This is a genomic window from Microcoleus sp. B3-D7, from assembly GCF_036705305.1.
In the GTDB taxonomy this organism is placed as follows: Bacteria; Cyanobacteriota; Cyanobacteriia; order Cyanobacteriales; family Microcoleaceae; genus Microcoleus.
Window position 1 is genome coordinate 57,672 of record NZ_JAUBUE010000019.1, and the last position, 47,784, is coordinate 105,455.

The following is a 47,784-nucleotide window of genomic DNA, read 5'->3' on the forward strand; positions in this document are numbered from 1 at the left end:
CTGCTGCCGATCTTCCAGATCCGCAACTTAACCGCCAAGTTAGTGGGTTGGAACCCAATCAACCGTGCTACCGGATTTTAATTGTGGACGATCGCGAAGACAACCGCCAACTTTTAGTCAAAATGCTTTCTCCTTTAGGTTTCGGGGTGGAACAAGCCACCAACGGCCAGGAAGCAATAGAAATGTGGGAAAATTGGCATCCGCATTTAATTTTGATGGATGTGCGAATGCCAGTGATGGACGGCTACGAAGCTACTAAACAAATTAAGGCTAGAATCAAGCAGAGAAAGCAAGAGCAGCAAGGAAATGGGAAAATGAATATTTCCCACGCCGACTGCCCGATTCCGAAGATTATTGCTTTGACAGCTAGTACAATTGAAGGAAAGCGATCGTTTGCTTTATTAGTCGGCTGCGACGATTTTATTAGCAAACCTTTCCGCAAAACAGATATATTTGATACCCTCAGCAAACATTTGGGGGTGAAGTATGTCTACTCTAACTCAACGGACTTTATCTCAACAGGCGATCGCAATAATTTATCGGGTTCGCTCCCTAATGCTGCGCTTGCTTATTTACCTACACTTCCCGCAGAATGGAGAGACAACATAAAGCAGGTAATCCGCAGTGCTGATTTTGACTTAATTGTCAGGACAATCGACGAAATAAGGGAGCCTCATCCTGAATTGGCGGAAATCCTCCAGGGTCATCTCGATAATTTTGATTACCAGAAAATTCTCAATTTAATTGCCGAGGCGGAGGAATCAGATAATGCAGATGAAGGCGGAACAAACTGAAAACTATCAAGCAGATATTTTAGTAGTTGACGATACGCCAGATAATCTGCGTTTGTTGATTAGAATTTTGCAAAAAAATGGCTATAAAGTTCGACCCGTTACTAATTGTTTTTCGGCGTTAGATGCAATTCAATCCAGCCCCCCCGATTTGATTTTACTCGATATTATGATGCCGGATATTGACGGCTACGAACTATGTAAAAAATTAAAATCACAATCGCAATTTAGGGAAATTCCCATCATTTTTCTCAGCGCGCTAGAAGAAGGAATAAATAAAGCAAAAGCTTTTGAAGTGGGCGGAGCAGATTATATCACCAAACCTTTTCAGGTGAAAGAAGTATTGGCGCGAGTGAGCAATCAACTTACTGTGCGTTCATTGCAAATGCAACTGCAAGAAAAAAATCAAAAGTTGACCGCTCAAAATATCCAGTTGCACCAGGAAATCGCTGAACGCCACCAGGTGGAAATGGAAACAAGATTGCTGCTGCAGGCTACTCAAGCTATTAGCAAATCGGAGGATTTTGAGTCGGCTATAGATGTGATTTTAGGTTTAATTTGCGAAACTATTGAATGGAATCTGGGCGAAGCTTGGATTCCTGGCAGTGAGGGATTTTTAAAATGCGCTACAGGCAGGTACGTCAGCGACTTGAAGTTTGCCCAATTCCGACAAACAAGTTGGCAGTTGATTTTTGCTCCCGGTGTGGGGCTCCCAGGCAGGATTTGGCAGTCGCAGCAGTCTGAATGGATCGATGATGTTTCTACTGCACCGGAACAAGTTTTTTTACGAGCGGAAATTGCGGTGAGTGTGGGATTGAAAGCGGCTTTTGGGGTGCCCATTGTGGCGGACAACCAAGTGTTAGCTATTTTGATTTTCTATCGCGAAAAAGTTCTGAAATGTCAGCCGCGCTTGTTGGAATTAGTCAGCGCGGTTGCTACGCAGCTAGGTTCGTTGATTCAGCGGAAACAAGCTGAAGCAGCCCTGAAAGTGCAGCAAGGACAAACCGAGAAATTGCTGCTGAATATTTTACCTAAACCTATTGCAGATCGCTTGCAAAAAGAGCAAAAGTTGATAGCGGATCATTTTGATGATGTGAGCGTCTTGTTTGCTGATTTGGTGGGTTTTACAGAGTTTTCGGCTCACAAAAGTCCGACGCAGTTGGTAGAAATTTTGAACGGGATTTTCTCGGAGTTCGATAGGTTGTCTGAATTGCACGGTTTGGAAAAGATTAAGACGATTGGGGATGCTTACATGGTGGTTGGGGGTTTGCCGACGCCGCGGGAGGATCATTCTGAGGCGATCGCACTTTTAGCTTTGGAGATGCAGGCAGCTTTGAGGAGGTTTAATGCCAAAATGGGAGAAAATTTTCAATTGAGGCTTGGAATTGACAGCGGTTCGGTGGTGGCTGGAATTATTGGGATTAGTAAATTTAGCTACGATTTGTGGGGGGATACTGTTAATGTTGCTTCACGCATGGAATCTAACGGATTGCCTGGTAAAATTCAAGTGACAGCGGCGACTTACGAGCGTTTGAAAAAGCAGTTTGTTTTGGAAGAACGGGGTCATATCCCGATTAAAGGTAAAGGAAGAATGCTGACTTATTGGTTAATTGAAGAACAAAAGAAATCTTTTTAATTTTTTGATGTTAATTTCAATTAATATGAAAAGGAGACCGCAGTTATACTTTCAGGAGGGCTAATCCTTTGCAAACAGTTGAAACAAAATCGCCGACAGCATGGAAAAAAGTCGTGGTTATTTTAATATCACTGCTAGCAGTAGCGGTACTGTCGATCGCTACTTTTATCGCTATACCCGGAGAAAAAACAATGTTTGCTGGAACAAGACCTGCCAATATCGGGATTCAGTCAGGAAAACTCGCAGCGTGTCCGAGTTCTCCCAACTGCGTCAGCAGCTTCAGTCAAGATGCCGAACACAAAATAGAGCCTTTGGCATACACTTCGTCCGCTGCGGAAGCTATGGTAAAGCTCAAAGGAGTGATCGAGTCCTATGGAAAAACTAAAATTATCACGGTAACTGATAATTACCTGTATGCGGAGTTCACCAGTGCTTTGATGGGGTTTGTTGATGACGTTGAATTTTTGGTAGATGATGAAGCAAAAGTCATCCATGTGCGATCGGCTTCGCGTCTGGGACAGTCGGATTTGGGAGTTAACCGCAGTCGGATAGAAGCTATCAGAACTCAATTCAATCAACTCTGAACTTAAAATTTCTAACTTTCCCGAAGCCCCTCTCCTGCAAGATGAGGGGCTTTAATTTTTGTCTATTACTATGTAATGCTGATTTGTCACCACCTAGTTAACAATTATTAACAATAGGCACACCACAAAGGAGTCTCCTGCAGAGGGAGGAGGACACAGCAATGCCGTGTTCCTACGGTTGGCTTTGAGTTTTAATACTTGTTATAAGATTGACGATTGTAGAGTTTTACAATCTTTAAAATAGCTGAGCGCGCTAGCACAGAAGCAGAGATGCCGTAGTATTCCTATAGTATTAAACAACCTAAATTATACACTTCTGACTTTAGGGAGAGGGAAGTTGGCGAATTAATTTCTACTATTAATTTAAGTAGAGCAAAGAGGAAAAAACACATGGCACTTCAAAGATTAGCAGAATTTTACCCTAACTATCAGGAAGAAATCTTTGCTGGAGACGACATCAAGGGATTTGATGTTTATGCTGGCGACTCTGATGAAAAAGTAGGCACAGTTTATGATGCTTTGGTTGATGACACTGGTCGTTTCCGCTATCTGGTAATTGATACCGGTATTTGGATTTTTGGCAAAAAAGTATTGTTGCCAATCGGCTCGGCCCGCTTCGACTACGGAGCCCGTCGCGTCCACGCCACAGGCCTTCGCAACAAAGCTCAAGCAGAACAATTGCCTGCTTACAATGATTTAGAAGCAGTAGATTACGATCGCGAAGAACAGGTAAGAGGCGTCTACCGCAATCAAGGAACTGCCGCTGCCACTGCAACTCCTGCTAGCTACGATCGTAGCAGCTACAACTACGATATCGACCGCCCTCTCTACGAAACCAACGAACAGCAGCACCAAAATCTCAAGCTTTATGAAGAACGCTTGATTGCCAACAAACACCGCGCAAAAACAGGCGAAGTAGCAGTGGGCAAGCGCGTGGAAACTGAAACAGCGCGAGCTTCAGTACCCATTGAAAAAGAACGAGTTGTAATCGATCGAGTAACCCCGGTAGAAGCGGGTCGAGTAGTTTCAGTCGGTGAGGCTGACTTCCAATCAGGGGAAGTTGCACGCATGGAAGTCTACGAAGAAACGGCTGACATTCACAAGGAAGCTTTTGTCCGGGAAGAAGTCAACGTCAGAAAAGAAGTTGTTCGCAGCACGGTTGAGGGCGAAGAAACCTTGCGTCGTGAAGAATTAGACGTTAAGACTGATGGAACTGCGGTTGTAGATAATAAAAATAACAAGATCTAAACCAACCGCAACAGCTATTGCATAGGAATTGCGCCTTAAGGACATAATTCTGTCACCGCGCAGGTTTGATTGGATTGGTAGTTATCGCGCAATTCCTATGTGAGGGGCGGGGGGGGTACAAAACTTGTCTAGTTTTGGCAACGTTTATGCACTTTCCCCGCCTTTACCAATTTCCCCTTACCAATTCATAAGAAAAATCCCTAAGCAGGAAAGTTTAAAAAATGAACGGTCAAGCATCAGCAGAAAAGATAGCAACTGCCAAATCAATAACCCGTCTCAACCGGGTACCTGAAAAAGTCAGAACTAAACTAAAAAGTTTTACCGTCAAAGACAACCAAGGTCACTTGGTAGGCAAAGTTAAAGATGTATATTTTGATGCTAACGGTCAGTTAAACTTTGTGGTGGCTGGGCTAGGCAGCGAAAACGCCCGCATTTTTTTATTAAGTGTTAAGCTGCTCAAAAAAGTCGATTATCACCAAAAAGCCCTGTTTGTAACTATTAATTCGGATCAAGTCGCTCTGCTGCCAGTAGTTTCGGCAAATGGCGGGCATCCGTATTTAGAAAATGCCTCGGAAGCGCATAGTGAATTTAGCAACAGTGAGTTAACAAATCCCTCAACAGTTATGTCAAATCTAACAGATGCCGATCGCACAGATGCAAATTGGGAGACAGATCAGGATGAGGAAAACTTGGATATTGTCGATCAAGAAGTAATTCGCCTGCTAGAAGAACGATTGGTGATCAATCGCAGCAAGCGCAAAGTCGGCGAAGTCATAGTGCGAAAAGAAATTGAAACTCGGATGGTACAAGTACCCATCCAGTGGGAAAAGCTGATTGTCGAACAAGTCGGCGACGATCCGAAGGTGTTGGCAGAAATAGATTTAGGCGAGGGAAACATCACCGGTATAGATTTGACCGAGATTAAGAGCGATCGCCATGAACCGACAGTTAAGGCTGAATTTACCTCTGTGCAGAAAGCTAGCAAAATCTTAAATTCGATCGCCTCTCAACCCCGTCACGGTTGCGTCAAAGTCCGCCTCGAACTCGTTCTCGAAGACAAGCAACTTGAGGATACTTACCAAAAATGGATGACGGAACACCACTCAGAAAGTTAAAATATTCGTCCTTTTCCGTGTAGATTTTAGCTATTAGCGAGAAACTTAAATCTAAGAGCGGACTGTGGCGAGCCCTGATCGGGAGAAAGTTCACCGCCATCTACTAACATCATGTTCGGTAAATTAACCCTCATTTTTGTAGGGGCGGATTCACCCATATCTATAATATAAGCGCGAGATGCCTCAACCCGCCCCGATCGGGATATTGAAATTATTAGCGATCGACCTCTCGACAAAATTGTAACGACTTGCGGTAAAATTGTGGTGGTCAAATTTAAAAGTATTTGAAAATGCCCAGCACAATCTCCGACATTAAAGTAAAAACGATCGCAGGCGAAGACAAGCAGCTAGGAGAGTACGCTGGCAAGGTACTCTTGATAGTTAATGTAGCTTCCAAATGTGGCTATACACCTCAATACAAAGGACTCGAAGAATTGAGCCAGAAGTACAGCGCGGCTGGACTCCGTGTTTTAGGATTTCCCTGCAACGACTTCGGAGGTCAAGAACCCGGAAGTAATCCAGAAATCGTCAATTTCTGTACTACTAAATACGGCGTCAGCTTTGAATTATTTGACAAAGTACGCGCTAAAGGTACTCAGCAGCACCCGCTATACGCTAAGCTTACGAATGCAGTCGATCCCAAGGGTGAGGTTTCGTGGAATTTTGAGAAATTCTTAGTTAGCAAACAGGGTGAAGTGGTGGCCAGATTCCGCAGCAGTGTTGGCCCCGATTCGCCAGAACTAATCGCTGCTATTGAGCGAGAATTGGCACAATAAGAAGTTCGGCAACTAAGCTGTGTACAGGATTTAACTGATTTAAGGGATGGATGTTTAGGGAAGACGGAAGAAATTAATAGGCTTTTTTCTAATAAGTTGAGAGCTAATTTTTCTCTTCCGATCTTCCCCATAGTGTGCAAGCACTCAACCATGAACAAATACCGATGATTGTATTTAATTGGAGAACAGTTTAATTTAATGGAAAATACATCGGGATTAGATTTAGTTGTAGGTGTACTTGCCTTCGCAATTCTGGCAGGTGGTCTGGCCATGCTATTTGTAGGCATGGCATCGTTTCCTAAAGAAAAATAATACTAATCGGTATGATGTGCGATCGCACAACTCGAATAAAAGTTTTGGTAGTGAGGACTGAAGTCTTCCTAGAAATTGGAGGGCTGCACTGCTCACTACCAACTTAAAATGCTTATTTTACAGGGCACCATCTGAATAAATCAAACAGCATTCAATTTGAACATTCGCAATTGACAATCATGCAAACTACCGAAAACAACGTCAAAATTGTCCTCGCGCCGGGGAATTTGCGCCAGGTTCACCATATCGCTTTAAACGTGCGCGACATGAAAGCTTCCCGCCACTTCTACGGTACAATTCTTGGCCTGCACGAACTAACAGGTGCAGAAATTCCCGCCACTTTAACAGAAATGGTAGCCGCTGGTAAAGTCGCTAATTTCGTCACCCCAGACGGCACTGTTATTGACTTATTTTGGCAGCCAGACTTGGAACCGCCAAACCCAGACCCGGAAAAAGCTTTTACCCGCGCCAACCACTTAGCCTTCGATATCGATCCAGATTTGTTCGATCGCGCTCTGGAAGTGCTACAGTCAAATCAAATTGCGATCGATAGCGGCCCCGTCACTCGCGCTACAGGACGCGGCATTTACTTTTACGATCCTGATGGATTTATCATCGAAATCCGTTGTGATCCTGTTTAAACACTCGCTATCTGGTTCTTGGTAGTCCGGGTGTACCCTACATTTACTCTTTGGATCGCCGTGAGTAGTGTTATTTTCCGTCTTGGCTAATAGGTTGCTTCGGCCAAGTAAACCGAAAAGTTGCTCCCTCACCTTCAGCAGATTCGAGGGAAATACTGCCCCCTTGACCTTCGACAATTTTTTTCACCAGCGACAAACCAATCCCAGTATTTTCAACTTTATCGCGAGCTTCCAAGGTCTGAAAAATTACAAAAACTTTATCGTGATATTGAGGAGCAATCCCCGGCCCGTCATCCTCTACAGAAAACTCGTAAAAATCATCTAACTCTTTAACCCATATTTTTACATGACCCGCTTCAGCTCGGTTGTGCTTAATTGCGTTGCTAATTAAATTAGAAAAAACCTGCTGTAGCAGCAATTTTTCGGTCACAAAAGTTGGCATTCCCGGTTCAACTTTCACCTCAAATCCAGACGGCGGCGCCAACGAATCAATAATTTCTGCTAATAACTTCTCAACTTTTACCATTTCTGAAGGCACTTGAATCCGTCCGACGCGCGAATATTGCAGCAGTCCCTCAATCAAACCTTCCATCCTGTGAACTCTGCCGCGCAGCAGGTTCATTTGGTGCAGAGTCTCCTCTGTCATCGACTCGCTGAGGTCTTCTTCTATCCAACTGCTGAGATTGGCGATCGCCCTGAGTGGCGCTTTCAAATCGTGAGAAACTACATAAGCAAACTGGTCTAATTCTTGATTCCGCTTTCTTAAACTATTCGTCGTTTGAGCTAGATTTTGGGCTGTCAACCTCAATTCTTGAGCGCGCAACCGCAGCGATTCCTCAGCTTGTTTGCGTTCCCTAATATCTTCAATCACACTCATCAGAAATGGAGTGCCATTTTGTTCTCGCAGCAGCGAAACCGTTAAGTTTGCCCACACCAACTCTCCGTCTTTGCGGATGTAGCGCTTTTCCACAGAGAAATTTTCAATTTCTGCTGCTAACAATTGGCGCAAAAGTTCCAGTTCGCTTGCCAAATCTCCAGGCCAAGTAATATCCTGAAATCTTTTCTCCACCAATTCTTGCCGGCTGTAGCCCAAAATTTCGCAAAGTTTTTGATTGACTAAGAGAAATTTGCCTTCCACAGTCGCTTGAACCATGCCTACTGCCGCCTGCTCAAAAGTAGCGCGAAACCGCTGCGCGCTTTCGGCTAAAGCAATTTCTGAGCGTTTGCGATCGCTAATATCGTTGCTGATTTCCAAAATAGCCACTGGTTGATCTTGATCGTCATACTGCAAAGTCCATCGGCTTGCCACCGTTATTTTTGTCCCGTCTTTCTTAGTTCGCACCAGTTCTCCTTGCCAAGAACCCTTCTCGAAAAATACTTTTTGAATTATCTCAAAAGGTTGGGCCCATTCTGTTTGTAAAAGCTTGTGAATATTTTTTCCTATTGCTTGCGACTTCCGCCACCCGTAGAGCCACTTCGCCCCTAAATTCCAATAAGAAATTACCCCATTCAAGTCTAAAACCGCGATCGTATCATTTGCCAAATCCAGCATTTGCGCTTGCTTTCGCAGAGTTTCTTCGGCTTGTTTTCGTCCTCGGGCATCGCGGCAAATCGCAATAAACAAGTGTTGATTTGCCAGACGCATTTCGCTGACAGCCAACTCCATCGGGAACTTCGTTCCGTCGTGTCGAATTCCAACTGTTTCTTGCTGGTAAGTCTTCAGCCTAGTATCTGGATGTAACACAAAATATTCGATCGAATAATCCCCCACACTGCTGTGCGGCAGCGGTTGAGCTATCAGCCGCCGCAGGTTAGAGCCCATTATTCGATCGGCTTTCTCCCCAAAAATCTTTTCTGCTGCCCTATTAAAAGACTCAATATTTCCCTGTGCGTCCAAAGTAATAATACCGTCAGCCGCATTGTCTACCACAGCTTGAATGCGACTTTTACTTTCTTCCAAGCCAGCTTCCCGCTTGCTCAATTCCTTCTCTAAACTATCAAATAAATACCAGGAAGCCCCTGCACCCAAACAGCCGGAAAGTAAACCCGCAACTTGCACAAAATTAATGAAATCTACCAACTCCCCTAATTGCCGATCTAGACTTTTCTGGTAGGCTTCGCCGGCATTAGCAAACACATTAATTTTTGCGCGCAGGTTCTCCCTCCTCAATTTGCCTTGAGTGAACACCTCAATTATTTCCGGCGACTGCATCCTTATTGCCGAACTGTCCAGCTTATTCAAAGTATTTTGCAAGAAATTTATATGCTGTTCGGTACTTTTTTTAATTTCTTCAAATCGCTGAGCTTGCAGTTTGTTTTCTTGAACCAAAACCTTGAGTTTAGCCAGCAGCGGAGGCAAACTCTTCTTTGCTTCTAAGTAGGGTGATAGAAATTCGCGGCGCTTTGTCAACCCATAACCCCTAACGCTCGTTTCCGCATCCACCACCAGGGTTATCATGCGGTTAGTTTCCTGAAGTATTTCCCTATTAGTATCTGCTCGCTTTCTTATCTGTAGGGCACTATCCCGGAGGGCTGCAATTGCTAGCAGCGAAGCAAACAGAAAAATCATGGGAATAGCAATGATGACTGTTCCCCGCTGGCGAATTGGTCGGTCTGTCCATACAAAGTGGAGGCAGCGATCGAGCAAATACTTCACGGATATTGAAGGAGAAAGTTTGCTGCCAGTATATCGCTTTTTGACAGTTTAAGCTATGGATAAGTTTGTTTTGTTTGGTTTGACGAGCGCCGGGGACTAACCGTGGAAACTAGATTAGACCCCTGCGATAGCTACCTGCTGACACTAACAGCAGATTTTTTGGCACGGTGCTTAAACTGAGGTACGGAGAAAGAAAGGACTTTTTTCGACACCGAGACAGCAGGCGAAGCAGAAAGGATCGTTTCTGCTTTACCTTCGTTTTCGCCTTCGGCTTCTGCTTTTAAACTAGAGTCTGTTTCGCAAGTGTTTGGAACACTTGTAACTACAGTAGTCCACCTGCCTGTAGCCGGATCGCGATAACAAGTAAAAGGATTTATTTTTAGCGGTTGACTGCAAGGTTTAATCATGTAGATGCACTCCTTTGATTCTGAGAAATTGTGCATTGCTTTCAGTAGCAGTGCTATCTCGCCAGTAGAAGCAGTATGAAGGCAAAAAGCAGAATTGTGTTTCTGCGTCCAGAGACTTTAGAAACTTCCTGATTTTCTGTTAAATTTTGCCTTCTACTGCTTCGCGACCATAGCATTACTTTTACCAAATTGCCTTTCTGGAAGCAACCCCCCACCGCCTTAATTAGGTTGAGGTGGGACTTGTGAATGCAGCGAGGCCCCCTATCGTGCCTGCAGGACAATCTTGGAATAATATAGGTATTCTAGGCTGAAAAAAAAGGCTACTGTGTGATCGAAAACAGAGGTCGATCGCGATCGGTGTCACAATAAAAAAGGGAATGGGTAATTGGTAATGGGTAATTGGTAATGGGAGAATGAGTAATGGGGGAATTATTCCATCTTTTGCCATCCGTTAAATCCCCTACACAATTCCTGGCAAAACCCCCACCCATTAAATCCGTTACATCCCCTACATTGCTAGTTGCCCAATTTGCTTCTAACTAATATCAACTTTTGTCTTTAAATGAACAGTAAAAGTAGAGCCAACATCCAATTCACTCTCCACAGTGATATCGCCGCCCATCATCTGGCAAAACAAGCGGCTAATGGCCAATCCTAAACCGGTGCCACCGTACTTGCGAGTAGTTGAAGCGTCCCCTTGAATAAAAGGTTGAAATAAACCCTGCTGCTGTTCTGCCGACATTCCAATCCCCGTATCAGATACCTGCAAATAAACCCAATCGCTGTCGCCGGCTGGTTCGCGAGTCGCGCTCAACAGCACCGTTCCACCTTCGGTAAACTTCAGGGCATTCGAGAGCAAATTGAACAGAATTTGCCGGACTTTAGTCAAATCTGCATACATCACTCCCAAATTTTCAGAGCAAGAAACTTGCAATTGATTGTGATTTTTTTCGACCAAAGGGTGCAAAGTTGCAACGACTTCTTCTATTAAATTACTGAGGTCAAATTTTTCTAAATAAAGCTCCATCCGACCAGCTTCTATCTTAGAAAGGTCGAGAATATCGTTAATTAAAGTCAGCAAGTGTTTGCCGGCGTTATAAATTTTTTGGGTATCGGGAATGATCTCTTCGAGTCCCGATTCTCGTGCTTCTTCTTGTAGCATTTCGCTGTAACCGATAATCGCGTTGAGCGGCGTCCGCAGCTCGTGGCTCATATTGGCTAAAAAAGTGCTTTTAGCTCTCGAAGCTGCTTCAGCTTTGTGTAAGGCTTCTTGCAAGGCTATTTCGGCTCTTTTGCGCTCGGCAATTTCGATGCGGAGCAGTTTATTGGCGGCGGTGAGTTGAGCGGTGCGCTGATCGACGGTCATTTCTAGCTGGGCTTTGGCTTTGGAGAGTGCTTCCTGAGCCCGCTGGCGCTCAAATCCTTCGATCGCCAGCGCTACCAAATTTGCCAAAGAATCAGCGAAGGTGCGTTCCTCCAGAGCCCACTGGCGGGGCGCGCCGATATGTTCGAGAGAGAGGATGCCCACGATCTGCCCACCCAGCCTAATTGCTACATTTAATATGGAGGAATTCGGCTTGCTGGCATTTGGCAGTACACCGGAATGTTCGGCTATGGAAGATGAGTGGGACAAATTTGTTTGTAGAGAGTTTTGAGTCTTTGTCGTAGGTTCTAAACCATTGTCCGATCGCACATTTTCGCCCGGTGCGTCGCCTTCAACATCTAAAATTGATAAATTTAAATCGCTTGCCGATATGCACTCCCGGCTCAAATGATTCTCCTGGGTACGATCGTACACGTCAAGACAAACTAATTTGAGGTTGGGCATTTTAAACTTAGAATGATTCACCCCCTCGTGTTGCTCTGGGGCAGCGGCCTCTGTATCGAGTGGCTCTGTTTGGTTCTGGGCGAGAACTCTCTCGGTAAAATTTAGCTGATCGCTGGGGTACCGAGTTCCAAATCTTCCATGGTTGTAAAGCCAGACGCTGACTTTTTCCACATCCAAAGTCCGGGCAGCAGCCTCGGTAATTTCGCGAATTCCCACATTCAGCGCACCGCTGTTGAGAGTCCTCTGCCTACCTAGCTGCAACAAAGCCAAACTCTGGCGGCGGAGACGCTTTTCGCTCTCTTGGAGGCTTTGTTCTGCTTCCTTGCGCTGGGTGAGGTCGTACAAGGCGCACAATGCCGTCTGCTGCCCGTTAAACACCAGCGACTGAACCGAGATCATCGCCCAGAAAGCGGTGCCGTCTGATTTTTTGCAGTGGATTTCGTAGTTTTGGAGGTATCCCTCTTTAGCAAGTGCCTCAAGTACCTTTGGGCGATCGGCGGGGTTGAAGTAAAAGTCTGGAGTGCTGCAGCCGATCAATTTTTCTAGGGGTATGTTCAGGAGAGAAGCCAATTGAGCGTTCGCATACATAATTAAGCCGTCACAGAGGCGAGAAACTAATATCGGCACGGGAGTTGCCGAGGCGATCGCCCGAAACTGCTCTTCGCTTGAACGCAGCGCCAACTGAGCTTTGCTCAGCAAGTGAGCTTCCATCGTATCTGAATGTTCGGTGGTAGTCTCCAGCAAAAGTTCTAGGTCAACCTTTTCGCGCTTCAAGTTTTCAAGTTCCGCACTCAGCCGCTGAACGTCGAAAAGTAGCTGTTCTGTCGAGGGTTCTTCCTGCATAGCAATTGAAAATTGGTAATTTTTAGTCGGTTCTGAAGTTTTTTATGGTTTTGTGCTAGTTTAACTATGACTTATTCCGATTAACTTCAGCCACCCTCATCCTGGTTCTCGCACTTAGCCGGGGATTCCTGTTTACCTTTTTCGTTATTATTCTAATTCTAAGTGCAAGGAAGGCATCAGCCGCTGCAAGTTTTTCAGGGATTTTATCTGCCAGGGGATCTGTTTAGAACCTTTGATGGCGATTTGAATATTTTTTTGCTGGCGCACTTTGATCACAAATTTTGAGAAAATATTAATTCCAGAACTATTTAAAAATTCTAGCTTTCGCAAGTCTAGAGTCACCGTGTTTGGGCAGGAGTCAGCCACTTCGTTGAGCAGATCGACGATGGGTGCGTATTCTTCCACCTGGCTGAGTCGGAACGAGCCACTACAGGTGACTGTTTGCGTAGGGCGATCGTACTGTATCGTGTAATCTTTGGTCTGAATCTCCATACTTTTGTCAATTGCCTGTTTTGAGTGGTAAAGGCGCTTTGGCTGCGTGAGCGAGGATTGAGCTTCAGGCTAGCACGATCAAAATTCAGCCGTTTGCCGAATGCCGAAGGCCTTTGCGTGTGTAACTTTTATTACATATACTGCCAACTGTACCATTGCCACAGGGCAGTTATGACTTATTTTAGGATTTATCGGTTGTGATACCAGTTGGAATAAAGAATGCAACTGTTGACTAGCTCTCAACCCTGGTAGTCATCAGTCATTGCCAATCTAACATCTCAAATCTCCAATCTCAAATTGTATGAGTTGCAGGGGTTAAGGAGACCAACTTTTGCTGAAGTTGCGAGCTATCAATTCGATTTTTTTCTCAACTTAGTATTGACAAAATTACCAAAATGTGAGACATATTTCACATCTGACACAGAAGTGAAGGGGAGAATATTTAATGGCAATTTCAGGAATTACAGAAAAGCTTTTGGCGGCTAAAAAAGCTAAGGGAATTAGTTTTGCAGATTTGGAAAAAGTTTTAGGGCGCGACGAAGTTTGGATTGCCGCGCTTATTTACCGTCAAGCTACCGCATCACAAGATGAAGCCGAGAAAATTGTCTCGGCTTTAGGATTAGATAGCGAGACGGCTGCGGTTCTCTGTGAACCTCCGTTAAAAGGTTCTTTGGAACCCTCGGTTCCGGTTGACCCCCTGATTTATCGTTTCTATGAAATTATGCAAGTTTACGGGATGCCACTCAAAGCAGTGATTCACGAAAAATTTGGTGACGGGATTATGAGCGCGATCGACTTTAGTTTGGATGTCGAGAAAGAAGCAGACCCAAAAGGCGATCGAGTGAAAATAATTATGTCGGGAAAATTTTTGGAATACAAAAAATGGTAAGCCCGCGCCACTTTATTTTCAAGTGAAAATGAAAAATTCAAATTTGCTCGAATGACTCGTGACTAATGACTAAAGCCTCAAAAGTGTTAACTTAGAAATAGAGATCGCGAAGCTTGACTGGCTTGGGTGTCCGATCGGGAAACCCTTCTAGGGCAAAGCTAAGGTCGCTCCCGCGGCAACTTCCCCAGTCGAAACAAGCAACCGCAACCGTAAATTAAGAGGCAAATATGTCAAAATATGACTCCCATCTCAGATGCTCCTTTTGCGGCAAGTCGCAAGAGTACGTCCGCAAGTTAATAGCTGGGCCCGGCGTCTACATTTGCGATGAATGCGTGGAACTGTGCAATGAAATTTTAGAGGAGGAGTTCTTTGACTCCAGTAAAACAATTGGTCAACAGATTCCCCAATCAGAGGTGCGAGAGTCTCAGGGACAAGGAACGCGGCGCCCGGGTCGATCGAATAAATCGAAAATCGTTTTAGCTCAAATTCCGAAACCAACAGAGATTAAGCAGCATTTAGACAACCACGTCATCGGCCAACATTCAGCAAAAAAAGTCCTTTCTGTAGCAGTTTATAACCACTACAAGCGCTTGAGCGTTGACCAAGCTAAAGATAGCGACAAGTCTTCCCCTGACAGCGATGTAGAATTGCAAAAATCCAACATCCTGCTAGTGGGCCCCACAGGTTGTGGCAAAACCTTGTTAGCCCAAAGTTTGGCGCAAATGCTCGAAGTGCCGTTTGCGGTAGCGGATGCGACGACGCTGACAGAAGCTGGATATGTCGGCGACGATGTAGAAAATATATTGCTGCGGCTGTTGCAAATGTCCGATTTTGATGTCGAATCGGCGCAGCGGGGCATTATTTATATTGATGAAATTGACAAGATTGCTCGCAAAAGCGAAAATACTTCGATCACGAGGGATGTATCGGGAGAAGGAGTTCAGCAAGCGCTGCTAAAAATGTTGGAAGGAACCGTGGTTAACGTGCCTCCGCAAGGCGGTCGCAAACATCCTTACCAAGATTTTATTCAAGTTGACACTAGCAAAATTCTATTTATTTGTGGCGGTGCTTTTGTCGGTTTGGAAAAAATAGTTGAACAGCGTTTGGGTAAAAAATCCTTGGGCTTTATTCAGCCAACAGAAAGCGACAGCAACTCGACTTTGCCGGCGAAAGACAAGCGGGCGGCTGATATTTTGCAGCAGGTACAGCCGGACGATTTAGTCAAGTTTGGTTTGATTCCTGAGTTTGTCGGGCGGATTCCGGTGGTGACGGTGATTTCGCCACTGGATGAAGCAGCTTTGATGCAGATATTGACTGAGCCCCGGAATGCGCTGGTGAAGCAGTATCAAAAGCTATTGAAGATGGACAGCGTGGAGTTGGAATTCCAGCCGGAAGCGCTGCGGGCGATCGCCCAGGAAGCCTATCGTCGCAAAACTGGCGCGAGAGCTCTCCGAAGCATTTTAGAGGAGTTAATGCTCGATGTGATGTACGAGTTGCCTTCTCGCAAGGATGTGGCTAACTGTATGATTACTCCTGAAATGGTCGAGAAGCGATCGACTGCCGAATTGCTGTGGCACCCCGCATGGCGCAAACAGCACGAAACAGCTTAATTGGTCATCTGTAGGGTGCTTGTGGCGCACCCTACAAGCTTGGCAAATTTACTTTATGACAGACAGCTTAAAAAAATGTCAACAGAGATACATAAAACAAGTGAAACATACAGCGTTTCATTATTTAGTCTGGTGGTACGGACTGTAATTTACAGCGGATTTTTTGCTGGCATACTAGCATCTTTTTACAATTTCAAACTCAACACTATTGTGATGTCAAGCAGTGCGCGATGGCCACAAGTGAAACAAGATATTACTTCGATCAATGAAGCGCAGCAAGCTTACTATGCAAAAAATAACAAATTTAGTGATTCCCTGGAAGGGTTGGGTGTCAAAATGAGAGCCACAAATAACTATAAGTACAAAATTCTGTCATCATCAATAATGAACCCAGTATCAATAATGAACCCAGTTCAAGTCTTGGAGAATAAGCGCGAACCAGCACAAGTTGAAAGCGGAAGTGTCGTGATTGCTATACCTATAGGTGAAGAATGGGAAGGCACAAGGCACGGCGCAGTATACACAGGAGCAGTATTTGCTTTCAAAAAATATCTTAGCAATCAACTAACAACAATTTCGGTCATCTGCGAAAGCGAGCCGTCAATTGAGGGGTATGCAAGCTATCCGATTCAGCCAACTTTTGACGGCAGAGAAACTCACTGCCCGCCCTATACAACTATTTTAAGGTAATACCTTTAAACTATTTTGAGCCATTCTTTGATTGTCTAAATAAAATTCAAACTTCCAATTTCCAGGTTGCTCATAATTTTTAAAGTTGTACCCGCACCAAGTTTTTAGTCTATCTGCAGTTGTCATTAAACGAGATTGACCCTGAGCCACCAATTTTCCTTGAGGGTTAAATAACTTACAAATACCTTGATATTCTCCCTTTGACAAGTTAGTGACACTGACCGCAAAATAGACTTTCTGTTGTTTTTTTAAAGACACAAAATCTATAATATTGGGGGATATTATCTCGCTAGTTAACATCACTTGAGTCACAGGTTTTAAATTCGGTTTTCTGGCTTCGGATTGAGATTTAACTACTTGTTGAGGTTTAGGAGATTTCAGGATAAACGGGATAAAAATAGCAGCACTTGCTGTCAACACTCCGATTGATATGAGTGGAAGTTTTGATGTTTTAGGCTGGCGAACTACCTTCAGGGGAATTAAATCATTGAGGGCTGCATCTGCGGAAGCATAGCGGTGTTTCAAATTCGGTTGCACCATTTTTTGCAGCCAGTCAAGAAATTCTGGAGTTAGCTGCGGTAAGCGATATTTAAAATTAATCCGCCCCGTGTCGTCCATCAAGCTGCCAATTTCGGTAGAATTGATGCCGATTAGCAAGCAAATTAGCGTGGCGCCGAGACTGTATAAATCGGATGCGACTGTTAGCTGGCGGTTGAACATTTGTTCTGGCGGCATAAAGCCCAAGGTGCCTTTGACAACGCTGCTGGCAGCGACTTCTCCCCCGCCGATTCTAGCAAATCCGAAATCGACAAGGCTGACATTGAGGCGATCGTCCACCAAGATATTTTCCGGCTTTAAATCTCGGTGGATAACTGGCGGCACCCGATTTTGCAGGTATTTGAGTATTTCTAACACAGAGATAGCAATTTGCTTGGTTTTTTGCGGTGTTTGCTGCGGCGAAGTTGCCAGGGAATTAGCATTTTTGTATTCCTGTACCATGCAGAAACCCGATGCAGTTTGGAAAGAATCTAAATAACGGGGAATGTTGGGGTTATCGAGTGCCCGCAAAATCTGAATTTCTTTTTCATAAGCTTGATATTCCGCCCAATTAGCGCCAGTCTGGGCAAATTGAAATTGTTTGACAACAACGGAACGTTTGGTATTAATTTCGGTAGCGAGATAAGTAACTCTACCGCCCGCGCGGTTGTGTCCGAGTTCGCGAGTTACTTGATAGCCGTAGTTGGAAAAGTCAGGAAAATTATTCATAGCTTGGCAATCACAACTTCAGTTCCAAAAAGGTTTGTAGTAAGGACTTCAGTCCTCAAAAAATCAGTAAAACAAGCGAGCCATTATTTAAGGTTTAATTAAACTAGCTTGTAATTTGCGATAATTAGCAATAATTCTATTCGGTTTAAAAACAATCATCTCAAGTAATGGAATAGCCGTGACAGCTAAAGAGGCGATTGTCGCTCCTCCTACAGCTACTATTTCCATTGGTTCAACCCATTCTCGTTGAGCGACAACGTTTAAAAACAGTCGAAATGCTACTCCCAAGCTATTACAAAATCCGGCAGCGAGAAAAGCTATTGTTTTACGACGTATGTTAATAATGCTTCTGAGGCTAGTCTGCTCGTCAATCGGATTATGAAAAATCGTATAAACTATCATGCAACACAAATTGGTTAGCAAAATAAAAAATGCTGCCCAGGAACCTTCACCCTCGATCATTGCCGCGAGAATAAGCAATGCACATAATAAAAATTGCACGATAATAGCCAGAGTCATAGCCAAAGCCCTATTCATCATACTTCCAAGTGCAGCTCCACATAAACTAAAGAATATCGGCGCAATTACCATCCATATCAAGGCAGCAATTGATAGAATTATATTGTTCGATTTGGGAAAATTACCAAGAACTTCAATAAAACCAGACTTAACAAAAAAAGATAAAATTAATCCTATTAGCGATCCCAATAATCCTCCTACCCAAGTTTTTTTATTACCCTGTGATTCTGCTAAGAGTGTGATTTCAGCAACGGCAAATCCATAGACTAAGCTCATAATAATACCGAAAGCAATGTCATAGGCGTCGCCCATATTAAAGAGAAAGGCGAATAAGACAAAGCAGCACATAAAAATCAGGTTGCCCTTAGACAATAAAGTAGTTAGTTCTGGTATAGGGAGGGTAGCTGTTGTGACTTGGATTTCTAGTTTATAACTGTCGGGTTCGGAATTAGTATGCAAGATTATATAGCGATCATAAGCTTGACTTGCCAGCAATTGTGTGGTATCAACTAGGATTTTGCAAGCAACATTATTGCTCTCAAATTTCTGCGGCTCAAACGATATCCAAGGGTGGTCGTAAGGTGTGTGTGGCGGGTCGTTCGGATGCGCGGCAACTTCCCATCTGCCCGCAAGCATTGTATCTGGAATTGGGTTGCTAATTTCGATTACTTCTGTTATTGTTTCTCCCAATTCTGTAGCGGTTAACTCCAGGCGCTCGCGATTACTTCTGACTTTCGGCAAGCGGCTAACATCGAGAGATTCCAGAACGGCTAAAGCATTAGCGGCTGACTTGTATCGGTCTTGCAATCTCGGTGCTACCATCCTTTCCAGCCAGTTCATCCAACCCTGCTGCAACGGCGGTACTAAATGCCGAAAATGAATGCTATAATTATCACCGATCAAGTTGCCGACATCCCCAGATTTCGTACCAGTTAACAAACAAATTAGCGTCGCACCCAAGCCGTAAAGGTCGGATGCTTGTGTTAATTCCCGGTTAAACATTTGCTCTGGTGGCATGAATCCCATTGTGCCTTTGACTACGCTGCTGGCGGCGATGTTTCCGCCTCCCAAGCGCGCAAAACCGAAGTCTACTAGGTAAACATTTAACTCGTCATCGATTAACAAGTTTTCCGGTTTGATGTCGCGGTGGATTACGGGCGGTTTTTGGGATTGCAGGTAAGCTAGAATTTCTAAAGTTGCGATCGCAATTTGCTTGATATCCGGCGGCGAAAAAGTCCGGGCGACAGCAGATTCGGCATTTTTGTATTCCTGCACCATGCAGAAACCGCTGTCAGTTTGAAAAGAATCGAGATAGCGTGGAATGCCAGGACGATCCAGATTTTGCAAAACTTTAATTTCTTGTTCGTAAGCTTCGTATTCTGCCCAGTTAGCACCTAACTGGGCAAATTGAAATTGCTTAATTACAACGGATTTTTTTGTGTTAATTTTTGTGGCGAGATAGGTGACGCGGCCGCCCAAACTGTTGTATCCGATTTCGCGACTTATTTGATAGCCATGTTGGAAAAAGTCAGGAAAAGCGTTCATAGGTAATTACTATGCTTTGTAGTAAGGACTTTAGTCCTGAAGCCGTTATCTTATAAGGACTTTAGTCCTTACTAAGAACGAAACGATCGCTCCTACAAACATAACTTTTTTGAAAAAAGGCGGCAAGTGTGATAGGATTTGATTTCGCGATCGGTTCTAGCGGGGAGCAGCCGTTAGAGGAAACGGGGAAAGTTCGGTGCAAGTCCGGCGCTGTCCCGCAACTGTAATGAAACGCTTGTTGTTTCTAAAGTCAGAATGCCCGCCGATATCTAACTCACTTTTGAACGCATCTGCGAGGTACGGATGATGGATGGAATTAATGCGGCTGTACGCACAAAGCACAATCTGTTTGTTTGCACTGCTTGCGCTAGTGTTTGGAAAAACGGCAAGCGCGAAGGCAAAAGCGGCGGCCAACAATTTATGGAAAATTTGTCGCAACTCGCTAAAGATTGGGAGTTTTCTGATAAGTTTGAGATTCAAGAAGTTGAGTGCATGAGTGCTTGCAGTCACTCTTGTGCGGTGTCTTTTGCTGCTGTAGGAAAGTACACTTATCTGTTTGGCGATTTACCAGCAAATGAGGCGGAAAGCATCGAGGCGGTACTCGAATGCGCGGGTCAATACTATGCTAAACCGGACGGTTTGTTGCCTTGGTCTGAGCGTCCTCAAGCTCTGAAAAAAGGCGTTTTAGCAAAGATTCCACCGCTGGCAAATTAGAGCCTTTCTCGTTACCATGCTCTGTCCATTGGTGACAACTTAACTTCAAACCGACCGTTTCTCTTGTTTTTATCGAAATCTAGATTCCCCCTAACCCCCCTTAATAAGGGGGGGACAAGAAATATTCTCAAAGTCCCCCTTCTTAAGGGGGATTTAGGGGGATCTAGATTTCGCCTAAAAGCGACTTTTATTGTAGGTTTCCGTCTTAAGTTGTTACCTACGTTCTCGGCCTGGGATCGCATAGCCAGAGGCTCGGCCTCGTGTTAAAAGCGCTCCTTTATTCCAGCGAGGCAACAGCCTCTAGATCGGTATTCCCAGGCAGAGCCTCGGAACAAGATATCCCACCACCAAATAAGCACAAAATTATCAATGCACAAAATCCCTGTTACTGTCATCACTGGTTTTCTCGGTAGCGGCAAAACTACTTTAATTCGCCACTTATTGCAAAATAATCACGGTCGCCGCATTGCTGTTCTGGTTAACGAATTTGGCGAAATCGGAATTGACGGAGAACTCCTGCGCGATTGTCAAGTTTGCGACGAAGAAGAAAATGTCAGCAGCAATATTGTAGAACTAACAAATGGTTGTCTTTGCTGCACTGTTCAAGAGGAATTCTTGCCGACTATGCAGGAACTGTTGAAGCGCAGAGAACAAATTGATTGTATTGTAATAGAGACTTCTGGCCTCGCACTTCCTAAACCTTTGATTCAAGCTTTTCGCTGGCCGGAAATTCGCACCGGTGCTACTGTGGACGGTGTTGTTGCTGTTGTCGATTGCGAAGCTATTGCTAGCGGTACTTTTGTCGGTGATATCGATGCTTTGATGGCACAGCGACAGGCTGATGATAGTTTGGATCACGAAACTCCGATCGAGGAATTGTTTGAAGACCAGTTAGCCTGTGCCGATATGGTACTTTTAACGAAGGTCGATCGCGTAGATGCGGAAACTCACAAGAAAGTCCAAAGCTGGTTGCAACAAGAGTTGCGTCCGAGTGTAAAAATTGTGCCCTGCAAAGGTGGCGAAATTAACCCTGATGTGATCATGGGATTTAATGCGGCGGTTGAGGATGATTTGGAGTCTCGCCCCAGTCACCACGATGCTGAGGAGGAACACGAACACGATGATGATATTAACTCGACTTACTTTATTGCCGATCGCGAATTTGAACCTGAAGCATTGGTGAAAAAACTGCAATCCTTGATGCAGCAGGAGGAAATATATCGGATTAAAGGGTTTGTGGCGGTTCCCAAGAAACCGATGAGGATGGTGTTGCAAGGTGTGGGCTCGCGGATAGAATATTTTTACGATCGTCCTTGGCAACCTTCTGAACTCCGCCAAACCAAATTAGTGCTGATCGGTCGAGAGTTAGAGCGCGATCGAATTGCAGCTATGATTAACAATTAATTGTCATCTGAGAGGGGCGGGTTTATCGATATTTTGAATGGCAGCAAATATTATTGGTAAAACTTGCCCCGACAAGCTCTGACAAACAATTTATTAACATTATTTAATATTGTGGGCGCTGCCAGCAGGTCTGGTGTACAATAGCGATAATGGTTATCATTGTACAATAATCGAGGTCAAGTATGGTGACTGCTGGGGCGATCGAATCAGTTCCTGTTACCGTTCTCACAGGCTATTTAGGTGCAGGCAAAACCACGCTGCTGAACCGCATTTTAACACAGGAACACGGCAAAAAAGTTGCAGTCATCGTCAACGAATTCGGCGAAGTAGGCATCGACAACCAACTGATAATTGATGCCGATGAAGAAATTTTCGAGATGAACAACGGCTGCATTTGCTGTACAGTCCGAGGCGATTTAATTCGGATTATCGGTAACTTAATGAAGCGGCGAGACAAATTCGATCACATAGTCATCGAAACCACAGGTTTAGCCGACCCCGCACCCGTAATTCAAACCTTTTTTGTAGACGAAGATATGCGGGGCAAATTGCTGCTAGACGCAGTTGTCACGGTAGTCGATGCCAAACACATCTGGCAGCACTGGGAGGCAGACGAAGCTCAAGAACAAATTGCCTTTGCTGATGTAGTTTTGCTCAACAAAACTGATTTAGTGACTGACGAAGAATTGGCCGAATTAGAAAAGCGAATTCGCGCCATGAATGCAATGGCAAAAATTCACCGTACCCGCAACGCTGAATTAGAAATGGATGCTTTGTTGGGCATCAAAGCATTTGATTTGAACCGGGCCTTAGAAATCGAACCAGACTTTTTGGGCGAACACACTCACGAACACGACGAAACTGTTACTTCGGTCGCAATAGTAGAATCTGGCGCTATTGACCGCAACAAATTCAGTGATTGGATGGAGGAATTGTTGCGAACTCAAGGCCCGAATATCTTTCGGACAAAAGGAATTTTGAATGTTGCCGCAGACAACAAGCGATTTGTTTTCCAAGGAGTACACATGGTGTTCGATGGCCGACCGGATAGACCTTGGAAAGCCACCGAAACTCCGAAAAATGAACTCGTATTCATCGGCCGCAACTTAAACGAAAATCAATTGCGAGAGGATTTCCGTCGGTGTCTAGTTTAAAAAGTAGCGAACAAACCCTGAAATTTCACGCCGCAGCCATGCTGTCTGACTACCTAACTGCTGTTACTTGGTCGCGGGATGGCACAACTTTAGGAGTCTGTTCTGCGGCAGGCGAAGTGATGCTGGCGAAAGTAGGGGCAGTTAATGAATTGTCATTGCAAACGCTACAAACTGCCACGGGTAAATCAGCCGATTGCTTGTCTTTTTCCCGCGACAGCCAATTCCTAGCTGCTGGCGGACAAGATGGAAAAGTGCGAATTTGGCGCGTTAATTCTGGGGAATTAATTGCTGATTTGGATAACCAGCGCGTTTGGGTTGATAAGTTAGCTTGGAGTCCCAACTGCAACCAGTTAGCTTTCAGTATGGGTCGCTACGTTCAAGTATGGAATGTTGAGGATAATGTTGTGGAAGTAACGCTGAATTTCGAGTCATCATCTATACTCGATTTAGCATGGCATCCGATGGTTCAATATCTGGCAGTTAGCGGCTATCAAGGCGTCAAAGTTTGGCATGGCGAAGACTGGGACGAAGACCCGGAAATTTTATCAGTACCCTCCGCAACTGGTGCAGTTTCTTGGTCGCCACAAGGGGAATATTTAGCTTGCGGCAATATGGACAATACTCTAATTGTTAATGAATGGGGCAATTTTGAACCCTGGGTAATGCAGGGTTTTCCGGGGAAAGTTCGGGAGTTAGCTTGGTCGGATAAAACTAATTCCTTGGGTGCGCCTTTGTTAGCTGCTGCGAGTTCTGAAGGTATTTCAGTGTGGGAAAAACACGCTGATGAAAGTATCGGTTGGGATTCTTGGGGGTTAGAACTGCATGAAAAAGTGGTAAATGCGATCGCGTTTCAACCTAACACATTTTTATTAGCTTCCGCAGCCGCAGACGGTCAAGTTTGTTTGTGGGAGGAAGCAGAACGATTGCTGCAAATACTAGAAGGTGCAGAGGGTGGTTTTTCCTGTCTCGCATGGCATCCCGAAGGTCAGTTTCTCGCCGCTGGCGGCTGTGGAGGCGAATTGCTGGTTTGGTCATAAATCTATGCGCGGCAAATAGTTCGGGCTGAGCAAGCTGTTATAAGTAGGGCGTTAAATTACTTTTTGCGTAAGTAAGCGTAAAAAACGTACAACAGATAGAGCCTGTGCGTCCTGGACTGTTATCCTCTCTTTCTTGTCAAAATTCCTTGACTGGGACTGAACAGCAAAGCCCCTAAAAATAACCCAAAAATAACTAATACAATTGCCGCCCCAGACGGCATATTAAAATAATAGCTGAGATACATACCAGTTACGCTAGCTGTAATCCCAATAATTGCTCCTAATCCCATCATTAAATGTAGCTCTTTTACCAACAAATACGCCGTTATTCCCGGCCCGATTAACAGAGAAATTACTAACAGCGCCCCCACAGTTTGCAAACTCGCAACAATCGTCAGCGTAATCGCCGAAATCATCCCCAAATAAATCAAGTTTACAGGTAAACCGGACGCTTGCGCCCCCAGCGGATCAAAAGTATAAAAGAGCAATTCTTTGTAAAGGAGTTTAACCGCTACCAAAATAATCAAAGTTATGACAAAAGTCTGCTGCACGTCAGCCGGTGCAACTGACAAGATATTCCCGAACAAGAACCCGTCTAAATCTAACTTGGTTGTCCGCAACAGGCTAATCAGCGTGACGCTAATTGCTAAGAAAGTAGATAGAATTAATGCCATCACGGCATCAATTTTTAGACGAGATTGCGATTGAATCCATGCCATAATTACCGCGCTTATAATTCCCGATATAAACGCGCCGATCGAAATATTGAAACCTAAAGAAAAAGCTACTGGCAATCCTGCTAATACCGAATGGGCAATCATGTCAACCATCATTCCCATTTGCTGTACAATTAAGTAGGAACCGACAACGGCACAGAGAATTCCTAGCAATATGCCGACGGCGATCGCATTTCGCATAAACTCGAATTGTAGTGGCTCAATTAGTAGGTTTAACATTGAATTACATCAATAATAGGATTTTTTTAACTACTTTTAACTACAATAAACTGCACAGGCGGGACGCCCGTGCCACAATCAACTTTAAAGATAAATCTTTTTTTGCTTAGGCAGCAACTAAACTTAAATCATATCCATAGGCTTTTTGAATATTGGCTGCGGTGAGGACTTCCCGGCAGGAACCAGTTGCAATTAACTGCTTATTTAGCAATAATAAATTGTCGTACTGTTTTAAAGTTTCACCTAAATCGTGGCTGATTACTAGCAATGTTTTATTCTCAGCTTTTAGTTCGGCAAAAATATCGAAAATAATTTCTTCGGTTGCTTTGTCGATCGCGTTAAAAGGCTCGTCGAAGAAGAATAAATCGGCTTGTTGGGCGATCGACCTTGCTAAGAAAATCCGCTGCTGCTGTCCGCCAGACAGTTCGCCAATTTGCCGATCGCGCAAATCCCACATTCCTACCCGCAGCAAAGCAGCTTTGACCAATTCTTGCGACTGCTTCGAGGGACTGCGAAACCAACCTGTCTGGACAGTTCGCGCCATCATCACCGCATTCCACACCGTAATCGGATAATCCCAGTCAATTTGGGATCGCTGCGGCACGTAAGCCACGCGCGACAACTGTTCCTTCAGCAGCCGCCCCTGATATTTCACCAAACCCCGACAGGCCGGGATCAATCCCAACATGGCTTTCACCATCGTGCTTTTCCCCGCGCCGTTGGGGCCGAACACACCAGTTAATTGTCCGGATTCTAAATGGAAATTCACGCTGTTGAGGGCGGAAATTCCGCGATAATTGACAGCCAAGTCTTGCACTTCTAACATAATTCAAAATTTTGAGAACGATTCTTGTTCGTAGCTACTAGAATAGGATAACTCGAAAAAGCAATAACGATTATCGTTCCAAAGGTGAAAATGTTAAAGAAGTTGGTTGGAAAAACCCGCAGATTGTGGGGGGTGGCTGTTTTGGCGATTGGCTGCGGAGTGGTTGGGTGCAGTGGAGGGCCGAACGCAAGCAATCCGGTGTCAGAGAGTCCGGCCGCGACTCAAACTCAAGCCAGTCCCGCCGCCAACTTGCCCAAAGTCGTCGCCACGACTGGCGTTATCTGCAACCTAACAAAAGAAATCGCTCAAAGTTCGATCGACACCACCTGTCTAATCGAGCCGGGAGACGACCCCCACGCCTACCAAACCAAGCCGGAAGACCGCAAAGCGATTGAAACAGCAAATCTAATTTTCTACGGCGGCTACAACCACGAACCCAGCATCATTAAGTTAATTGAATCTAGCAATAATTCCGCACCCAAAATCGCCGTCCACGAACTCGCCGTTCCCAAACCGCTGATGGGCAAAGACGAGCACGAACACGAACACGGTGAAGATAAAGCGGAAAACCAACCCCATGCAGAAGGCGAAAAAGTCCCTGACCCTCACGTTTGGCATAACCCTGAAAATGGCATCCGTATGGTAGAAACAATTCGCAATGAATTGAGCAAAGTTTCCCCCGCCAATGCTCAACTTTATGCCAAAAATGCAGCAAGCTTAACAGATGAGTTGCAAAAAATAGATACTTGGATAAAAGCTCAAATTGCGACTATTGCACCAGAAAAACGGAAGTTAGTAACAACTCACGATGCTCTGAGTTACTATGCCGATGCTTACGGTTTGGAGATGGCTGGAGCTTTGCAGGGTGTGACGACAGAGGAACAGCCCACAGCAGCAAGAATTGCCGCATTGTCCTCAGAAATTAAGAGCACAGGAGTGCCGACAATTTTTGCCGAAACCACAACTAATCCGAAGTTGATGGAGACTGTGGCGAGGGAGGCAAATGTCGAGATTTCCGACAAAGAACTTTACAGCGACGAGTTGGGCGGCCCCGGCACGGGTGCTGATACATATCAGGGAATGTTGAAAACTAATACTTGCGCGATTATTTCTGGCCTCGGTGGCAATTGTACTTCTTTTGCCGGAGAAACTGCACCAAATCCCAAACCATAGAATTTTCTAAAGTTTGCCTACTAGCAAGCACCTTACCTTTGCTGGGTACGCAGAAAAAAGCAGCGCTCGCAATCGCAGGGGTTTTCGATTGCAAACGCTGCGTTGGTAGCGATGACTTTAAGGTGAATTTTGCTCCTCGGTACTGGGGGGTTTTTGGCCAATTCCTAATTGCTTCTTAGAGGATTTTAAGTCTTTCCAAAGCATCTTAATATCTTTATAGGCTTTCTCAGCGCTAATTTTACCCCCTGTTTCCAGCGAGCAAATATAAGTTATTTTTTGAGCAAACTCCTGCAAGTTGGCATTAAACGCCAAGTTTTCTGGCGTGAAATCACCGTAGTAGCGATTGCGAGGATGTAAAAAATCTTCCCGCTCTTTCATTGCCCCCTCCTAATTAAACTTTTGGTATTCAACTTTTGGTTCGGTCTCTGCTGTTAATAGCACTATTTGTACTCAGTATCGCGGCGCTAACTTGCTTCTATTGTATTGCGTAAGTAGCAATTGTGCTTTTTCGCTCTGTATTTAGTCTATTAATGCAGTCTTAACCTTAAGTTAGCTTTATCTTAACTTTTCTTTAACCTAAAAGCAAAAAAATTGGGAAATGCGCTGTTGGCATCTCCCTTTAGATATATTTGGCAGTTGTTGATTAACCTTTTCTGAAGCGGAATATTTATTTGTGGCACTCGCAGCCTGTGTGGCCACAGCCTTGGCCGTTGGGGTGCCCGTCAGCGCAAGCACTGGAACAGTATGTTTTGCCGTTTTTTTCAATGGCTTCACTGGCGTTGACAACGCACGAACATGAAGGACAGGCACATTTTGTTTGGGTGGCAGTAGTCATTTGAGCTTCTCCTGGTGGGGTTGTGGATATCTACTAATATCTGAACACATATTCAGATATTAGTCAAGGGAATGTAAAAGTTTTGTTACAAAAGGTTTGCCGATCGCACTAAAATGAAAATGAGAATTAAAATTAGCCGGGAAAAGATGTCACCCAACTCTGCTGTTAATGGAGCGATAAGTCAGCCTCACCAACAAAACGATACACCAATGTGCGATCGACCGCACCTAGTTGACAGTGTAAGGGCAGGGGACATCCAAACACAAGTTCTCAACACCGCAAAAGCTCAGCGGATGGCTGAGTTTTTCAGTCTTTTGGGAGATGCGAATCGCCTACGGCTGCTATCGGTTTTGGCAAAACAAGAACTGTGCGTGTGTGACTTGGCTGCAGCGTTGAGTATGAGCGAGTCAGCAGTATCGCACCAGTTGCGGGCATTGCGGGCGATGCGGTTGGTAAGTTACCGCAAGGTTGGGAGACAAGTTTTTTATAGTTTACTCGATCGCCACGTTTTTGAACTTTACCAAGCAGTCGCCGAACACTTAGACGAAGCAGATTAAGCTTTTGGGCATTGGGCATTGATAATGGATTTAAAATTGTGTAGGGGCGGCTTTTACCAATAATTTCAGCCTAAGACCAATAATCTCGTAAACCCGCCCTCACCAAACTCAATATCAATCTTGGACGGTGTGGCCCGTAGCAACAACCGCCTGTGTAATAGACTCTTCAGAAGCTTGAGCTTCTACTGTAACAGTCTTAGCTGCGACATCCACATTGACAGTAGCATCGGAGTCAACAGTTTTGATGGCTTTGGTAATTGTATCAGCGCAGCCAGAGCAGACGATCGAGGGAACGTTAAGTAGTATTGCCATAATTAAGCAAAATTTCGTAGATGACAGTATTATTTTTTATTTTAATCTAAATTCGTGAAACACGCGCTTTCCCGGATTTCGGCAGGGGTTTCAACCCCTGCCTCAAAGCTCAATTCGGTTTTAACCGACTGTAGAGTTTGACCTTAAAAGTTATAGATTATTTCCTACCCATATCACTTCAAACTTAATACCTCTGAAGGCACATTAATCTCGGGTATGCGGCGCCCAACGGCGGCGGCTACAGGCCGCAAACTCGCAACTAAATCTACCATATCTGGTAAAGAAAGAGCTTGCCGCGCGTCAGAAACCGATTTTTCTGGTTGCGGGTGACACTCAATAATTAATCCGTCTGCACCGCAAGCAACCGCTGCTTTGGCTAGTGGTGCGACTAATTCTCGCTTGCCGACTGCGTGAGAAGGGTCTACTATTACTGGCAAATGAGTTAACTGTTTCAGCGCTACGACTGCACCTAAATCTAATACGTTTCGGGTGTAATTGTCGAAGCTGCGGATGCCTCTTTCGCAGAGAACTACATGAGGATTTCCGTGGCTGAGAATGTATTCGGCGGCCATCACAAATTCTTCGATTGTGGCTGATAAGCCGCGTTTTAGTAAGACTGGTTTTCCGGCTTGACCGATCGCCTTTAGTAACTCGAAGTTTTGCATATTCCGACTGCCTAATTGCAGCATATCAGCATAGGTGACAACTGGCTCGATTTGGGCGATCGACATTACCTCTGTCACGATGGGCAAACCGTAACGCCGGCTGACATCGGCTAAAATTTCCAGTCCCTCAATTCCCATCCCTTGGAAAGCATAGGGAGATGTGCGGGGTTTGTAGACTCCGCCTCGCAAAGCTTGCACGGAGGCGGCGGATAGTTGGCGGGCGACTGTTTCCATTTGTGCAGGACTTTCGACGGTACAGGGGCCGCCGATGATTAATAATTCTTGGCCGCCGACTGAGACTGTTTCTGAGAGTTTGACGATTGTTTGGTGTTCGGGATGAGATTTGGTTACCAGTTTGGCTTCTAACATGAGGGAATTCTCCTGGAAATTTAAGTGGGTGGTTGACAACAAAAAACCCGGCACTTTTAAGAGTTCCGGGTTGGTGCGAAAAGACAGCGCGACAATTTACCCAGAACTTTTGTTGGGCCAAAAATAAAAGCTGTAGTACCAGTTACTGAATAATGTCATTGCTGTTTTCGCTTGTAGTCGATTGGTTGTTGGGAAAAGAAGTAGAAAAAACAAAACCGCAGGTGTTAATCTGCGGTTCGCCCGGATGTTCACAGTGAATTACCAATTCACTCCGGGCGAACTTGGCTGTACCAAAAATAAAAATAGCTGTTGGCTGTGAACATAGCTGAAGTGCTGCGATTTGTGGATTAAACACAATACTATTGCACAAGCTAGCACAGGGAGACTGGGATGTCAAGCATTGTTTGTCAAATGTAGGGAAAGGGCAAGGCCCATTGGTGTCATCGTCTTAAGCCGACTATCTGCCAGTCCGCGAGTCCGCCAGGGAATTCAACCCCTGCCGGACTATGGATTTTACCCTAAGTTGAAACCAATGGGCTTTGCGGTTTCCCTACTATGATGTTAATCCCAGCCGAAGTCTCGATCGCACAATTCGGCTAGTCTTTGGTTGTGCGATCGAAAATATGCTCTCAATTGCTCGTATACGGTCTCGCTGATGGGGGGATATTGGGTGGCGTTGTATTTTTCGTAGGTTTGTAGTTGGTGGGGCGGCAATTCTAGAAATTCTAAGACGCTGTTGTATGTGCCGAAGGGATTGGTATACAAGTCTTCGCTTTTGAGGATTAAAAGTTGTGATTTGGGAAAAAGTTTCATCCAGGCTGGGAGTTGATCGGCGTAAATGCCGCGCGTTAGATAACTGTGGTGTTGGTGTTCGTAACTGTAGTAGTTTGGGTTGGCTATGAGTTTTTCTATTTCGCCTTTGAGTCTTTCGGGCTCGGAGGCGATCGCACTTTCTAATGATAGGGATTCGTAGCCTATTTTGATATAGTAATAATAGTGGGATATTGCGCGTTCTACTGGGTTTCTCAGCAGGGCGATTATTTTAACTTTGGGAAATAAATCGTGGATTCGTTGCGGTACTTGGGGGTGACAGATGTAGTAGGGGCTGGCTTCTCCGGTTAGTAGATTTTCGCCTGTTTGGGGCTGGGGAAATTGGGCATAGTACCAGTCGGGGCTTTTGTCGAAGTTGAAGTCGAAGTAATGGATTTCTTTTTGGGCAGCGGGGGCGATTTGGGGATGTTGGATTAAGTAATTGTACAGGGATGTTGTGCCGCCTTTTTGGGCGCCGATGATGATAAAGTCGGGGGCTTTGGGAGTTTGTTTCATGGGTGGGGGTGGTAGGTTTATATTTGGCACTTGTACTGACAGTGCGCCGGGGGTCAAATGGAAATTCGATCGCACTTTGACGCATGGCAGAAATTCGATCGCAGTTTGACGCATTACGGAAATTCGATCGCCCAATTTAGATTTGATCCCGCTGACAGGCATAACCACTCGATGGGCCGGTCGTGATTGTGGATTCCGGTGGTTGAAAGCGCTAGCAACGCGAACACACCAACAAAGCCCGCGAGACAAGGACTGGGAAATACATCGGATACGATCCCGATCACTGTTTTTGGGTGATCGAATTCACTCTCGCTCTGGCGACTGACATTTCAATTTAACTAGATTAGAGTGGAGTTAGGAAGATCTAATTCGTGCGGGGCAAATCTTTCGCGGAAAAATATATTATCGGCGGCGATTTTGGTTGCGGGTTTGTGGGTTTTATTTTTCAGCCAAGGTACAGATTTAAATTTGTGCAAGAGGCTGATATGCAAGTTGCAAAAAATGGGAACAATAAAGATGGGATTGTACTGTCGAGCAGTAACTACCAGCAATACCATCTCTGAAATTATTCAGGAAGGCGTCAATGTTTAAGAGCAAATTATCCAAAGTTATCGTATCCCTGCTGCGGCGGATTGCTGGTGTTACCAGATCCGGGGCCAAGCGGCTGATGAGAGCAATGCTGCAAACCCTGATGGCTATGGGCCGGAGGGCGAGACTGCCGGTGGCGGGGTTTGTGCTGCCGACGGTGACGATGGTGTTGCTGGTAGTTATATTGTTGACTGTGGCAATTACGCTGCGATCGTTTGATCGGGCCAATACGGCGCGTAACGTGCGCGTGAGCCAGCAGGTGCTGGCGGCCGCGACTCCGGCGCTCGATCGGGCAAAAGCGAAAATTGAATATATGCTGCGGGAAGACCCGCAAAGACCGACGGCGACTCCATCCGATGCAGAAATGTACCGGATTATGTCATCTTATGATGCAAATAATGACTTTTATACGTTCGCGGGTGAGGAACGCCTGGTACTCCGAGCCGATTTAGATAACAACGGCACTCCCGACCCTACCCCTGCGAACCTAAGAAGCTCGCTTTTTAGGGCACCTAACCAAGAAAATGAAGAGCTAAATACTGCTTGGAGATATCCCGTCGATACCAATAATGACGGGATATTTGACACTTTTACTCTTTACGGAATCTACTTTCGCACTCCAAAAAGTGTAAATCCAAGGCCGAGAAAGGAACTGGACGCCAGAACACGGCCAATGCAAACAGGAACCATCAACCCAGCCTGTACTCAAGGAGAGGGTACGGTTGCAAGTTTGGTAGGGGACTCCGGTTGGGAAAGAATAACGGGCCGGCTCCAGAAAAGTTTCTTTGTTTACACGGTTAACGTACCGATTACCCAGACAGAAGCTAGCACATTGGGTAATCGGTATCAAGCTTTCGCTGGAACCCCCAGCATATCTGCTCTGGAATACCAGCAAGATCAAAGCCGCATTCCTCTGAGCAACAATGCCGTTGTATATGAAGACGACTTAGATATATCGCCTGGACCTCCGTTGAATCTAAACGGGCGGATATTGACAAATAGCAACTTCTTGGTAACAGGCTTAAATAATCCAAATACGGTACAAATACATCAAGTTAGTAGCAAGCAATCTTGTTTTTACGATCAAGAAAATAGCAGAATAATCGTAGGCGGTAATGTTGTGAACGGGTGGGCGGGCAACAGTGGGCAGCGAAATGCCGTGGGAGTACATCTTTTCAGAAGCATAAGCGACCCAAACGAACCCAATACAAATGCGCCAACAATTAACAACGCCGCCAATCAATCTGTAGATCAAAACAGCCTTCAGGTACTGTACAACAACAACGCTTACTCCGAGCGGTTAGCGGCCCTAGTAGCGGGTCAAATACAAGCAGACCCAACAGGTACTAACGACCCGGTTTCTGTTCAACAAGCACAGCGGGCCCCCAAGAGTCAGAGTCGCGCTCAAGCATTACAAGATTATTTTAAAGAACGGCTGCGGAAAGTTACTTTTGCAGAAGCACCCCTCGCCAGCGCGGTCAACGGAAAGTATTTAGATCCGAATGTACCGAACACTTCCTACAGAATTCAAGACGCCGGTAACAACAACAGTCTCAGACCAGCAGATGATACTTGGAGCCTTCCTAATGGAACTGCGACAGTAGGCGCTACTGCAGGGGCGGGACTTAATATTCGTCCCACTCAGCTACCAGCCGAAGACCCCGCTCAGTTAAAACTTACCGACAGCGAAAATTTTTTGGGCAATCGAGTTACGGTAGGCAACAACTTGCCAACACTGCGGTGGAACGGCACGACCTTTACTAATGAGGCTCAGCAAGTAGATGGCACCACTACATGGGCAAATAACGGCCCAGTTCGCACCCGCACACCGCAAGTAACCAAACTTGCTGACGTGGGAGCAACAGACCGCGGCAACGGTGTCGGCGAAGCACCCGACCCCGCAAATCCTTTCCGAGATGGTTTCTGGGAAAAAAGCGCGACTGAACAACCGAGAACTCCCCTTGACGGTGTTGGTGGTCTGCGGGTAATTACCAGTGCAGGAGTTTACGATCGCACTAATTCCTTCCTGCCGCCACCTACCTGGATACATAGTAACGGTACAAGGAGAACGGGTCCGGCATCCATTGCTATCACTCCCATTCCTGCCGCCAATACTTACGACGACCCGGAAACTCCCGCTCCGGAACAGTACCGCGTCGTGTGGCCCGACTCGATGCCGATGTCACCCCTGGGCCCGGGTTCTCAAGTATGGAACAATACTACCAATGGCCCTAACCCCGGTAACTGGACTCCCTGGCTAGCAGCTTGGTCTAGTGTTAGCGATATCAGCGCAACTCTCCCACGAGCAGAGACAAGTCCTAATTTTGTTAATGAAAACCCAAACCAAGCCAATCGCAAATTTGCCAAAGGCGACTTGCGGATGCGGGCAAGCGCAGTGTATCAGTATGCAAATGGCTACGACCCAGTAGCACAAGCAGCAGCAGGAACCCAACCAGTTCAAACCCCCTTGGCCTGCGTCAGCAGCTACTACGACCCCAGCAACGCTTCCACAGCGAGAAACATCGGAGCCCTGCCCGATGTTAGTGGAGAAGGAGCGCTCGCACCAGATGTCGCAATACGCCAAGGAACAAGAGGAACACAGCAGGCCTTTATCGGCTCTAACAACGGCCTCACCTACGGCCCCCCGACAAGAGCGCGACCCGGCGCTTCAAACCTTAACGTCGCTACAGGCTTGCTCACCGGTGGAGACCCTATTTTGGAAGCCCAGGCAAATATGGTTTTTCCTGACGGTAGGTTTGCCAACGGGCCGTTGAGAACCGCCCTCCAAGTGGCTCCAGCCGCTCGCACCCTAGCACAACAAGCAGCTATTGACTCAACTAATTGTGCGCTACAAATACTTGACGACTCGATCGCTCGTGCTCCTGCACTGATTCCTGACGGGGCAATTCAGGAAGTAGCATTTATCAACGGCAGAGAAGTCAAGGCGGTCGATCGCGACGATCCGAGAACGATCGTCAACGAAGCCTTTACCCTCAGCAGTCCACTGGGTACAGCCCCACCTGCTGCACAATTAACAGGCAATTACAACCAACCCCTAGAAGAACGGGAACCCCTAGAAATTCGAGCCACTCAGCTTGACTTAGCTCAACTTAAAAGCTCGCCCGCTCCAACAATTACTAACGGGCCAGCCCCGGAATATTTGTTGCCAAACAGCGGGATTATTTATGCTAGCCGCGACGATGCGCTGCCTGATCGCAGCTCTCGATCAACAATTCCATTGACGGACAAAGCAGTCAGTCCTACAGACTACCTACTCGACCCAACCCGCAAGCCTAACGGCATTGTCCTGATTAACGGTCAGCAGCTATTTCGCGGTCCTGGTCCCAACCCCATATCACCAGCAGGGAACTTAAATGCTGTAGTCAGGGAAAAAGGCCTGACCTTGGTATCGAATTTGCCGGCTTACATCAAAGGAACCTTTAACATTCACGGCAACATCCCGCCCGCTGCTCCGGGTACTACACCCACTTTTCAAGAAGTGGAAGAGTTTACACAGCGTCTGGATGCGCCTACTTCTCCGACGAATGCCGGTTGGGGAAATTTTTACACCCGCAACACCCTTAACCCCAGCTTTGCCTGCCGTCAGGGAGATCCGAGGCTGCCGAACTGTCAGGGAGACTTTTGGAGACCGGCAACCGTGCTGGCAGATGCAGTCACCCTCCTCTCGCAAAATTACCGTTTTGGCTTCCGCAACGAGGGAGACTTTGACCTGAGAAACAATGCGGGCGCTGCTGCTGTATTACCCCGCAGACAACAAGGATTTTTCAATAACAATTTTGTTACTAACGGACTTTCCAGTGCTGCGTTTGCAAGAAACGGTAATTTAGTGGGTACCCCAGGCGCTGCCGGTTCACCAGTCCTGACAGACGCTAACTACGCGGCTGGAGTGAATCAACCCGCCCCGCTATGGAGCTCGTACTTCAACAACTTTGTCACCCCCGTTCAGCGGCGGGGGGCTTTCCGAGAGTATGTAATGGAAATTTGTACAAAACTGCCGGTGTCTGAGTGTACGGATGCTGACTGGTTTGTCGATCCGCTAGCAACTGCACCACGCACGGCAACCGCTGCGGCTGCTGGAAATTATGTGCCACCCAATCCTACCCTGACTACTCAATCTTTTCAAGCTGGATCGACGGTCGATCCCCCATTGCCGGCATTGCAGCGATTCCCCCGCCGCGTGGCTTTTCAGAGACCTATAAGCCTCCCCAATCCACAGCCTTTGGGGATTACGGGGGGCACAGCTATCGCACCAGGTCTCGGCACTGTCAGAGGAACTAATGCTCTGCGGTTTGCAGTGAATAATGCTACCAATCTTCCGTTTCAGGTCAACACGAGCGTTACCCCTGGCCCTACAGACGGCAGCAAAGTACCTGTACCAACCCTCGCCGTCCCCGTAGCACCAGCAGTAACAGTACCGCCACCACCACCAGTAACAGTACCGCCAGCAACGTACAGCTACCAGGGGTCGCAGCCGCTATTGGTGCCAGTCCTCCAGCTCATGAATTCAGGAGGTGGAGGTGGTGGACAACAAACACGCTGGATAATCCAGCCTGGAAATAACGGTACCACATTCAATTTGATCGTTGGAGCGGGCGACACTCCTTCGAGGGCGCTAAACAATGCGTTGGGTGACTTTAACGGCGGTTTGCAAAACTTGCCCAGATTCTTGGAGATTTGGAGTGATAGCACTGGAGGAACTTCAATTGCTAATAACATCAAAGGGTCTTTCGTCCAGCAAAACCGCAGCACTTTTAGTACCGCACCCTATCTGCCAATTTTGCCTACAGGCTTTCTAAATACGGCCAATCGACTGGCAACTTTGTTCGCCCTATCGGCTAATCCTAATGCAGCACCTACTGCTCTTGCACCTAACCCACCACTACAAACTACATACGACATACAAGGCGGTCAGATTCCATACTTCACCCCGCCCACTCGGAACTGGGGTTTTGACGTGGGTCTGCTATCTCAGCCACCTGACTTGTTTACTCAAAGGTTCACTACTCCTTCGACAAATACTCAGCCTGCTGAGTATTTCCGGGAAGTAGGTCGTGATGACCCGTGGGTAACAACTTTGATGTGCAGCCGTGTAGCTCCCGATCAGCCGACTAATGCCAATCAAGTTGCCACTTCTACTCGCCCCGCAGGTTGCCCCACTTAACCTTCTAACTTTCCGCCGCGCAATTACTGGAGTCCTATTTATGACTAAGCGACAACAACAGCAAAATTTATCTCAGTCACGAGATGGTGGCTACACGATTATCGAGTCATTGGTAGCGATGATTGTAGTTTCGGTGCTGATGATTGCGATCGCCCCTGTGATGGCTTACTCAGTAGCGACTCGCGTACAAGCGCGGCGGATGGAACTGGCCACGCAGGCGGCTACAGCTTACATCAACGCTCTGAGAGTGGGGGCGATCAAACCTCCAACTAATTCACAACCTACGATCGGTTTTCCTGCCCGAGATACATCTGTTGCTCCTGCTGTTCCTCCTGCTCCTGCTTCTACAAGCCCTAGTAGTAATTTGTACTGCGTTAACTTAGATGAAACCCCAGGTTGTGCTGGCAGCAAAGAGTTTTTTGTTCAAGGTCTTTGGCGAAATCCCGCTAATACAACCAACGATCCGACACCAACAGGCTATGAGCTGACTGTGCGGGTTTACCGCGCCGATGGGTTTACCGGAGCGACGATGACAACTGTACAGCAATCAGTTGCTAATTCCGCTCTTGGCAATCCTCAAGCGCCTTTGGTCGTAATGAAAACACAAATTCCTCCTACTACACAAGGAAGTGCGTCCGCGCGTCAGTCATTATGTTCTCGGCTTAACCCTAATGGAACTATTAACACCTCTCTCTGCCGATAATCAAAGCCGTGTTATCAAATCATAATCGCTCCCCCTATTTGACAGAGGAAAAAGTCAAAATGAAAACTTTACTCAGGTTGCTTCTAAAAAGTCAGCACCAACGAAACCGCTCAGGGCCAGATCAAACAGAAAAGGGCATGACTCTGGTGGAGCTATTAGTCGGAGCAATTATGGCGTTTTTAATTATTACGCCGATGCTCGGTTTTGTAGTCGATATGCTGAATACCGATAGGAGGGAACAAGTCAAGTCAAACACCGAGCAAGACGTTCAGGCGGCACTTGATTTCATAGCCCAAGATTTGAGTCAAGCGATTTATATTTATGATAATAATCCCGCTCCTGCCAGCACTCCCACCACTACTGCTACAGGCATCCCTGCACTCCTAGCAGGGAATTTCATCCCCCCCCCAAACACAACTCAAACCCCGATTCTTGTATTTTGGAAGCGACAGCTTCTCACGAATTCTCTTCCTCTGGCTGCAAATGTCCAACCAGATACTTGCACCACAACAGCAACAGGCGCAAATACGTGCAACGATACCTATGTTCTAGCATTAGTTGCGTACTACCAAGTTAGAGAGACTAACGGTAACTCTATTTGGTGTCAGCCATCAGGAGCTGCTTGTCCTACCCGTATTGTTAGGTATCAAATTCAGGACGGACTGCGAAATCCTAATTCGATAGATCCAAATCCCTTACAACGCTACTTTACTGGTGTAAGTCCCGCGCAAGATCGCAGTCCTGCCTTTAACCCAAATTTTGACATCAGTAACCCCACTCAAAATGTGACGACAGGAGCAGCTAATTTCGGGAATCCTGAAGTATTGGTTAATTACATTGACGACAGCCCAGGGCCGACAGTCACACCCAATGATGAATGTAGAACCGCTCTTGGCAATCCCACCGATACAACAGGAGTTATGCCAACACCAATCCCAGAAACAACGCTAAGAATACCCGCCGCGCCGCCGGACACCGTAAAGAGCTTTTACGCTTGTGTAGATACCTCTCAAAACATAGCTAGAGTCACCATCAGAGGAAACAGCCTGCGTCGCATTCAAACCAACGATACTGCTTACAACCCCAACAGAACGGCATTTTTCCCAACAGCAAGCGTGCAAGTACAAGGTCTAGGCGCGCGAGGACAATAACTTATGCCTGAAACAGATTTCCGAATCGCGCCACTAGCAGATAAAACAGGAGAGTAAAATGAAAACCCCAATATTATTAAAAGTTTTGCAGATTTCTGCAACAAAAGCAAACCCTAATTACAAAAATACTGCATCCAGAAAGGGCGATCAGGGATTCACCCTTCTAGAAGTGCTGGTGATAGCGTTAATCATAGGTATATTAAGCTCGATCGCCGCTCCAAGCTGGGAGGCATTCATCAACAGACAAAGAGTTCGCACTGTGAACGATCGAGTTTTCCAATCATTACGACTTGCACAAAGCGAAGCAAAGCGAACTAAGAGCAGTGTTACAGTTACATTTGATACAACGGTCGATCCGCCAACAGTTACGTTTCTCCCGCCACTAGCTACGGGTGGTAGTACGCAGACGTTAGATGGTGGAGGCGAAATTAAACCCGGCACTATTGCGCTTACCGTTAATACACCTGCTCCTACCACGCCTCCAAACTCGATCGTTTTTGATTATCAGGGTAATCCCTCTACAACTCCGTTTGTGGTCACAGTTGCTCCATCTGGCGGTGGTGCTAGGCAGTGCGCGAGGGTAGAAACTCTCATAGGAGGAATGAGAACTGCTGAAGGAGCAGAATGCAACTAAGTGAGTTTCCATGATAGCTTTCCATAAATTTAATCTTAATCTCTAACAGCAATTCCGCATAAGTTCTGAATTGCTAAAATCTCTTAACTTAAATTATTTTATATTTGAAATCCTATTAAAACAGTCAAAATATGCAGCTAGAACTAAAACAAATAATCATCCAGCCAGGGAACCAAGTATTAACTTAAAGAGATAACATGGCCGATGTTTGAAATCATACTAACAGAATTGGGAGAAAGTCGCGCATCCAGACTTTCATACAGCAAAAGAACATTAGAAATCATGGTTCCGCTAATGGAACACCAAGTTATCAAAGTCCTGATAACTGCTTAACTAACCAAGCGATCGCCCCTTCAACATCCGCCACCTGCTCAACATCCGGAATCGGCGGCCGCTGCACCATCACCACTGGAATTCCCAGTTCCCTAGCCGCAACAATTTTTGCATAAGTAGCACCGCCGCCGCTGTTTTTACTAACAATTGTATCAATCTGATATTCTAATAGTAATTGGCGCTCCTCTTCCAAAGAAAAAGGCCCCCTTGCTAATAACAATTTACCATTAGGAATAGGAGTATTTAGTGCCGGAGGATCGATCGCCCGCATTAAAAACCAAATAGCATCCAAACCCGCAAAGGCAGCCAATTCCTGCCTACCAATGGTGAGAAACACCCGCTGAGACTGCCCTAATAAAGCCCTTGCAGCCTCCGAGTGGCCCGCAACTTCAATCCAGCGATCGCCCTCCACCCTCTCCCAAGCAGGACGCACCAGCATCAAATAGGGCACATTACACTCAGCAGCAGCAATAGCAGCATTGTCAGAAATCTGAGCCGCAAACGGATGAGTAGCATCAATTAACAAGTCGATCGGGCGATCGAGCAAAAACGCCGCCAGCCCAACCGCCCCACCAAACCCCCCAATTCGCACCGTACCCGTTTTTGGGGTAAAAGGCTGTTGAGTGCGTCCTGCTAGCGAAGATACCACCTCAATTTCAGCAATTTGAGACGCTCTTACCGCCAATTCAGCAGCATCCCCCGTCCCGCCCAAAATTAGCAACCGTTTTTTCACCAAATTATCCCTAATACCAATTTAATGTGAAGTTGCACATATCTCGATCCCCCTAAATCCCCCTTAAGAAGGGGGACTTTGAGAAGAATCTTGTCCCCCCCCTTATTAAGGGGGGCTAGGGGGGATCGGATTCTATGCAACCTCATAAAAAATTGGTATAACTTATCCAAGCAACCCCGGCAAATTCGGTTAATAATATGTTTAATAAAGTTTAAACTGCCAACAACGATGATTCGCTCACTTTTCACATTTTTTACAGTATTAATTGTAACCGGGTTAGTGTGGTTGGGAAATATCGCCCCCGTTGCCGCACAAGTACAACCAACAGATATCACCAATGCTCAACAGGAATTGGGAGAACTCGTTCAAAAAGCTTTTGAAGCTACAAATGAAGGCAAATTTCCCGCCGCTGAAACTTTTTGGACTCAAATCATTGACAAATTTCCCTCACAAGCCGCCGCTTGGAGCAACCGAGGCAACTCTAGAGTCAGCCAAAACAAACTACAAGCCGCTATTTCCGACTACGAAAGAGCGATCGAACTAGCACCCGACGCCCCCGATCCCTACCTAAACCGCGGCACCGCCTTAGAAGGTTTAGGACGCTGGGAAGAAGCGATCGCCGACTACAATCACGTACTAGAATTAGACTCCCAAGATCCAGCCGCCTACAACAACCGAGGCAACGCCGAAGCAGGTTTAGGAAAATGGGAACAAGCAATTGCCGACTACAGCAAAGCCTTTGAATTAGCCCCCGAATACGCCTTTGCCCGCGCCAACCACGCCCTCGCACTTTATCAAAACGGGCAAACCAAAGAAGCAATTCGCAACATGAAAAACATCGTCCGCAGATACCCCCAATTTGCCGACATGAGAGCCGCCCTCAGCGCCTGTCTTTGGGAAGCCGGAAAGCGCGGTGAAGCTGAGAGCAATTGGGTAGCCGCCATCGGCCTCGACTCCCGCTACAAAGACCTCGATTGGGTTGCCAATAACCGCCGCTGGCCACCAGTTGTAGTCAGTGCATTAGACAAATTCTTGCACTTGAAATAATCTCAAAGGCAAAGTTGACTGTTGACTGTTGACTGTTGACTCGATTTTATTATTCCGAGACAACCGGAAACGATATCATTGGTTATTTGTTATTTCGACAACTAACAACTGACAACTAACAACTGACAACTAACAATTGACTAATTCTCGAATCCGCGCAGCCGTCAACTCTTCGACATTCTTGAAAACCGCTGCCGCACCAGCAGTTTTCAGCGCTGCAGCATACGCCTCACAGCGCACAGCATCATCCAAAACATGAGGAGGCAAAATTCCAGCCCCCAGCCAAACCCGATTTGGTTGCACTTCCCGCGCCTTCACAACCGTGTAAATATCGGCAACAGTATCTCCCGCGTAAATCACGGGCAAATTTTTTGCTAAACCGTGCAGAGTTTCCAACTGTTCAATTGCCGCGAAAAGTCCAGCCGGATCGGGTTTTCCCGGTGCATCTTCCATCGCCACCAACACCGGGGAATTTAAACTTAGTTTCCCTGACAAAACATAAGCAGCTTCATCCCGCATCGCCCCGCTAAAAAAGCCCCAAACAATCCCCCCAACCGTTAAATTTTCCAGGTAAGCCGGACTTAACAACAGCGGTTCGTCACAAATGTAACCAGTCCAATTGTTCTCATCGAGCCCGCGATAGCGACTTTGGAAAAAAGCGACTAATTCGTCATAGTTGAGAGCGAGTTCGTTTCTCGATCGCCCCATCCCCTCAAAATAACGGCAAACTAACTCGAAAGACGCCTGCCAGTCATTATTCCACACTCCCTCAGACTTCAGAGAGTCGATATCGAGAGAATTCGGGCGAAAAGCACCCGCCGTGAAATGCTCCACCGCATCCGCGATCGCCCGCCGGTAAGAACCGGACACATCCCGCACCACACCGTCAATGTCAAAAACTAAAATAACTCTGTTCACAACTTAATCATCCTTGTACCTAGGGCGGGTGAGAACCCAAATTTTATCTGTTCCCAGCCCCTGAGTGGCGCTAAAACCAGCCGCGCCACAAAACTTTTCATGGCCGATGACCAATTATCGAACAGAGTGTGCTACGCTTAGCGATTGTAGAAATTTTTAACAAGTTCGATCGGAACCCTGGAGGTTTGCTTGTCCAAGTTCATCTTAAAAGTTCTCTGGCTAGAAGAGAATGTTGCCCTCGCCGTTGACCAAGTTGTCGGCAAAGGAACTAGCCCGCTGACATCCTATTTTTTCTGGCCCCGCAAAGATGCGTGGGAAGACCTCAAAAACGAACTCGAAGCCAAACACTGGATTGCTGACAACGATCGCGTCGAAATCCTCAACCAAGCGACAGAAGTAATCAACTACTGGCAAGAGGAAGGCAGACGGCGCCCGATGACTGAAGCTCAGTCAAGATTCCCCCTAGTGACTTTTACCGGCAGCAACTAAGCCCAGCTTTAATTTGCTACCCATATACATTGCCTGTTATGGCTGACGAGGGGAAGGAGAGAGAGGGGAGAAGGCGAGAGGATTTGACGCTTTTTCCACCTCGCCGTGAAACATACAATTTAAATGCGCTACAGCTTATATTGATACTAACTCCGATTTTGGGACCTCCTCGGGTTTTGGGCTTGGTCTATTTGAGATTTGAGATTTGAGATTTATCCAAAATAAAGCTCTCAAATCCGATTTTCTACAGTCTAAAAAGACTAAGCAACCAAACCAAATAAATCTAAAATCGGCTTTTTTGTACTCTTAAATTGTACAGTTAGCTCTCAAAAGACTTCCCTATGACTAATGACTAATAACTAATGACTTCTTCGCGGAATTTATGGGCGCCGAAAGTACGATCGACCAGACAGAACAGCTACCGCTGGTAGTAAATCCCGACATTCTCCAGCAAGCTATCCTCTACAAAATTAATACTCGCATCATCGCTCGTGGAGAATTAGTTTTCCCCTGCGTCCCAGGAATGCTAAGCCACTATCTCAAGTCGATAGAAAAGCTATTTAGCACTCTCGACAGACCCCTGCCCGAAGATCGCAGAGACGAACTCAGCAAGCTTTTAGCCACCAAGTTAGAACAAGGCTACCGCACCTCTACAGCATCGATGCTGATCCTGCAATACGAATCAGTGCAGCCGCCACAAACTGGTTTAGCTTGCAAAGTCATTGTTACTAGCTCAACAGTTGGAGAACAGTACAAAAGCTGGGTAGACACCAGAGAACCTCCGCTTTTCGGCTCTCATCCCGATGCAAAATTGATGACAACGGCTGCTAAATTGGGCACGCCCGATCGAGTGCGGATTTTGGACGTGGGGGCTGGTACCGGCCGCAATACCTTGCCGCTGGCGAGATTGGGCTATTCTGTAGATGCGATCGAACTAGCTCCCGCTTTTGCAGAACAATTGAAAGCTGCTGTAACAGCCGAAAACCTTCCCGTGACAGTGACTGAAGGCGATGTGCTCGATCCCTTAATACGGATGAAACCGGCCCGCTACCAGTTGGCAGTTGCTGCCGAAGTCATCTCACATTTTCGAGACAGCGATCAAGTACGGCTTTTCCTCGCTAAAATGTGCGATTCCCTGTCTTCCGGAGGTCTGTTGCTGTTCAGCACGTTTTTAACCGTCGGTGACTACCAGCCAGATGCCCTCGTGCGACAAGTTGCCCAACTCTCCTGGTCTACTTTATTTACGCCCCAAGAACTCGCCACCGCAATGGAAGGGTTGCCCTTAGTCCAAATATCCGACGAATTGGTGTTTGAATATGAACGCCACCACCTGCCGGAAGCAGCCTGGCCACCGACGCCCTGGTTTCCTAGTTGGGCCACCGGTCGAGATGTCTTCCCGATGGCAAACGGACGCCCGCCAATGGAATTGCGCTGGATTTTGTGCCGCCGAAGTTAAAAACTTTTGTCATCTCTAGGCGGACACAGCAATCACAACTGTTAACAGGCAGTAACAGTTTCCTCAGATATTTTTATTTCAACAGCTTAAATCCGGCTCGCTGTTAGTATTGTGCTGCCGGCACAGAAAAATTTACAAAAATATATATTAAAATGTAAAGAGAGCGAAGTTCGATCGCCCCTGGGTGACAAACCCAGTGTCTGATTAGATCCAACGCTTGCCAACCTTTTATTTCTTGCGAAAAAGTGGGTTGCTAATGGCAATCGGGCTTGCATAAAACTCGATCGTCATCTCGATGGGTGCAACTAGAGTTAAGATGAATTCAACAAACCTATTCCTCGCGATAGATGACTTTTTAGGGAATAGGGTTAGCCAATAGATTAGCTCGCTAGTCAGCGATGCTGCTGAAAAACAAATATGCTTTTAACATATCCACTACAAGCGTTTGGAGCAATCTTCGGGCACCAACCTTCCACAAATAGATCATCCATCGACCAAAAAACCAATAAAAATTATTGGGAGGGGAATATTGAACTGGCTGTAAACGAACAAATTGACTGGTACATCCAAGTGGAAATGCTAATGAGTAACGCTAAATCTTCCTGCACCAATGAAGAGATTACTGCTTGGCTGCGGGGATTGCTGACAATTGCTTGGGCAGACGGCAACTTTGACGAAGACGAGCAAAAAATGATTGCAAATCTAACTCAGGATGAACTACACCCGGTATCTTTTGATGCGGGTTTTGAACCTATTGCCCCAGAGGAATTAGCCGCTGTGTTAGGGGAAGACACCGCCAAAGGCGAGGATTTTTTGAGGACAGCAGTCATGGTAGCTTTGGCAGACGGTACCTACTCGCTCAGCGAAGACGAGGTAATCTCTAAGTTTGGCAAAGCTTTGGGGCACAATGTAGAGGCGATCGAAGCTCTGCGACACACCATAGAAGACAGCAAGTGCGATCCGCAGGGACCCAGCAGCCAAATAGTCTTTGATGCGAATGTCGTCCCCGTCGTCGGAACACCGCTGTCATCTCGGCTACCTAAACCTCACCACAAAAATGTCCTGCAACCAGTAAAAGACTGGCTGGACGGCTGGGAAATTCACGACCCAAAATTGGCACACTTTGTCTGTAAAATTATTCCGCCGCAGTGTCCGTTTGAGCGAGATGTCGTGTTATTTGGTCGCAAAATCGTCCACATTCCGGCGATGTGCCAGATTAACCCGCTTTACGAACAGTTAGTCGGGATGCGCTTTCGAGCTCTCTGCTACTTGGCAGATGAATGTAAGGAAGATGTATCGTCCTATTGTTAAAAGGAATGGGTAATTGCTAATTGGTAATTCATTCCGGGGCGCAAAACCTCTATCTGTAGGATGCGCCCCTAAGTACCTTACCGCCATAATTAGCACGTTAAATCAGTATTAGCCGAAGTCCTGTAATTAGCCATTGCTAATTTTCAGTAGATTATTTGCGATGATGTAGAAACGTATTTGTGGAAGAAAAAAATATTTTTATAGGTATTAGTATCTGATCTAGCAATCCTCGCATCATTTGTGAATTTATTACTCCAGATCGAGCAGGTTTGGGGAGGGTTGAGGTGGGGTAAAAAAATTACTAATCCTGCAATAATTGCTATAAAAACCCAGTTTATTCTGTTTTCTTGCGTGATTTCTGCTAATATCAAATCTGCTTTGATAATACTAATTCAAAAAAAGTCTTGGTATCATTTTCAACTTCTTATACAGATTATTAAAATATTCTGTAGGGACACGGCAGTGCCGTTTCCCTACAGATGCTTGCCTACAATCTCTGGCTCTGCACTACTTTTCAAAATTGGTATAATTATATTTTTCCGGCAACTGTAAATCGCGACTAAATTTGGCTGTCATCCGCCGACGCGGACTAAAGGAAAAGGGGAATATGGTACTTGCATCTGGTATAATAATAACTAATGACTATTGACACTGACTATTGACTACTGACTAAATTATGCAATTTATCGATCGAGCAGATATTCAAGTCGCAGCCGGCAAAGGCGGCGACGGTATGGTAGCTTTTCGCAGAGAAAAGTATGTACCAGCGGGTGGCCCCTCTGGTGGCACGGGCGGCAAAGGCGGTTCCGTGTATATGGTAGCGGTGGAAAGCCTGCAAACGCTGCTAGATTTTCAGTACAACCGGATTTTTAAAGCCGATGACGGGAAGCGAGGCGCGCCGAAAAATATGACCGGTGCCGGTGGGGACGATCGCACGATCGAAGTTCCCTGCGGTACAGTAGTTTACGACGCGGAAACTCAGGCAATCTTGGCAGATTTGGTGACGCCCGGACAGACTTTTTGCGTAGCCAAAGGCGGCAAAGGCGGTTTGGGGAATAAGTGTTTTCTGACCAATTCCAACCGCGCTCCCGATTATGCGATGCCGGGAAAAGAAGGAGAACACAAGTTTTTGCGTTTGGAATTGAAGCTATTAGCTGAAGTGGGAATTCTGGGGATGCCGAATGCTGGCAAATCCACCTTAATTTCTGCTTTGTCTGCAGCTCGCCCCAAGATAGCAGATTATCCGTTTACAACTTTAGTCCCGAATTTGGGTGTAGTCAGAAAACCCAGCGGCGACGGTACGGTGTTTGCAGACATTCCGGGATTGATTGAGGGAGCGCACGAAGGTGCTGGTTTGGGTTACGAGTTTTTGCGGCACATTGAGCGGACTCGGTTGCTGCTGCATCTGATCGATATTACGGATGAAGATCCGATCGCCAATTACGTCACAATTCAGGAAGAATTGAAGGCTTACAGGCGTGGTTTAGCCAATAAACCGCAGATTTTGGCTTTTAATAAGGTAGATGCGATCGATCTCGAAAGCGAAGAAATAGGTAATTTAATCAGCCGACTTAAAGAAATTAGTGGCGCTCCTGTTTTGTTGATTTCCGCCGTTAGTAGACTTGGATTGGATGAATTGATGCAGCAAGTTTGGCAAAAACTCGACGAGATGAACGAGAAAGAGGCAGCGGAACTCGAAGCCGTCGCGAGTTTGTAATCGCTTTCTGGTTCCTGAAATTTCCGTGAATGGGTAAGTGTTTTTTTGAGGGGGTCAAATCTTTCGGCTGTAGGGCTGGTGCGGCAAGGGTTTGAGCCTCTGTGTCTTGAAAAACGATCGTTTAAAAGTATCTACCGACTGCTTTAAATCGCCTACAAGCGTGACGGTGAAAGTTCCCAAAGGGTTATGGGGCAATCGCTAAGGCTGTGCTGCAAAGGCGGGAAATTTATCCCTCTTTTGTCACTCTCGTGGTAGTATAAGGAGTGACACACCCCAAAAGCATTGCCAGTCCTATGGTAGAGCCTCGTAAACCAGTACCCACAGTCAAATTTATAGATGAATACTG

At 46.1% G+C, this 47,784-nt stretch carries 41 protein-coding genes and 1 riboswitch (1 of these 42 cut by a window edge); of the genes, 25 read left to right on the forward strand and 16 right to left on the reverse strand.

Going from position 1 to position 47,784, the window contains the following annotated elements:
• The 7 genes from QUB25_RS15030 to QUB25_RS15060 all read left to right on the forward strand — a co-directional run.
• A protein-coding gene (locus QUB25_RS15030; protein ID WP_333183938.1) for a response regulator crosses the window boundary here: on the forward strand, window positions 1-794 show its final stretch. The gene continues 1,777 nt to the left of window position 1, outside the view; the window shows 794 of its 2,571 coding nt (coding positions 1,778-2,571); its start codon lies off the left edge, out of view; its stop codon occupies window positions 792-794.
• Window positions 769-2,427, forward strand: coding sequence for an adenylate/guanylate cyclase domain-containing protein (locus QUB25_RS15035; RefSeq protein WP_333183939.1), 1,659 nt, complete (start codon window positions 769-771; stop codon window positions 2,425-2,427). The genes QUB25_RS15030 and QUB25_RS15035 overlap by 26 nt, the downstream gene beginning before the upstream one ends.
• A 68-nt stretch (window positions 2,428-2,495) precedes the next feature.
• Complete coding sequence (locus QUB25_RS15040) at window positions 2,496-3,011, forward strand: DUF1499 domain-containing protein (RefSeq protein WP_333183940.1); 516 nt, start codon at window positions 2,496-2,498, stop codon at window positions 3,009-3,011.
• 390 nt (window positions 3,012-3,401) lie between these two features.
• Window positions 3,402-4,259, forward strand: a complete 858-nt coding sequence (locus QUB25_RS15045; RefSeq protein ID WP_333037114.1) for a DUF2382 domain-containing protein — start codon at window positions 3,402-3,404, stop codon at window positions 4,257-4,259.
• Between the two features lie 221 nt (window positions 4,260-4,480).
• Window positions 4,481-5,374: a DUF2382 domain-containing protein gene (locus QUB25_RS15050; RefSeq protein WP_333183941.1), complete on the forward strand. Its 894-nt coding sequence runs from the start codon at window positions 4,481-4,483 to the stop codon at window positions 5,372-5,374.
• Between the two features lie 290 nt (window positions 5,375-5,664).
• The gene (locus tag QUB25_RS15055; protein WP_333077505.1) at window positions 5,665-6,150 is read left to right on the forward strand and encodes a glutathione peroxidase; all 486 of its coding nucleotides are present in this window, start codon (window positions 5,665-5,667) and stop codon (window positions 6,148-6,150) included.
• 491 nt (window positions 6,151-6,641) lie between these two features.
• A complete protein-coding gene (locus QUB25_RS15060; RefSeq protein WP_333183942.1) occupies window positions 6,642-7,103 on the forward strand; it encodes a VOC family protein in 462 nt (153 codons plus the stop codon).
• Between the two features lie 70 nt (window positions 7,104-7,173).
• Here QUB25_RS15060 and QUB25_RS15065 read toward each other — a convergent pair whose 3' ends face one another.
• From QUB25_RS15065 to QUB25_RS15080, 4 genes are all read right to left on the reverse strand, one after another.
• The gene (locus tag QUB25_RS15065) at window positions 7,174-9,759 is read right to left on the reverse strand and encodes a PAS domain S-box protein (RefSeq protein ID WP_333183943.1); all 2,586 of its coding nucleotides are present in this window, start codon (window positions 9,757-9,759) and stop codon (window positions 7,174-7,176) included.
• 131 nt (window positions 9,760-9,890) lie between these two features.
• Window positions 9,891-10,166, reverse strand: coding sequence for a hypothetical protein (locus QUB25_RS15070; RefSeq protein ID WP_333183944.1), 276 nt, complete (start codon window positions 10,164-10,166; stop codon window positions 9,891-9,893).
• A 535-nt stretch (window positions 10,167-10,701) separates the two neighbouring features.
• Window positions 10,702-12,837 (reverse strand): ATP-binding protein, encoded by a 2,136-nt coding sequence (locus QUB25_RS15075; protein ID WP_333183945.1) that lies wholly within the window; start codon window positions 12,835-12,837, stop codon window positions 10,702-10,704.
• Window positions 12,838-12,984: 147 nt separating this feature from the next.
• The gene (locus QUB25_RS15080; protein ID WP_333183946.1) at window positions 12,985-13,329 is read right to left on the reverse strand and encodes a slr1659 superfamily regulator; all 345 of its coding nucleotides are present in this window, start codon (window positions 13,327-13,329) and stop codon (window positions 12,985-12,987) included.
• Window positions 13,330-13,774: 445 nt separating this feature from the next.
• On the opposite strand from QUB25_RS15080, the gene cynS reads away from it, so the two are divergent.
• From cynS to QUB25_RS15095, 3 genes are all read left to right on the forward strand, one after another.
• Window positions 13,775-14,218, forward strand: a complete 444-nt coding sequence (gene cynS / locus QUB25_RS15085; RefSeq protein WP_333037104.1) for a cyanase — start codon at window positions 13,775-13,777, stop codon at window positions 14,216-14,218.
• A 227-nt stretch (window positions 14,219-14,445) separates the two neighbouring features.
• Window positions 14,446-15,828, forward strand: coding sequence for an ATP-dependent protease ATP-binding subunit ClpX (clpX, locus tag QUB25_RS15090; RefSeq protein WP_333183947.1), 1,383 nt, complete (start codon window positions 14,446-14,448; stop codon window positions 15,826-15,828).
• A 75-nt stretch (window positions 15,829-15,903) separates the two neighbouring features.
• Window positions 15,904-16,518, forward strand: coding sequence for a type IV pilin-like G/H family protein (locus tag QUB25_RS15095; protein WP_333183948.1), 615 nt, complete (start codon window positions 15,904-15,906; stop codon window positions 16,516-16,518).
• Here the strand turns inward: QUB25_RS15095 and QUB25_RS15100 are convergent.
• The gene (locus QUB25_RS15100) at window positions 16,510-17,784 is read right to left on the reverse strand and encodes a serine/threonine-protein kinase (protein ID WP_333183949.1); all 1,275 of its coding nucleotides are present in this window, start codon (window positions 17,782-17,784) and stop codon (window positions 16,510-16,512) included. The genes QUB25_RS15095 and QUB25_RS15100 overlap by 9 nt on opposite strands.
• A gap of 87 nt (window positions 17,785-17,871) precedes the next feature.
• Entirely contained in the window at window positions 17,872-19,848 is a 1,977-nt protein-coding gene (locus QUB25_RS15105) for a serine/threonine-protein kinase (RefSeq protein ID WP_333183950.1), read from the reverse strand.
• Window positions 19,849-19,982: 134 nt separating this feature from the next.
• Window positions 19,983-20,129, forward strand: a riboswitch (cobalamin riboswitch).
• Between the two features lie 22 nt (window positions 20,130-20,151).
• Between QUB25_RS15105 and QUB25_RS15110 the strand changes: the two genes are divergently transcribed.
• The 4 genes from QUB25_RS15110 to QUB25_RS15125 all read left to right on the forward strand — a co-directional run bounded on the left by QUB25_RS15110 (window position 20,152) and on the right by QUB25_RS15125 (window position 24,157).
• A complete protein-coding gene (locus QUB25_RS15110; protein ID WP_333077491.1) occupies window positions 20,152-20,562 on the forward strand; it encodes a DUF1636 domain-containing protein in 411 nt (136 codons plus the stop codon).
• Window positions 20,563-20,931: 369 nt separating this feature from the next.
• Window positions 20,932-21,966 carry a cobalamin biosynthesis protein CobW gene (gene cobW, locus QUB25_RS15115; protein WP_333183951.1) on the forward strand — a complete coding sequence of 345 codons (1,035 nt, stop codon included), beginning with the start codon at window positions 20,932-20,934 and terminating at the stop codon, window positions 21,964-21,966.
• Window positions 21,967-22,148: 182 nt separating this feature from the next.
• On the forward strand, window positions 22,149-23,120 hold the full coding sequence (locus tag QUB25_RS15120) for a GTP-binding protein (protein ID WP_333183952.1): 972 nt from the start codon (window positions 22,149-22,151) through the stop codon (window positions 23,118-23,120).
• Window positions 23,108-24,157, forward strand: coding sequence for a WD40 repeat domain-containing protein (locus QUB25_RS15125; RefSeq protein ID WP_333183953.1), 1,050 nt, complete (start codon window positions 23,108-23,110; stop codon window positions 24,155-24,157). The genes QUB25_RS15120 and QUB25_RS15125 overlap by 13 nt, the downstream gene beginning before the upstream one ends.
• A gap of 119 nt (window positions 24,158-24,276) precedes the next feature.
• Here QUB25_RS15125 and QUB25_RS15130 read toward each other — a convergent pair whose 3' ends face one another.
• Window positions 24,277-25,113: a metal ABC transporter permease gene (locus tag QUB25_RS15130; RefSeq protein ID WP_333183954.1), complete on the reverse strand. Its 837-nt coding sequence runs from the start codon at window positions 25,111-25,113 to the stop codon at window positions 24,277-24,279.
• A 106-nt stretch (window positions 25,114-25,219) separates the two neighbouring features.
• Window positions 25,220-25,939, reverse strand: a complete 720-nt coding sequence (locus QUB25_RS15135; RefSeq protein ID WP_333183955.1) for a metal ABC transporter ATP-binding protein — start codon at window positions 25,937-25,939, stop codon at window positions 25,220-25,222.
• A 90-nt stretch (window positions 25,940-26,029) separates the two neighbouring features.
• Between QUB25_RS15135 and QUB25_RS15140 the strand changes: the two genes are divergently transcribed.
• Window positions 26,030-27,112, forward strand: a complete 1,083-nt coding sequence (locus tag QUB25_RS15140; protein WP_333183956.1) for a metal ABC transporter solute-binding protein, Zn/Mn family — start codon at window positions 26,030-26,032, stop codon at window positions 27,110-27,112.
• A 117-nt stretch (window positions 27,113-27,229) separates the two neighbouring features.
• Here the strand turns inward: QUB25_RS15140 and QUB25_RS15145 are convergent, their stop codons facing one another.
• Window positions 27,230-27,490, reverse strand: a complete 261-nt coding sequence (locus tag QUB25_RS15145; protein ID WP_006631574.1) for a DUF7219 family protein — start codon at window positions 27,488-27,490, stop codon at window positions 27,230-27,232.
• Window positions 27,491-27,779: 289 nt separating this feature from the next.
• Window positions 27,780-27,947 carry a metallothionein gene (locus QUB25_RS15150; protein WP_333037089.1) on the reverse strand — a complete coding sequence of 56 codons (168 nt, stop codon included), beginning with the start codon at window positions 27,945-27,947 and terminating at the stop codon, window positions 27,780-27,782.
• 146 nt (window positions 27,948-28,093) lie between these two features.
• On the opposite strand from QUB25_RS15150, the gene QUB25_RS15155 reads away from it, so the two are divergent.
• Window positions 28,094-28,504, forward strand: a complete 411-nt coding sequence (locus tag QUB25_RS15155; RefSeq protein WP_333063988.1) for a metalloregulator ArsR/SmtB family transcription factor — start codon at window positions 28,094-28,096, stop codon at window positions 28,502-28,504.
• Window positions 28,505-28,618: 114 nt separating this feature from the next.
• Here the strand turns inward: QUB25_RS15155 and QUB25_RS15160 are convergent, their stop codons facing one another.
• From QUB25_RS15160 to QUB25_RS15175, 4 genes are all read right to left on the reverse strand, one after another.
• On the reverse strand, window positions 28,619-28,816 hold the full coding sequence (locus tag QUB25_RS15160; RefSeq protein WP_333037087.1) for a heavy-metal-associated domain-containing protein: 198 nt from the start codon (window positions 28,814-28,816) through the stop codon (window positions 28,619-28,621).
• Window positions 28,817-28,989: 173 nt separating this feature from the next.
• Window positions 28,990-29,889: a 3-deoxy-7-phosphoheptulonate synthase gene (gene aroF / locus QUB25_RS15165; RefSeq protein WP_333183967.1), complete on the reverse strand. Its 900-nt coding sequence runs from the start codon at window positions 29,887-29,889 to the stop codon at window positions 28,990-28,992.
• Between the two features lie 103 nt (window positions 29,890-29,992).
• The gene (locus tag QUB25_RS15170) at window positions 29,993-30,205 is read right to left on the reverse strand and encodes a hypothetical protein (RefSeq protein ID WP_333183957.1); all 213 of its coding nucleotides are present in this window, start codon (window positions 30,203-30,205) and stop codon (window positions 29,993-29,995) included.
• Window positions 30,206-30,411: 206 nt separating this feature from the next.
• A complete protein-coding gene (locus tag QUB25_RS15175) occupies window positions 30,412-31,338 on the reverse strand; it encodes a sulfotransferase domain-containing protein (RefSeq protein ID WP_333183958.1) in 927 nt (308 codons plus the stop codon).
• A 421-nt stretch (window positions 31,339-31,759) separates the two neighbouring features.
• Here QUB25_RS15175 and hpsA point away from each other — a divergent pair, with 421 nt between their 5' ends.
• Genes hpsA through QUB25_RS15195 form a run of 4 tightly spaced genes read left to right on the forward strand, consistent with a single transcriptional unit; the run spans window position 31,760 to window position 39,434 of the window.
• On the forward strand, window positions 31,760-36,946 hold the full coding sequence (hpsA, locus tag QUB25_RS15180; RefSeq protein WP_333183959.1) for a hormogonium polysaccharide biosynthesis protein HpsA: 5,187 nt from the start codon (window positions 31,760-31,762) through the stop codon (window positions 36,944-36,946).
• A 40-nt stretch (window positions 36,947-36,986) separates the two neighbouring features.
• Window positions 36,987-37,649 carry a hormogonium polysaccharide secretion pseudopilin HpsB gene (gene hpsB / locus QUB25_RS15185; protein WP_333183960.1) on the forward strand — a complete coding sequence of 221 codons (663 nt, stop codon included), beginning with the start codon at window positions 36,987-36,989 and terminating at the stop codon, window positions 37,647-37,649.
• A 59-nt stretch (window positions 37,650-37,708) separates the two neighbouring features.
• Window positions 37,709-38,800 carry a hormogonium polysaccharide secretion pseudopilin HpsC gene (gene hpsC / locus QUB25_RS15190; RefSeq protein ID WP_333183961.1) on the forward strand — a complete coding sequence of 364 codons (1,092 nt, stop codon included), beginning with the start codon at window positions 37,709-37,711 and terminating at the stop codon, window positions 38,798-38,800.
• Between the two features lie 58 nt (window positions 38,801-38,858).
• Complete coding sequence (locus tag QUB25_RS15195) at window positions 38,859-39,434, forward strand: GspH/FimT family pseudopilin (RefSeq protein ID WP_333183962.1); 576 nt, start codon at window positions 38,859-38,861, stop codon at window positions 39,432-39,434.
• Between the two features lie 310 nt (window positions 39,435-39,744).
• Here the strand turns inward: QUB25_RS15195 and QUB25_RS15200 are convergent, their stop codons facing one another.
• Window positions 39,745-40,500: a cobalt-precorrin-6A reductase gene (locus QUB25_RS15200; RefSeq protein WP_333183963.1), complete on the reverse strand. Its 756-nt coding sequence runs from the start codon at window positions 40,498-40,500 to the stop codon at window positions 39,745-39,747.
• Between the two features lie 228 nt (window positions 40,501-40,728).
• Here QUB25_RS15200 and QUB25_RS15205 point away from each other — a divergent pair, with 228 nt between their 5' ends.
• A complete protein-coding gene (locus tag QUB25_RS15205; protein WP_333063978.1) occupies window positions 40,729-41,547 on the forward strand; it encodes a tetratricopeptide repeat protein in 819 nt (272 codons plus the stop codon).
• Window positions 41,548-41,676: 129 nt separating this feature from the next.
• Here QUB25_RS15205 and QUB25_RS15210 read toward each other — a convergent pair whose 3' ends face one another.
• Window positions 41,677-42,465, reverse strand: a complete 789-nt coding sequence (locus QUB25_RS15210; protein ID WP_333183964.1) for a TIGR01548 family HAD-type hydrolase — start codon at window positions 42,463-42,465, stop codon at window positions 41,677-41,679.
• Window positions 42,466-42,642: 177 nt separating this feature from the next.
• On the opposite strand from QUB25_RS15210, the gene QUB25_RS15215 reads away from it, so the two are divergent.
• The 4 genes from QUB25_RS15215 (at window position 42,643) to obgE (ending at window position 47,438) form a co-directional block, all read left to right on the forward strand.
• Window positions 42,643-42,954, forward strand: coding sequence for a 30S ribosomal protein PSRP-3 (locus tag QUB25_RS15215; protein ID WP_333037125.1), 312 nt, complete (start codon window positions 42,643-42,645; stop codon window positions 42,952-42,954).
• Window positions 42,955-43,336: 382 nt separating this feature from the next.
• Window positions 43,337-44,410 (forward strand): class I SAM-dependent methyltransferase, encoded by a 1,074-nt coding sequence (locus QUB25_RS15220; RefSeq protein ID WP_333037075.1) that lies wholly within the window; start codon window positions 43,337-43,339, stop codon window positions 44,408-44,410.
• 417 nt (window positions 44,411-44,827) lie between these two features.
• Window positions 44,828-45,721 (forward strand): Mo-dependent nitrogenase C-terminal domain-containing protein, encoded by an 894-nt coding sequence (locus QUB25_RS15225; RefSeq protein ID WP_333183965.1) that lies wholly within the window; start codon window positions 44,828-44,830, stop codon window positions 45,719-45,721.
• Window positions 45,722-46,397: 676 nt separating this feature from the next.
• Window positions 46,398-47,438, forward strand: coding sequence for a GTPase ObgE (obgE, locus tag QUB25_RS15230; RefSeq protein ID WP_333183966.1), 1,041 nt, complete (start codon window positions 46,398-46,400; stop codon window positions 47,436-47,438).
• Window positions 47,439-47,784: the final 346 nt, after the last annotated feature.

Excerpts from the sequence above, each read along its gene's own strand:
- QUB25_RS15060 (WP_333183942.1), top strand. The coding sequence starts at position 6,642 with ATGCAAACTACCGAAAACAACGTCAAAATTGTCCTCGCGCCGGGGAAT.
- QUB25_RS15195 (WP_333183962.1), top strand. The coding sequence starts at position 38,859 with ATGAAAACCCCAATATTATTAAAAGTTTTGCAGATTTCTGCAACAAAA.
- QUB25_RS15110 (WP_333077491.1), top strand. The coding sequence starts at position 20,152 with ATGATGGATGGAATTAATGCGGCTGTACGCACAAAGCACAATCTGTTT.
- cynS (WP_333037104.1), top strand. The coding sequence starts at position 13,775 with ATGGCAATTTCAGGAATTACAGAAAAGCTTTTGGCGGCTAAAAAAGCT.
- QUB25_RS15160 (WP_333037087.1), bottom strand. The coding sequence starts at position 28,816 with ATGGCAATACTACTTAACGTTCCCTCGATCGTCTGCTCTGGCTGCGCT.
- hpsC (WP_333183961.1), top strand. The coding sequence starts at position 37,709 with ATGAAAACTTTACTCAGGTTGCTTCTAAAAAGTCAGCACCAACGAAAC.
- QUB25_RS15105 (WP_333183950.1), bottom strand. The coding sequence starts at position 19,848 with ATGAACGCTTTTCCTGACTTTTTCCAACATGGCTATCAAATAAGTCGC.
- QUB25_RS15225 (WP_333183965.1), top strand. The coding sequence starts at position 44,828 with ATGCTTTTAACATATCCACTACAAGCGTTTGGAGCAATCTTCGGGCAC.
- QUB25_RS15095 (WP_333183948.1), top strand. The coding sequence starts at position 15,904 with ATGTCAACAGAGATACATAAAACAAGTGAAACATACAGCGTTTCATTA.
- QUB25_RS15205 (WP_333063978.1), top strand. The coding sequence starts at position 40,729 with ATGATTCGCTCACTTTTCACATTTTTTACAGTATTAATTGTAACCGGG.
- QUB25_RS15150 (WP_333037089.1), bottom strand. The coding sequence starts at position 27,947 with ATGACTACTGCCACCCAAACAAAATGTGCCTGTCCTTCATGTTCGTGC.
- QUB25_RS15080 (WP_333183946.1), bottom strand. The coding sequence starts at position 13,329 with ATGGAGATTCAGACCAAAGATTACACGATACAGTACGATCGCCCTACG.
- QUB25_RS15055 (WP_333077505.1), top strand. The coding sequence starts at position 5,665 with ATGCCCAGCACAATCTCCGACATTAAAGTAAAAACGATCGCAGGCGAA.
- QUB25_RS15120 (WP_333183952.1), top strand. The coding sequence starts at position 22,149 with ATGGTGACTGCTGGGGCGATCGAATCAGTTCCTGTTACCGTTCTCACA.
- QUB25_RS15050 (WP_333183941.1), top strand. The coding sequence starts at position 4,481 with ATGAACGGTCAAGCATCAGCAGAAAAGATAGCAACTGCCAAATCAATA.
- clpX (WP_333183947.1), top strand. The coding sequence starts at position 14,446 with ATGTCAAAATATGACTCCCATCTCAGATGCTCCTTTTGCGGCAAGTCG.
- hpsB (WP_333183960.1), top strand. The coding sequence starts at position 36,987 with ATGACTAAGCGACAACAACAGCAAAATTTATCTCAGTCACGAGATGGT.
- QUB25_RS15070 (WP_333183944.1), bottom strand. The coding sequence starts at position 10,166 with ATGATTAAACCTTGCAGTCAACCGCTAAAAATAAATCCTTTTACTTGT.
- QUB25_RS15145 (WP_006631574.1), bottom strand. The coding sequence starts at position 27,490 with ATGAAAGAGCGGGAAGATTTTTTACATCCTCGCAATCGCTACTACGGT.
- QUB25_RS15140 (WP_333183956.1), top strand. The coding sequence starts at position 26,030 with ATGTTAAAGAAGTTGGTTGGAAAAACCCGCAGATTGTGGGGGGTGGCT.
- QUB25_RS15075 (WP_333183945.1), bottom strand. The coding sequence starts at position 12,837 with ATGCAGGAAGAACCCTCGACAGAACAGCTACTTTTCGACGTTCAGCGG.
- obgE (WP_333183966.1), top strand. The coding sequence starts at position 46,398 with ATGCAATTTATCGATCGAGCAGATATTCAAGTCGCAGCCGGCAAAGGC.
- QUB25_RS15135 (WP_333183955.1), bottom strand. The coding sequence starts at position 25,939 with ATGTTAGAAGTGCAAGACTTGGCTGTCAATTATCGCGGAATTTCCGCC.
- QUB25_RS15035 (WP_333183939.1), top strand. The coding sequence starts at position 769 with ATGCAGATGAAGGCGGAACAAACTGAAAACTATCAAGCAGATATTTTA.
- QUB25_RS15175 (WP_333183958.1), bottom strand. The coding sequence starts at position 31,338 with ATGCCTGTCAGCGGGATCAAATCTAAATTGGGCGATCGAATTTCCGTA.
- hpsA (WP_333183959.1), top strand. The coding sequence starts at position 31,760 with ATGTTTAAGAGCAAATTATCCAAAGTTATCGTATCCCTGCTGCGGCGG.
- QUB25_RS15045 (WP_333037114.1), top strand. The coding sequence starts at position 3,402 with ATGGCACTTCAAAGATTAGCAGAATTTTACCCTAACTATCAGGAAGAA.
- cobW (WP_333183951.1), top strand. The coding sequence starts at position 20,932 with ATGCACAAAATCCCTGTTACTGTCATCACTGGTTTTCTCGGTAGCGGC.
- QUB25_RS15100 (WP_333183949.1), bottom strand. The coding sequence starts at position 17,784 with ATGAATAATTTTCCTGACTTTTCCAACTACGGCTATCAAGTAACTCGC.
- QUB25_RS15155 (WP_333063988.1), top strand. The coding sequence starts at position 28,094 with ATGTCACCCAACTCTGCTGTTAATGGAGCGATAAGTCAGCCTCACCAA.
- QUB25_RS15220 (WP_333037075.1), top strand. The coding sequence starts at position 43,337 with ATGGGCGCCGAAAGTACGATCGACCAGACAGAACAGCTACCGCTGGTA.
- QUB25_RS15130 (WP_333183954.1), bottom strand. The coding sequence starts at position 25,113 with ATGTTAAACCTACTAATTGAGCCACTACAATTCGAGTTTATGCGAAAT.